The sequence below is a fragment of the Rhodococcus sp. NPDC127593 genome (assembly GCF_042671975.1).
In the GTDB taxonomy this organism is placed as follows: domain Bacteria; phylum Actinomycetota; class Actinomycetes; order Mycobacteriales; family Mycobacteriaceae; genus Rhodococcus_F.
This window is the reverse complement of sequence record NZ_JBHXWI010000071.1, coordinates 1-40,382: the sequence shown is the minus strand read 5'-3', so window position 1 is coordinate 40,382 and position 40,382 is coordinate 1. Positions and strand designations below refer to the sequence as shown.

General features: G+C 65.0%; 46 protein-coding genes and 6 pseudogenes. 19 read left to right on the top strand and 33 right to left on the bottom strand.

Going from position 1 to position 40,382, the window contains the following annotated elements:
* A partial coding sequence (locus ACFVJ3_RS41945; protein WP_378457678.1) for a hypothetical protein occupies positions 1-370 on the top strand: 370 nt, incomplete at its 5' end.
* Positions 371-857: 487 nt separating this feature from the next.
* On the opposite strand, the gene ACFVJ3_RS41940 is transcribed toward ACFVJ3_RS41945, so the two are convergent.
* Entirely contained in the window at positions 858-1,148 is a 291-nt protein-coding gene (locus ACFVJ3_RS41940; RefSeq protein WP_378457677.1) for a MerR family transcriptional regulator, read from the bottom strand.
* Between the two features lie 579 nt (positions 1,149-1,727).
* Between ACFVJ3_RS41940 and ACFVJ3_RS41935 the strand changes: the two genes are divergently transcribed.
* From ACFVJ3_RS41935 to ACFVJ3_RS41920, 4 genes are all read left to right on the top strand, one after another.
* Positions 1,728-3,218 carry a polysaccharide deacetylase family protein gene (locus tag ACFVJ3_RS41935; protein ID WP_378457676.1) on the top strand — a complete coding sequence of 497 codons (1,491 nt, stop codon included), beginning with the start codon at positions 1,728-1,730 and terminating at the stop codon, positions 3,216-3,218.
* A 133-nt stretch (positions 3,219-3,351) separates the two neighbouring features.
* On the top strand, positions 3,352-4,206 hold the full coding sequence (locus ACFVJ3_RS41930) for a fumarylacetoacetate hydrolase family protein (protein ID WP_378457675.1): 855 nt from the start codon (positions 3,352-3,354) through the stop codon (positions 4,204-4,206).
* 48 nt (positions 4,207-4,254) lie between these two features.
* The gene (locus ACFVJ3_RS41925; RefSeq protein ID WP_378457674.1) at positions 4,255-4,572 is read left to right on the top strand and encodes a 2Fe-2S iron-sulfur cluster-binding protein; all 318 of its coding nucleotides are present in this window, start codon (positions 4,255-4,257) and stop codon (positions 4,570-4,572) included.
* 5 nt (positions 4,573-4,577) lie between these two features.
* Complete coding sequence (locus ACFVJ3_RS41920; RefSeq protein ID WP_378457673.1) at positions 4,578-5,810, top strand: NAD(P)/FAD-dependent oxidoreductase; 1,233 nt, start codon at positions 4,578-4,580, stop codon at positions 5,808-5,810.
* 68 nt (positions 5,811-5,878) lie between these two features.
* On the opposite strand, the gene ACFVJ3_RS41915 is transcribed toward ACFVJ3_RS41920, so the two are convergent.
* The 4 genes from ACFVJ3_RS41915 to ACFVJ3_RS41900 form a co-directional block, all read right to left on the bottom strand.
* Entirely contained in the window at positions 5,879-7,054 is a 1,176-nt protein-coding gene (locus ACFVJ3_RS41915) for a PucR family transcriptional regulator (protein WP_378457672.1), read from the bottom strand.
* A 39-nt stretch (positions 7,055-7,093) separates the two neighbouring features.
* Positions 7,094-8,341 carry a cytochrome P450 gene (locus ACFVJ3_RS41910; protein ID WP_378457671.1) on the bottom strand — a complete coding sequence of 416 codons (1,248 nt, stop codon included), beginning with the start codon at positions 8,339-8,341 and terminating at the stop codon, positions 7,094-7,096.
* A 166-nt stretch (positions 8,342-8,507) separates the two neighbouring features.
* Positions 8,508-8,726, bottom strand: coding sequence for a hypothetical protein (locus ACFVJ3_RS41905; protein ID WP_378457670.1), 219 nt, complete (start codon positions 8,724-8,726; stop codon positions 8,508-8,510).
* A 324-nt stretch (positions 8,727-9,050) separates the two neighbouring features.
* Positions 9,051-9,287, bottom strand: coding sequence for a hypothetical protein (locus ACFVJ3_RS41900; RefSeq protein WP_378457682.1), 237 nt, complete (start codon positions 9,285-9,287; stop codon positions 9,051-9,053).
* Between ACFVJ3_RS41900 and ACFVJ3_RS41895 the strand changes: the two genes are divergently transcribed.
* Positions 9,244-9,486, top strand: a complete 243-nt coding sequence (locus ACFVJ3_RS41895; protein ID WP_378457669.1) for a flavin reductase family protein — start codon at positions 9,244-9,246, stop codon at positions 9,484-9,486. The genes ACFVJ3_RS41900 and ACFVJ3_RS41895 overlap by 44 nt on opposite strands.
* Here the strand turns inward: ACFVJ3_RS41895 and ACFVJ3_RS41890 are convergent.
* The 5 genes and pseudogenes from ACFVJ3_RS41890 to ACFVJ3_RS41870 form a co-directional block, all read right to left on the bottom strand.
* Positions 9,413-9,727 (bottom strand): hypothetical protein, encoded by a 315-nt coding sequence (locus ACFVJ3_RS41890; RefSeq protein WP_378457668.1) that lies wholly within the window; start codon positions 9,725-9,727, stop codon positions 9,413-9,415. The two genes, ACFVJ3_RS41895 and ACFVJ3_RS41890, sit on opposite strands and share 74 nt — an antisense overlap.
* A 16-nt stretch (positions 9,728-9,743) precedes the next feature.
* On the bottom strand, positions 9,744-10,091 hold the full coding sequence (locus ACFVJ3_RS41885) for an Lsr2 family protein (protein ID WP_378457681.1): 348 nt from the start codon (positions 10,089-10,091) through the stop codon (positions 9,744-9,746).
* A 142-nt stretch (positions 10,092-10,233) separates the two neighbouring features.
* Positions 10,234-10,575 (bottom strand): hypothetical protein, encoded by a 342-nt coding sequence (locus ACFVJ3_RS41880; RefSeq protein ID WP_378457667.1) that lies wholly within the window; start codon positions 10,573-10,575, stop codon positions 10,234-10,236.
* 46 nt (positions 10,576-10,621) lie between these two features.
* Positions 10,622-11,923, bottom strand: a complete 1,302-nt coding sequence (locus ACFVJ3_RS41875) for a ribbon-helix-helix protein, CopG family (protein ID WP_378457666.1) — start codon at positions 11,921-11,923, stop codon at positions 10,622-10,624.
* A 446-nt stretch (positions 11,924-12,369) separates the two neighbouring features.
* A pseudogene (locus tag ACFVJ3_RS41870) lies at positions 12,370-13,038 on the bottom strand (hypothetical protein); the annotation flags it as partial.
* A gap of 1 nt (position 13,039) precedes the next feature.
* Between ACFVJ3_RS41870 and ACFVJ3_RS41865 the strand changes: the two are divergent.
* Positions 13,040-13,258, top strand: coding sequence for a hypothetical protein (locus ACFVJ3_RS41865; RefSeq protein WP_378457665.1), 219 nt, complete (start codon positions 13,040-13,042; stop codon positions 13,256-13,258).
* 74 nt (positions 13,259-13,332) lie between these two features.
* On the opposite strand, the pseudogene ACFVJ3_RS41860 reads toward ACFVJ3_RS41865, so the two are convergent.
* Positions 13,333-13,407 (bottom strand): annotated as a pseudogene (locus tag ACFVJ3_RS41860) (hypothetical protein); the annotation flags it as partial.
* A 1-nt stretch (position 13,408) separates the two neighbouring features.
* Here ACFVJ3_RS41860 and ACFVJ3_RS41855 point away from each other — a divergent pair.
* Positions 13,409-13,552 carry a hypothetical protein gene (locus ACFVJ3_RS41855; protein ID WP_378457664.1) on the top strand — a complete coding sequence of 48 codons (144 nt, stop codon included), beginning with the start codon at positions 13,409-13,411 and terminating at the stop codon, positions 13,550-13,552.
* 105 nt (positions 13,553-13,657) lie between these two features.
* The gene (locus ACFVJ3_RS41850) at positions 13,658-13,861 is read left to right on the top strand and encodes a hypothetical protein (protein ID WP_378457663.1); all 204 of its coding nucleotides are present in this window, start codon (positions 13,658-13,660) and stop codon (positions 13,859-13,861) included.
* 68 nt (positions 13,862-13,929) lie between these two features.
* Here the strand turns inward: ACFVJ3_RS41850 and ACFVJ3_RS41845 are convergent.
* Positions 13,930-14,016: pseudogene (locus tag ACFVJ3_RS41845) on the bottom strand (hypothetical protein); the annotation flags it as partial.
* Between the two features lie 1,055 nt (positions 14,017-15,071).
* Positions 15,072-15,200, bottom strand: coding sequence for a hypothetical protein (locus ACFVJ3_RS41840; RefSeq protein WP_378457662.1), 129 nt, complete (start codon positions 15,198-15,200; stop codon positions 15,072-15,074).
* A 198-nt stretch (positions 15,201-15,398) separates the two neighbouring features.
* Here ACFVJ3_RS41840 and ACFVJ3_RS41835 point away from each other — a divergent pair, with 198 nt between their 5' ends.
* From ACFVJ3_RS41835 to ACFVJ3_RS41820, 4 genes are all read left to right on the top strand, one after another.
* Complete coding sequence (locus tag ACFVJ3_RS41835; RefSeq protein WP_378457661.1) at positions 15,399-15,950, top strand: TIGR03086 family metal-binding protein; 552 nt, start codon at positions 15,399-15,401, stop codon at positions 15,948-15,950.
* Between the two features lie 13 nt (positions 15,951-15,963).
* The gene (locus tag ACFVJ3_RS41830) at positions 15,964-16,272 is read left to right on the top strand and encodes a hypothetical protein (RefSeq protein WP_378457660.1); all 309 of its coding nucleotides are present in this window, start codon (positions 15,964-15,966) and stop codon (positions 16,270-16,272) included.
* 406 nt (positions 16,273-16,678) lie between these two features.
* Positions 16,679-17,350 carry a hypothetical protein gene (locus ACFVJ3_RS41825; RefSeq protein WP_378457659.1) on the top strand — a complete coding sequence of 224 codons (672 nt, stop codon included), beginning with the start codon at positions 16,679-16,681 and terminating at the stop codon, positions 17,348-17,350.
* A gap of 75 nt (positions 17,351-17,425) precedes the next feature.
* Positions 17,426-17,680 carry a hypothetical protein gene (locus tag ACFVJ3_RS41820; RefSeq protein WP_378457658.1) on the top strand — a complete coding sequence of 85 codons (255 nt, stop codon included), beginning with the start codon at positions 17,426-17,428 and terminating at the stop codon, positions 17,678-17,680.
* A gap of 46 nt (positions 17,681-17,726) precedes the next feature.
* Here ACFVJ3_RS41820 and ACFVJ3_RS41815 read toward each other — a convergent pair whose 3' ends face one another.
* Both ACFVJ3_RS41815 and ACFVJ3_RS41810 read right to left on the bottom strand, forming a co-directional pair.
* Positions 17,727-18,386 (bottom strand): RES family NAD+ phosphorylase, encoded by a 660-nt coding sequence (locus ACFVJ3_RS41815; RefSeq protein ID WP_378457657.1) that lies wholly within the window; start codon positions 18,384-18,386, stop codon positions 17,727-17,729.
* A gap of 12 nt (positions 18,387-18,398) precedes the next feature.
* The gene (locus ACFVJ3_RS41810; protein WP_378457656.1) at positions 18,399-19,166 is read right to left on the bottom strand and encodes a hypothetical protein; all 768 of its coding nucleotides are present in this window, start codon (positions 19,164-19,166) and stop codon (positions 18,399-18,401) included.
* Positions 19,167-19,430: 264 nt separating this feature from the next.
* Here ACFVJ3_RS41810 and ACFVJ3_RS41805 point away from each other — a divergent pair, with 264 nt between their 5' ends.
* Positions 19,431-23,108 (top strand): hypothetical protein, encoded by a 3,678-nt coding sequence (locus ACFVJ3_RS41805; RefSeq protein WP_378457655.1) that lies wholly within the window; start codon positions 19,431-19,433, stop codon positions 23,106-23,108.
* 460 nt (positions 23,109-23,568) lie between these two features.
* On the opposite strand, the gene ACFVJ3_RS41800 is transcribed toward ACFVJ3_RS41805, so the two are convergent.
* Both ACFVJ3_RS41800 and ACFVJ3_RS41795 read right to left on the bottom strand, forming a co-directional pair.
* Positions 23,569-23,841, bottom strand: coding sequence for a hypothetical protein (locus tag ACFVJ3_RS41800; RefSeq protein ID WP_378457654.1), 273 nt, complete (start codon positions 23,839-23,841; stop codon positions 23,569-23,571).
* Positions 23,842-24,119: 278 nt separating this feature from the next.
* Positions 24,120-24,557, bottom strand: a complete 438-nt coding sequence (locus ACFVJ3_RS41795; protein ID WP_378457653.1) for a helix-turn-helix domain-containing protein — start codon at positions 24,555-24,557, stop codon at positions 24,120-24,122.
* Between the two features lie 135 nt (positions 24,558-24,692).
* Between ACFVJ3_RS41795 and ACFVJ3_RS41790 the strand changes: the two genes are divergently transcribed.
* Entirely contained in the window at positions 24,693-25,142 is a 450-nt protein-coding gene (locus ACFVJ3_RS41790; protein WP_378457652.1) for an excalibur calcium-binding domain-containing protein, read from the top strand.
* 45 nt (positions 25,143-25,187) lie between these two features.
* Here ACFVJ3_RS41790 and ACFVJ3_RS41785 read toward each other — a convergent pair whose 3' ends face one another.
* From ACFVJ3_RS41785 to ACFVJ3_RS41720, 14 genes and pseudogenes are all read right to left on the bottom strand, one after another.
* Positions 25,188-25,628: a hypothetical protein gene (locus ACFVJ3_RS41785; RefSeq protein WP_378457651.1), complete on the bottom strand. Its 441-nt coding sequence runs from the start codon at positions 25,626-25,628 to the stop codon at positions 25,188-25,190.
* Between the two features lie 202 nt (positions 25,629-25,830).
* Positions 25,831-26,015 (bottom strand): annotated as a pseudogene (locus tag ACFVJ3_RS41780) (hypothetical protein).
* A 246-nt stretch (positions 26,016-26,261) separates the two neighbouring features.
* The gene (locus ACFVJ3_RS41775) at positions 26,262-26,576 is read right to left on the bottom strand and encodes a rhodanese-like domain-containing protein (RefSeq protein ID WP_378457650.1); all 315 of its coding nucleotides are present in this window, start codon (positions 26,574-26,576) and stop codon (positions 26,262-26,264) included.
* On the bottom strand, positions 26,573-26,755 hold the full coding sequence (locus ACFVJ3_RS41770; RefSeq protein WP_378457649.1) for a hypothetical protein: 183 nt from the start codon (positions 26,753-26,755) through the stop codon (positions 26,573-26,575). Before ACFVJ3_RS41770 ends, ACFVJ3_RS41775 begins: the two co-directional genes overlap by 4 nt.
* Before the next feature lie 79 nt (positions 26,756-26,834).
* The gene (locus tag ACFVJ3_RS41765) at positions 26,835-27,290 is read right to left on the bottom strand and encodes a hypothetical protein (protein WP_378457648.1); all 456 of its coding nucleotides are present in this window, start codon (positions 27,288-27,290) and stop codon (positions 26,835-26,837) included.
* Positions 27,291-27,326: 36 nt separating this feature from the next.
* Positions 27,327-27,746 (bottom strand): MarR family winged helix-turn-helix transcriptional regulator, encoded by a 420-nt coding sequence (locus ACFVJ3_RS41760; protein WP_378457647.1) that lies wholly within the window; start codon positions 27,744-27,746, stop codon positions 27,327-27,329.
* A 594-nt stretch (positions 27,747-28,340) separates the two neighbouring features.
* Positions 28,341-28,796, bottom strand: coding sequence for a MaoC family dehydratase (locus ACFVJ3_RS41755; RefSeq protein WP_378457646.1), 456 nt, complete (start codon positions 28,794-28,796; stop codon positions 28,341-28,343).
* Entirely contained in the window at positions 28,793-29,551 is a 759-nt protein-coding gene (gene fabG / locus ACFVJ3_RS41750) for a 3-oxoacyl-ACP reductase FabG (RefSeq protein WP_378457645.1), read from the bottom strand. The genes ACFVJ3_RS41755 and fabG overlap by 4 nt, the downstream gene beginning before the upstream one ends.
* 43 nt (positions 29,552-29,594) lie before the next feature.
* Positions 29,595-29,767 (bottom strand): annotated as a pseudogene (locus ACFVJ3_RS41745) (acetyl-CoA C-acyltransferase); the annotation flags it as partial.
* Between the two features lie 6 nt (positions 29,768-29,773).
* Positions 29,774-29,950, bottom strand: a pseudogene (locus ACFVJ3_RS41740) (acetyl-CoA C-acyltransferase); the annotation flags it as partial.
* A 59-nt stretch (positions 29,951-30,009) separates the two neighbouring features.
* Positions 30,010-30,846, bottom strand: coding sequence for an SDR family oxidoreductase (locus ACFVJ3_RS41735; RefSeq protein WP_378457644.1), 837 nt, complete (start codon positions 30,844-30,846; stop codon positions 30,010-30,012).
* 130 nt (positions 30,847-30,976) lie between these two features.
* Positions 30,977-31,933 (bottom strand): AraC family transcriptional regulator, encoded by a 957-nt coding sequence (locus ACFVJ3_RS41730; RefSeq protein WP_378457643.1) that lies wholly within the window; start codon positions 31,931-31,933, stop codon positions 30,977-30,979.
* Positions 31,934-32,016: 83 nt separating this feature from the next.
* Positions 32,017-33,537 carry a long-chain fatty acid--CoA ligase gene (locus tag ACFVJ3_RS41725; RefSeq protein ID WP_378457642.1) on the bottom strand — a complete coding sequence of 507 codons (1,521 nt, stop codon included), beginning with the start codon at positions 33,535-33,537 and terminating at the stop codon, positions 32,017-32,019.
* Positions 33,538-33,581: 44 nt separating this feature from the next.
* Entirely contained in the window at positions 33,582-34,550 is a 969-nt protein-coding gene (locus tag ACFVJ3_RS41720) for a polysaccharide deacetylase family protein (RefSeq protein WP_378457641.1), read from the bottom strand.
* Positions 34,551-34,785: 235 nt separating this feature from the next.
* Here ACFVJ3_RS41720 and ACFVJ3_RS41715 point away from each other — a divergent pair, with 235 nt between their 5' ends.
* Together ACFVJ3_RS41715 and ACFVJ3_RS41710 are read left to right on the top strand one after the other, a co-directional pair.
* Positions 34,786-35,796, top strand: coding sequence for an NADP-dependent oxidoreductase (locus ACFVJ3_RS41715; protein ID WP_378457640.1), 1,011 nt, complete (start codon positions 34,786-34,788; stop codon positions 35,794-35,796).
* Positions 35,797-35,814: 18 nt separating this feature from the next.
* Positions 35,815-36,162 carry an ester cyclase gene (locus ACFVJ3_RS41710; protein ID WP_378457680.1) on the top strand — a complete coding sequence of 116 codons (348 nt, stop codon included), beginning with the start codon at positions 35,815-35,817 and terminating at the stop codon, positions 36,160-36,162.
* A 117-nt stretch (positions 36,163-36,279) separates the two neighbouring features.
* Here the strand turns inward: ACFVJ3_RS41710 and ACFVJ3_RS41705 are convergent, their stop codons facing one another.
* Entirely contained in the window at positions 36,280-37,605 is a 1,326-nt protein-coding gene (locus tag ACFVJ3_RS41705) for a cytochrome P450 (RefSeq protein WP_378457679.1), read from the bottom strand.
* Between the two features lie 673 nt (positions 37,606-38,278).
* On the opposite strand from ACFVJ3_RS41705, the gene ACFVJ3_RS41700 reads away from it, so the two are divergent.
* On the top strand, positions 38,279-38,869 hold the full coding sequence (locus ACFVJ3_RS41700; RefSeq protein ID WP_378457639.1) for a UPF0158 family protein: 591 nt from the start codon (positions 38,279-38,281) through the stop codon (positions 38,867-38,869).
* 119 nt (positions 38,870-38,988) lie between these two features.
* Here the strand turns inward: ACFVJ3_RS41700 and ACFVJ3_RS41695 are convergent, their stop codons facing one another.
* Complete coding sequence (locus ACFVJ3_RS41695; protein ID WP_378457638.1) at positions 38,989-39,285, bottom strand: hypothetical protein; 297 nt, start codon at positions 39,283-39,285, stop codon at positions 38,989-38,991.
* Between the two features lie 606 nt (positions 39,286-39,891).
* Here ACFVJ3_RS41695 and ACFVJ3_RS41690 point away from each other — a divergent pair.
* On the top strand, positions 39,892-40,382 hold a 491-nt coding region (locus ACFVJ3_RS41690), incomplete at its 3' end, for a hypothetical protein (RefSeq protein WP_378457637.1).

Genomic DNA, 40,382 nt, shown 5'->3' with positions numbered 1-40,382 from the left:
TCCGGAACAGCGCATAATCCCGGGCCGCTGGCGCGTACTTGCGAGCCGAGCCGACCCGTTCCTTGAGGAAGTCGAAGAAGACGGCCACCCGACTCGCCTCAACCGTGGCGATGTCCTCATCTTCGTCACCGACGACAACGAATGGATCTACCCGCCGGCGGTCGTGGACTCCGACGCTATCGCGATCCCGCACACCCACAGAGCGTTCGGCCATCTCCTGCGCATCCGAGCGGACCTGCAGCCACTGTCAGTTGCGGACGCCGGGCAGCAGCTCGCCGACCTCGGGCACCCCAATCCCCGGCTGGTCACCGATCACCGGGTCATCTCCGCCGGCCTGCGTGCCGCGCTGCTCCGACTCTGGAACCTGTGACCCGGCCGGCACTGCGGGAAGAAGTCACCACCCAGCGTTTGCCTGCTGGCTCGGTGGTGCCGCGTTTGTTGACGGCCTCGGTCGACCACCTTGCAGTGACCGGGTATCACGAATTCCCGTGTGGTGGTGATGTTCCCGAAAGAGACGAGAGACGACTCGCACTCACCTTGGATGTGTCTCGTGCTCGGATACGCCTACTTGGAGGACAGCCGCAGCCGGAATGCTTCGGCCGTCGCTGCCTGCAACGTCGTTCCGCGGGTGGCTACTTCGATTTTCACCTGCCGCAGCAGTTCGGGGTCCACCCGCGCGGAGAACTGCGGGAGCTTCGCAGCGCCCGCGGCCGGCGTAGCGGACTCGGCCGGAGTCTGCGGTACGAGCGAATCTGAAGCACCATCGGGGACCGCATGCGACAGCCGTGTTGTCGAACGTTCCCGCGGGTTGGTCCTTGGACATCTTCATCTCCCGTTCGGCAACAGGCGGCGGTGTTTCAGCCGGATGCGGGGCCGGGCCCGTCCGATGTGGGGCGGTGAGGGTGCAGGAGTTCGGTGTTGATGCGTCGGGCCTCGGCGAGTTGGTCTTCGAGGATGATGATGCGGCACGCGGAATCGAGTGCGGTGCCCTGGTCGATCAGTTCGCGGGCTCGGGCGGCCAGACGCAGCTGGTATCGGGAGTAGCGGCGGTGGCCACCCTCGGAGCGTCCGGGGGTGAGCAGCTTCGCGGCGTCGAGGCTGCGCAGGAATGCTTGTGTCACGCCGAGGATCTCGGCGGCGTGACCCATGCTGTAGGCCGGATAGTCCTCGTCGTCGAACTTCCCGGCCGGGTTGTGATCGGGCGAATCTTCCGGAATGGGGTGACACCTTTCAACGGACAGGGCCCCCGGCGCCGTGAGGCACCGGGGGCCGGAGCGGGTTTCACTTCCTTATTCACTGCACTTTTACCGACTGCCAGGCTCTTCTTGCTGCCCGGCCGCCGCCGGACGTGCCGGGGCCTTACACACTCACATCAACCCTTGCCCGGCACATCCGTCTTGCGGTACTTCTCTGCGGGCAGTTCATCCTCTCCCGCACCTCGTGAACTCTTTCCTTGCGACGAGAGAAACTCTACAACAACGACACTCCAATGTCTACACTCACCACTATAGAAATTCTAGAGGCAGTTGACCAGGGATTTTATCCGCGCCAGGGGCGTTTCCGTCGATGTCGCCGGGCGGTCCCTCGACGAATCAGCTCTCGTTGATCGATGACTGGCGGCAAATCGGCCGGTAGACTCCCCGCCGGATACCCCGCTCGCGTCCTGTTTTCCGTGGGTGCAGCGTTCGCTCATTCGTCGCTGAAGAGTGACTGGTGGATCTCTGCGGATGTCGGCGCGGGTGAATCACCGGAACGTGACACCTCGGCGACCGGCGGTGGCGTCCGGCCCTCTTCCTCGATTGCTCCACCATCGACATAACCCCCGCCCGGCGGACCATCGAGCAGCCCCAGCATCAGCTCCCGGGCCGCAGGAGAAGCACCATCGAGCATCCCGTCACGATGCCGAGCCCTCACACCTCGACGCATACCCCCTCCGCAACAATCCGAAAAATGCTGCACAACACGCAGATTGCGTCCGTAAACCGACTCAGAGAAGCACCCCGAAATCAAGCCCGCTACTGCATCCAGGTGAGGACAGTCAGGACGATCGCGTGCATCTCGACACCGGTCAGGAACACGAGGAACCCGATCCGAGTGCGAATTCCGCTACCTCCGATTCGAGCAACAAACACGGCCCTCCCAGAGTCGATCAGTCCGGCGCGCCGTGCGATACCTACCTTTTGCCGATTCGCACACAGACGGCGCCGAGATTCTGTGGTTGTCACGAAGACTTCATTGGTGTGCCGCCCTACGGTAAATGCAATCAATTGGTTGGTCTCACGCCTGCTCGGACACACCGAACCGACGAAAGACACAGTGTCTGGTCCACTCGGCCGAGCAGTCCCGGACCGCACCCGGAGGAGAGAACAGTGAGTGGTAGTTGTGGGCTGTGGGGACCAGACCAGCGGCAAGCCGCGGTATGCGTGACATTCGACCATTTGGGCGAGGCCGCCGAGCTTCAGGCAGGACTTTTACCCCTCGATGAACCCCGTGGGAAACACCCGAGTGTCTCCCGGGACCTACCCCGCGTGCTCGCGTTGCTGCAGGACCGCGACATCACAACAACCTTCTACGTCGAGGCCCTGAACTGCGAATTATACCCAGACGCCCTACGTTCCATCGTTTCCGCCGGACACACACTCGGCTGGCACGGATGGTGGAACGAACCGATGTACACGGTTTCGACGAAGGACGCCGAAGCCACGATGAAACGGACGTTAGCCGCATTCGATGCGCTCGGTCTGCGCGTATCCGGCGCCCGACCACCCGGCGGCCTCCTCGGCGGGCACCCGCTCGGCTTGTACCGAGATGCCGGCTTCGAGCACCTATCCTTCGCGGGCAGCCGCTACGGGCTCGTCGACGGGGTGGCAATGCTGCCGTTCGCCTGGCCGAACGTCGACGGGTGCTACTACTTCGAACAGTTCGCACCGCTCCGGGTTCCTCCCGGACGTGATCCGGTGGGCCCCCGTGGGCTTCTCGAAGCTCATCTCGCGCATGTCGACCAGACGGTCGCTAGGGGTGCGTGCACGTCCTTTGTCTTCCATGTCCCGTGGACCGATCGGCCCGAGCGCGTCGCGGTCATCGGCGAGCTGATCGACAACCTCGCCCGCGATCGGCAGGTATGGCTCGCATCCCCGGACGAGGTAGCCGGTTGGATGTCTGGCCATCCCGACGACTTTCCCGCCATCACCCATCAGGACGAGCCGCCCGCATGGTGACCATGCACGCCGACACCGCGTCAGCATGGCGCTTGTCCGTGGCCCGTGCGCAGTGCCCGGATTCGGCTCTTCGACAAGGAATAACCGCATGCGACTTGTGAATTTCGGTCCCGCAGGGTCCGAGCAACCTGGTGTGCTGGTCGATGACAGCACCATCGTTCCGTTGGGGCCGATTCTCGCCCGTACAGGCCTGCGCTCGCAGGACATGAGAGACGTGATCGCCCTGTGGGACACCGTCCGACCTGTTATCGAGTCGCAGATCGCGTGCGCACCGACTTCGTTCGCGGCGTCCGAGGTGCGGATCGGCGCACCTATCGCGCGGCCCGGCAAGGTCATCGCCATTGGGTTCAACTATCCCCAGCACACCCATGAACTGCTCGGATCGGCGGCCACCGCGGCCGAGCCGGTCGTCTTCATCAAGCCGTCGGACAGCGTGTCCGGACCCAACGACCCGGTTATCAAGCCGCCCGAGACGTCCATGCTGGACTATGAGGTCGAGCTCGCCGTCGTGATCGGTCGTGCCGGCCGCCGTATCTCGCCGCTCAAGGCAATGGATCATGTGATGGGCTATGTCGTCGCCAACGACATCACAGCCCGCGATGTTGCATTAGGCGCTGGGCTCGACAATCCGCTGCAGCTTCAAATCGCACGTGGCAAAGGATTTCCCACCTTCTGCCCGACCGGCCCGTGGCTCGTCACCTCCGATGAGGTGCCCACACCGGACGAGTTGCGACTGCAGCTTCGCGTCAACGGCACCGTGCGGCAGGACGACACAGCGGGCCGGATGCTGGTGTCGATCGCCGACCTGATCGCCTCGGTCAGTGCCAGTATGGCGCTCGAACCCGGCGACCTGATCCTGACGGGCACTCCCGCCGGGTGCGGCTTCCAACTCGAGCCGCCGAGCTATCTGTGCAGTGGCGACGAGGTGCTGGCCTCGATCTCCGGGCTCGGGGAGATGTCCTTCGTGATCCAAGACGAGCAGATCTGACGTCCGCGCGGTGAAGCACCCGTTCGACCAACAGCAGAGGAGCCACTCATGGTGCACATAACCTACGTCGCCGCCGACGATGCGCAGAGCGACGTCGACGGCCGACCGGGGCAGACGGTCATGCAGGTCGCGATCGAGGCGGACATCGACGGGATCGTCGGCGAATGCGGGGGGAACGCGATGTGCGCGACGTGTCACGTCTACGTAGAGCAGGGCGCCGCGGAACTGCCGGCGATGGAACCCGACGAGGACGAGATGCTGCAATGCACCGCCTCGCCCCGTCAGATCAACAGTCGACTCGGTTGTCAGATCGTTCTCGACGACGCGGTGACCGGGCTGGTCGTCCGGCTTCCCAAGGAGCAATAGCGAAGATGACCCCACAACCGACAGTGCTCATCCTCGGATCCGGACAGGCCGGTTTCCAGGCCGCGGTCTCCCTGCGCGACTTGAATTTCGGCGGCCGGATCATTCTTCTCGGTGACGAGCCCTGCCTGCCGTACTACCGGCCGCCACTGTCGAAGGCGTTTCTGTTCTCCGGCGGGGGTGCCAGCGAGATCGCTCTTCGCCCAAGCACGTTCTATGAGAAGCGCAATATCGAGTTGAGGCACGGCACGGCCGTGCATATCGACCGCGGTCGACGGGTTGTGACGCTAGGGACCGGTGACCAGCTCGCCTACGACCACCTCGTCTTGGCTTTGGGGGCCCGCAATCGTGTGCTGCGACTGCCCGGTGCCGACCTGCCCGGTGTACACCAATTGCGCACTCAGGCAGATGCGGAACGGCTTCGCTCAGCCCTCGACTCCGCATCGAGCGTCGCCTCTGTGGGAGCTGGCTTCATCGGTATGGAAATCCTCTCGGCTGCAGCGAAATTAGGAAAACAAACCGCGGTGATCGACCCACGGGATCGGCCACTTGCCCGCGCTTTGTCCGTCCACAGCTCACAACACTTCGCACGTCTGCATAACGACCACGGGACCCGGATGTACCTACGCCAGCAGTGCGTGGCCTTCCACGGGGACACCTCCGTCGATTACATCGAGCTGAGAGACGGGACAACAGTGGAGGCCGACTTGGTGGTGATCGGCGTTGGAGTCGAACCGAACAGTGAGCTCGCGGAGCGAGCGGGACTTGCGGTCGCCGACGGCATTCTCGTGGATCAATTCCTCCAGACCAGCGACCCGGCGGTCTTCGCCATCGGCGACTGCGCACGCTTTCCTGCCGGGGCACTGGGCCGGATGATGGTGCGCCTCGAATCCGTTCAAAATGCCGTTGACCAGGCACGAAGCGTCGCCGAACGCATCATGGGGTCGACGGACCCGTTCGGGGCGGTTCCGTGGTTCTGGAGTGAGCAGTTCGGCACCAAGCTGCAGATCGCTGGACTATCGACCGGCTACGACGTTGCCGTCCCGCTGGGTGACCCCGAATCGTCGACCTTCTCGATACTTCTCTTCCGGAACGGCCGCCTGATCTGTGTCGAGTCGATCAATCGACCCGTGGACCACATGAGTGCACGGCGGCTACTGGCCGGCCATGCCTGCCTCAGTCCCGAGGCCGCTCAACAGGGCGGATTCGACCTCAAGACCTTCGTGCAGGCGGCGGCGTAGTCGCAGATCCGTGTGACACCCGGGGAGGTGTCCGGGCGCCACCGGGTGGTCACTCGGTGTGTTAATCGCTACCGGGGCGGGTGGTCGTTCAGGTCCGGTGCACCGTCACCCTGCGCATACGCGATAGCCACCAGGGACAGCACGAGGTCAGAGAAGCGGCGCGGGTCGAGCCCGGTGAGCTCCTGCCAACGATTCAACCGGTACGCGACGGAGTTGGGATGCAGGTGCAGGCCTTTGGCCGCGCCGGAGAGGGAGAAGCCCGAGTTCGCAAAGGTATACACCGCCGCGGCGAGATCAGGTGATTGTTCGGCGCATGTCATCGGCCGCTGCAGCATCGGTGCGATCATCTTTCTCGAGGCCCACAGCGCGCATTCGAGCCAGTGGTCCGCGAATGCCGCGGAGGGCAGTTGCTGCAGTAGGGCGAATCTGTGAGCGGCTTCGGCCTCCGCCAGGCTCGCGATGACACCGTCGGCGCCCACGCGGGCCAGCCCAATGCCGACTGCGCCGTTAGTGCCGATCACCTCGAGCACACGGGTCGTCAGCTCGTCCAGGTCGACATCTTGAACGACGAGAACTGTCTGATCACCGACGATCCCGACGTGGCACACCCCCGACCACCGTCGGCCGGACCGCTGCAGAAGTTCCATGTCTTCGAGGGACCACGGCTCCCGGCGCCAGCACAGCACCGTGAAGGGGAAACGCAAGTCGAAGGCGAGCTGGCTGAGAACGTCTTCGAGGGCATGCCGGGATTCGGAGCCCGCCAAGATCGCAAAGAGCCGGTCGCGGAGTTCGCGTTCCCGGTCGATCCGACTCCCGCTCTCGTTCACATACGCGTCCACCACGGCCTGGCTCATCGCCTGGTTCCATTCCCCGAGCAGACTGACCAGCCCGACGAGCAACGACTCGTTAGCAGTGTGCTTCTGGCGCAAAGCGTCCCACAGCCCTGCGCTGACGACGCCGAAGGCGCCGAGGACGTCGTAGACCGGCATCCCGTAGTGCGCTCGCCTTCGGGCGGCGGCGCTGGTCAGCCGCAGCACTCTCGGCGGCGGTGACTCCCCGGAGGCCACATTGCGAAGCTGCAAACTCAGGTGCTCGTGCACGGTCCGCTCGTGCTCGTCGTACGGCAGGCTGCTGTAGGAGGGGATCGCTGCCCGGATCCGCGCGGTCAGATCGGCCGCAAGCTGCTCGACCTCGTCGTCGTCGAGCAGCACCGGCACCTCCGAAGGTCGAATTTCACTGCTCATCGCACGATTATCGCAGCGGCGGACGGAACGGTCACTGACTCAACGCCCGTGCGGCGAGACCCTCAACTGGGTGACCGCGGGGAAGGTCAGATCCGGTATGCGAGGCGGGTTCTTCTCGCGCAGTTCAATATTCGGGAGCTTCTCTGGAAGTAGACGCAGGAGGATTTCCCCTTCGATCCGAGATAGCGGGGCTCCAAGGCAGAAGTGGCCCCCCGCGGTGAAGGCCAGGTGACGGATCCGGGCACGGGTCAAATCGAACGAGTCCGGGTTGTCGAACTTCTCGGGATCGCGGTTCGCGGCCGCCAGGCCGAGCAGCAGGTGGGACCCCGCGTCGATCTGCTTGCCGGCGATCTCGAGTCCGGGCGGCGCATAACGCCAGATGAAGTGCACGGGCGCGTCGTAGCGCAGCGATTCCTCCCAGGCGTTGCCCGCCAACGAGGGGTCCTTCTGCAAGGCAACGTACTGGTCACGGTTCGCGAGGAGTGCGGCGACCGTGTTGGTCATCGCCACCATCGTCGTGTGGTAGCTGGCGACGAAGAACCCCACCAAGGTAACGACCAACTCCTCACGGGAAAGCTTGTCCCCCGCTTCCTCGGCGGCCAGCAACGCGCCGACCGGGTCGTCCGCGCTGAGTCGACCACGATTTCCGTCGACGATGCCGCCGATGTAGTCGAAATAGAACTGCGCAACCTCGTCAGCCTCGGCGAGTTGCTGCGAGGTGATTTCGCTCTGGCTGAGGACCGCATTGAGCGCCGGCATTCTTTGCAGCACCGTGGCCGCGTCCTCCGCGGGAGCGTGCAGCAACCGGCACGCGATCTGCGCCGGGACCCGTGTCGCGAACTCGCTGACGAAGTCGACTTCCGAATCGAATTCGGCGAGTCGGTCGATCCCGGCCGAGATGATCTCCTCGACCCATCCCCGCATGGACGCGATCGCGCGGGGCGCAAAGGCCGGACCTGCCAACCTGCGAAGCCGGGTGTGCTGCGGGGGATCCATATTCGGCAATGACAGCCGGTAGAACTGCGCTGCCGGACCGTCACCGACATGTGCAGGAATCTGTCCCGGAACCGGTTCGACGACGCACATCGGATCCTTGAGAATGCGCTCCACATCCCGGTAGCGGGTGAGAAGCCACGAGGACTGATCGTTGACGAGAGTCCGAGCAACCGGATTGGACGCTTGGATCTCTCGGTACGTCCTGAATCGATCCGCCAGGAAAATGGGGTCAGAGATATCGAGAGTCACGATCGGCTCCTCGGCGGCGTTCGTCACGGTAATTCCCTTCACTGCGAAACTGTCGAAAAGATGGTCGAAATGGGATTGCCGTCACACGCTACCTGCGCAAACACCCAATTTCTTTGACGAAATGGAGGAATTGCGGCCTCCGAAGTTGCGGTTTCCACAGCTGTCAGTGTGCGCCGGCACGATCGCCGCCCAAGCCTCCGCCAGAGGGTCACCGTCCCCTCCCGGCCGACGCCCATCCCCTCCACTCATCGGATGCGCGCAGGCTGCCCTCCCACCAGGGGTCCGCACGGCGCCACGGAGTCAGTCGGATCCAGTCGTCGAAAACCCGTGACCACTCGTCGGCGGGCAGACGGCGCAGCACCGCGTAGGGCGCGGCGTCGTCACCGAACATAATCTCGGTGAACCCGCGGCCGCGGAGCCGGCGCACGGCGCATCACCCCGAGGCGGGCGGCGTCTTGGTCCTGCGGGGTCAGGTCGGTAAAGTTGACCGTCATCTTGCCCCACGATGCGTCGGGGAGCAGGTTCTTGCGGCCAGGCCGCAGCGGGACGATCAATGCGGTGTCCGCTCCGACCGAAGTCGAGAGCACCGCTGTAGGTGTGCCGAATTCACCGCCCGTACGGTTACCGGCTCCCCGGTGATGACGTGCGCGTCAGTGCGAAACCGCCGGTGCCGGTACACCCAGACGCACACCGCGCACAGTTGCCGGACCGGCCAGCTTCGTCCAACGCGCACCTTTCAGGCGCGCCCAGGTCATACGACGTCTCCACGACGGCGTACCGACATCGCTGCGCGCCAGACGGGACCGATCAGGCCAACGCCAGGACGCGACTCCATGTACCGGGCGAGCAGGCCGAGGATCTCGGCGTCCGGATGCTGGAGGTCGGGAAGAACGTTCGCGGTCTGCGTCGTTGCCGCCGCCGATCTAGACGGCGATGCGTGCGGAATGACCATCAGCTCGATGGCGTCGATCAGTCTCGACCCCGCCATCCTTCTGGTGTCGCTGACGCACGGGTCTCACACCACCGATGCCGTCGACAACGGTGGGCGATTCGCGGTCTCCATCCTCGGAGCACGTCAGGAAGCGATCGCCCGGAGGTTGCGAGAACGCCTGACTAGAGAGCTTCCCTGTGCCAATAGCCGGGCCCGGACTGCGGTCGGTTTCGTCGGCCGCTCACGCCGCCGCTGAGACCGCGGGAGTAGCGGCAAGAGCGCCGGCGGAGCGTGCGGGCGATACTCGCGGTGTGCGCCGGCCACCGACCACCGGTGGTTTCGACCAAGGCAGCGAGGACGGTAGCCGCCTCGGTGTCGCTGAGTTCCACCGGCTCACCGGTCATGCCACGTAACCCCCGGCTGCCGGTGGTCAGCCAATGCTCGCTCGCCGCTCGACGCACCGAGGCCCGGTACCAGGGATTACGAAGCGATCGCATCAACGCTCCTTCGCGTTCAGTGGGCGTCCTGGAACGCCTGCTCCACCTCGGCGGGAATGCGCCCGCGCGAGGAGATTTCGTAGCCCTGTTCGGCCGCCCAGGCGCGGATCTCCTTGCCGTTCCCGCGCCGCCGCACCGGGGCGTCCGAGACCGCGAAACGATCGGAACGTCGTTTGCGGCCACCGACCCGGGTGGCGTGCTCGATGAAGAATCCGATCTGCTTGTGAAACTTGCTGGCGTGCTTGTCTTTCAAATCAATTTCGTAGTCCCCCCCGTTGACGGAAAAGGTGAAGCTCTCCCCGTCCTCGCCGAAGACGGCTCCGTCGATGTCGTCGACCAGTTCGACAACTACCTTGCGCGCCACAGTTCCCCAATCTCTCACGTCTTCTCGATACAGCAGGCAGAACCCTACTGGCGGCCGCAGCCGATCAGGGGCACCGACCCCGGGGACGTGTCATTTCCGCAGGTCACTTGCCGTTTGTGCGGCGCAGGAGCAGCCGGGGGTCCTATCGGGTGTGCACCCGGGTGTCCCTCAGGGGGCCGAGCGCGAAGTAGATGGGCGGCGGACACAGTGCGATGGAGGGCAAGAAGGTGGGGACCTCCGGCCCCCACACGGTGATGGTGTTGACGGGATAAATAAGATTGGTAAACGGGTAGCACACCAGTTCCAATTGGTGGGTATTCACCGATCCGGGTGCACAGGTCGACATGGCACCGACCGCGAAGAACTGTATGTCGCACCCACTCGGAGCTGGGGTGGCGTGTGCGTGCGCCGCGGTCAGGGACAGGGCGGCGGCCGCGGCGGCCGCGGTGGACGCGACGACGGCGAGGCGCAGAAACCGAGACATGGGTCCCCCGGTGATTCGGGCCCGACCCACCGCCCATTCTCGCAGGTCAGGTGCCGCTGCCGCGGTCCATCCAACGAATCCGCTTACGGCGGGCATGCTTGGCCAGCAGGTGCTTCCGGCTGGTTGGGGCGCGGAACATCTCGTCGAGCATCCGGTTCTCGATGTTGTGATGGAAGCGGAGGATGCGTGTGGCCGCCAGATGCACCACCTCCTGACGGTTCGAGCCGAGCCGTTCGGCGAGGGCGTCGAGGTGCGCGAGGAGTTCGTCGTCGAGCGCGACGTCGACCCGGGCTGTGCGCGGCGGGGCGGCGACGCGGCGTGCCTGCGCCAGGGCCTCATCGGCCGCCGGGTTCTCGATGAGTCTGCGAATCCCAACCCGGAGCAGCGCGGACAGCCGGCGGGGACCGTACTCGTCCGCCAGCTCCTCCAGGCGGCGTTTGGTGTCCTCATCGAACCGGAAGACGTGCCGTTTCCCGAACGGGTTCCCTTGCGGGCTCGGCGCCTTGCGGACCGGGGGCCCGGCGGTGGCCTGGTCAGCGGTCTGCCGGCGGCGGGTGTTCCGGGCGAGGAGCAGGGCCCGGTTCGCGTCCCCGCGGTAGATCTCCTCGGTCACCGCCTGATCGAGGTCGCGCGGGTTCGCCAGGAGCTGGCGGGCGGCCAGACGCATGAGTTCGGCGCGGTCGGAGTCGAGCCGTACGGCGAGGGCGTCGAGCTGGTCGCGCAGGTCGTCGTCGAAGTGCACATTCGTGCGCGGACCGAGGGTCTCCGGGGTCAGGTCACGGACCGCGCCGATCGTGGCTAGGTCGGCGGCGAGGTCTCCCGGGTCGTCGAGGAGTCGGCGGACCGCGACCCGGATCGCTGCGGCGGTAAGGGCGTCGCCATTGCGGGCGATCAGCCGGTCGAGCCGGACCAGCATGGAGCGGTTGAGGTACACGCGGGTGCGGCAGGTCAGATCGGTGCGGGCGTCTTCACGGAGCACCGGGTGCCGAAATCGGCCCGCCGCGGTCAGGAAGCGGTGCAGAGCAACCCGGACGATCGCGCTGCGGTCGGTGTGGAACTCGCGAGCGAGCTGGTTGAGGCGAGCGCTGGCTTCGGGGTCCAGGTCGAGAGGTCGCTCCACCCAGGTGATGCGGCGAGCGTCGGCGGAGGCCCGGCGGGCCTGGTCCAGTGCCTGCGACACCCGGTCGGGGTCGGCGAGAAGTCGTCGTGCGGCCACCCGCACCAGCGCCCCGAATCGGCGCGGGCCGATGCCGGCGGCCAACTCCTCGAGGCGTTGCCTGGTTGTCGGGTCGAACCGCAGCGGGATCGGATCCCCCACCGGGACGCGGCCCATGTTCGTCTCGCTCATCACCGGCCATTGTTCCGGTACGTCCGGGGACCTCGATTCGCACCCCACGGCACCCCACGGCACCCACCGCCACCACAATCGGTCACTGCGCCCCGGCGAGCCGTTTGCTGCGAAAAGCAGTGGCGCCATGTACGGAGACAATACAGCGATACATTGCAATGTTAGAAGCCCTCGGAGGAGGCCGTGCCGGGACCCCCGGCGGCCGGCCACCGCGAGCGGGAGCATTCAGAGGCAGTGCCGGCCCGGAACCTCGGTGCACACCGTCGACCAGCGCTCGTGAACGCAACCTCCCGCACCAGTCGCACCGACCGTACGCCCGCGTTCATGACTGTGACACCGGCGCGCTCATCTTCGGTGAGCCTGGCTTCGAAAAGACAGGCAAGGTCCGTCCACTGAACATCCGTCGGATTGAGAAAACCCGGCAACCCGGAGTCGGTGTGTCACGCTCAAGAGCGGACACCACTCCGTTCGCCCACAGCCGGCAACTTTGCCGCAGCGTCATGGAAGGCACGCACGATTGCGGCCGAAATCCGACCGCGGAAGGACACTTCACGGCCCTCCTTGATCGCCCACTCTCGAATCTCCTTGGCCGTCTTCTTCGCCGGAGCCGTATCCGCCGCCGCTTCCTTCACCGAAGCCTCCTTCTCGACAACCTTCTCCGCGGCCGTTGTCGCCCCGGCCGTCTTCTTCGCTGCCGTGTTCTTCGCCGGAGCCTCCTTCTCGACAACCTTCTCCGCGGCCGTCGTCGCCCCGGCCGTCGTCTCCGCGGCCGTTGTCGCCCCGGCCGTCTTCCCCGCTGCCGTCTTCTTCGCTGCCGTCTTCCCCGCTGCCGCGTTTTTCGCCGGAGCCTCCTTCTCGACAACCTTCTCCACGACCGTCTTCTTCGCCGGAGCCGTGCCCGCCTCCGCTCCCTTCACCGGAGCCTCCTTCTCGACGACCTTCTCCACGACCGTCTTCTTCGCCGGAGCCGTCTTCGCGGCCGCCTTCTTCGCCGGCACCGTTCTTGCCTGAGCCTTCGTTGCCTGAGCGTCATGGAAAGCTTGCTCGATCTCGGCCGAGATCCGGCCGCGGGGAGACACTTCGCGACCCTCTCCGATCGCCCACTCTCGAATATCCTTGGTCGTCGTCTTCGCCGGAGCCTTGCTCACCGCCGGTACCTTCGTGGCGACAATCTTCTCCGCGGCCGTCGACTTCGCCCCTGCCGTCTTCGCCGGCGACTTCCTCGCAGACGCCTTCTTCGCAGCCGGCTTCTTCGGCCCGGTGGTCTTCGCCGGAGCCTTCCCCGCAACTATCTTCTCCGCGGCCGCCTTCTTCGCCGGCACCGTTCTTGCCTGAGCCTTCGTCGCCTGAGCGTCATGGAAAGCCTGCACGATCTCGGCCGAAATCCGACCGCGGGGAGACACTTCGCGACCCTCTCCGATCGCCCACTCGCGAATATCCTTGGTCATCGACTTCGCCGGAGCCTTACTCACCGCCGGTACCCTCGTGGCGACAATCTTCTCCGCAGCCGTCGACTTCGCCCCAGCCGTCTTCGCCGACAACTTCCTCGCAGACGCCTTCCTCGCAGACGCCTTCTTCGCAGCCGTCTTCTTCGCCGGAGACTTCTTCGCCGGTGCCGCTTTTGCCTGAGCCTTCGTCGCCGCAGCGTCATGGAAAGCTTGCACGATCTCGGCCGAAATCCGACCCCGGGGAGACACTTCGCGACCCTCTCCGATCGCCCACTCTCGAATATCCTTGGTCGTCGACTTCGCCGGAGCCTTACTCACCGCCGGTACCCTCGCGGCGACAATCTTCTCCGCGACCGTCGACTTCGCCCCTGCCGTCTTCGCCGGCGACTTCCCCGCAGCCGCCTTCACTCCGGCCGCCTTCTTCGGCCCTGTCGTCTTCGCCGGCGACTTCTTCGCGGCCGCCTTCTTCGCCGGCACCGTTCTTGCCTGAGCCTTCGTCGCCGCAGCGTCATGGAAAGCTTGCACGATCTCGGCCGAAATCCGGCCGCGGGGTGACACTTCGCGGCCCTCTCCGATCGCCCACTCGCGAATATCCTTGGTCGTCGTCTTCGCCGAACCTTCGGAAATCCTCGGTGATACCGCCATCATGCTCTCCTTCTACGTCAGGGCAATCGTCGAACGCACACAGTAACGGCAGGCTCATCCCGGAAATGAGGAAGCTCACCGAACTAACAATTCAACGTCTTCAAGACATTGTCGATGTGGGCAGACCACACACGATCCTCTTCGAGCTCGAAATCACATCGCACCGAGCTTCGTGCAGGACGAGCACGACTCACCCCGACAGGGAATCTTCTCCACCGAAATCACGAAATTGCCTCGGCAGCTGCGGCATTGAAGTGGCCGACAGTGACGAATTCGGTGTTCACGGTGCCGAGCAGGCTGTGCGCCCGACGGCCCACCACCTACTCAGTCGAAGACTGTGCCGCAATTCCGGCGGTGCAGCGCCTCCCGGACTCCGGTCACAGCGGCACCGAACCTTACCTCGCGAAGGCCGCGCGCCGGCCACATCCCCAACAGCCCGGAGAACACCGTCGTGACCGTGCCACCGCATTCGGAGTGTGGTCACCCACCGCCGGCATCATCCTCTTCCGCACCGCACACACACGGTTCACCCGAAACCGACTGCGGCACCATGCACACGAGTGGAGACAACCCGACACACCACCGCGATGATCACCAGGCACCGGGACACCTTGCCCCTCGCGACAACAGTGGGGCGCGCGCCGGCCGAGCAACCGCGGGTGCTCACTCCGATCAGCCGGCGTCAGCCCGCACGTCCCCCGCGTTATCCCAATGTCAGATCGACAATCGTGAAGGAGCGCGGCGAGCACCCTCTCTCGGGCCCATCCGTCGGCATCGAGCGGCGCCGACCGCACCACCGTCAGCGTCGGTGGTTTTTCGTCCGTCGACCAACATCAGCGCGAGTTCATTGCATCCGTGCCGGCACTCGTAATGCAGGTAATGCAGCCCCTGCGCGACGATCGTGTCGGTCACGATGTCGGCCCACGGTTCGGCGGGTCTGCGCGTAGTCCCACCCACGTGCACGCCGTCAGCCAGGCGTCCTGGCCGAGCCTGATGATGTTCCGCCGGCCACCGCAGGACCGCCACCTCGACATCCTCGTCGAGCACCAGCTCCGTCAACGACTTGTCGGCCCACGCCTCGCGTGCGCGATGATCAGGTCCGGTGCGATGTCCTGGCCCCGCAGTATTGCCTCGGCAACCACGGCGACGGACAGACCTATATACACCGCGGTCAGCTCCCCCATCGCACCTGTTTCCCCTCAGCGCCGACAAGGTCTCGGGGCACATCGTCACGGCTCGGCATCCGGCCCCGGGAGCCCCCGTGTCGGGGGCGGCAGATCTCCCGGTTCAGGCTGAGCGGCGGCCGGTGTGGGTCACTGCGTGCGTAAGAATGCCCACTACCAGCACAGATTCAATGAGGGCGGTTGACGTACGGTGTGGGGATGGGATCGCCCATCACCAGTCTGTACGCGCGCGTGGCGCAGGACTTCACCGATCGTCTCCTGGGCTGCCCGCAGGACCGCTGGAACTCGGCCTCCCCCTGCCCAGGCTGGACCGCCTGGGACGTCGCCGCCCATGTCGTGGGTAACCACCGACGGGCCCGCGCAGGGCTCAGGGGAAATGACTACCAGGTGCCTACCGCTGGGGAGGACGTGGTGGCCGCATGGCTGGATGCGACGGCCGAGGTACAGGCTGCCCTGGAGTCGGAGGCGACCGCCCAGCAGGTATTGGGTGCCGAGTTCGGCACCCTGCCTTTCGAGCAATTCGTCCGGCGGATGGCGTGCGCCGACACGCTGATTCATACCTGGGATTTCGCGCGCGCCACCGGGCAGGACGAACACCTCGATCCCGAGGCAGTCGAGCTGGCTCGAACCTTTCTGGTCGCAGAAGACGACCGGATCCGGCTCCCCCACGCCTTCGGGGCCAAGGTGGCGCCCACAGACAACGCCGACGCCCAGACCCAGCTGTTGAACTTCTTGGGCCGCACCACCTAACAGAATCAACTGCGTGGCGCACAGAGTCCGCCGCACGGCTCTATTGCCGGTGACCAGAATCCGGCAGCCGTCGCACCTTCATCTTCGCGCGGCGAGATCGGCTGTGCTGAGGGAGAACACCGAACCCTCAATCCACGACGAGGAACCGGCGGGTGAGGGGATCGGATGCCGATCACTGCCGCTGCGGGCGATCACCGTCCTCACCGCCCACGTCGGCAACCTCCTCGAATACACCGAAACCCCGGAAGCCGCCCGATACTTCCAAAGCAGAAACAACTGGTCGGTAGGCGCGGCAACCGCGCCGGCAATCGCGCCGATGTGACAGTGCGCCTGCGACTCGTACCGTGTTCCCAACCCGGCCGTTTCCCGGACCCGGCCGCCAACGACCCGTTCGCGCAGCCGCCGCCCGACCAGGGCGGGCACCGGGACCTTGGCGCACGTTCGGCCGGATACGGCGGACACCCCGAGTTATGACGTGATCACGGGAATGGCTTCGCTGTCCCGGCCGCCGCGATCTGGCATTCCTCAGACGCAGGGCACACCAAAATCCTTTTTCCGACTGTGTCATTCACGTAAATGAACCTCATGTACCCGCGGCCTGCGCACACCGCAGGCCGACCTAAGATCGGCGCCGAGGGGTGCAGTCGCCTCCCACATTGCTACCGGAGGTGACCGATGAGCTTTCCCGTCGAGCGTGAGGGTGCCGCTCACACACGGATCGGTGGCCGATGACCGTCGACCTGTCCAAGGCGGCTGCGACACCGTCGCCGAACCTTGCTCCGATCAACCCGTATGCGGTGATCGCTCTCGTCGCCGCACTGCTCGGGTTGTTCCCCGTGGCGATCGTCTTCGGCGTTCTCGCGTTCTGGCGACCGGCCGGGCGGGCCATCGCGGTCGCGGCACTCATCCTGGGGATCCTGGAGGCACTTGCCGCCGGGGTGATTCTGTATTCGGCTGGATCTTCCCTCTCGGACGCGGTCACGGACTCGTCGCCGGGCACCAGTTATTCCCTCCCCTCGGCGCCGGCGCAGGCCCTCACCCCGGCTTCCGCGGTCCCGCCCGCCCTCGTTCCCCCCGCTGCGGCGACCACCAAACCCGAGCCCGAACCCACCACGACCGTCGACGAGCCCGAGCCCACCACATCCCCCACGGTCAACGGGAACTGCGACCCGGACGTCGACAACCACGCCACCTCCGCCGACGGCACCTTCCTCAAATGCACCTACGCCGGATCCACCCGCCCACACTGGGTGAGGTCCGTGCCGATCATCGGCCAAGCCGCCGAAGGCGAGAGCTGCAACCCCGCCGCCACCGGGATCGCGATTTCACCCGAAGGCCAGGATCTGTTCTGCGTCAGCAACGGTCGCACCGGGACCGATACCTGGGCACCCGGCCCCTGACAACACACGGCGCCGGCAGCTGTGCCGAATCACCCCTGGCCGAGCACCAACACCACAACGACAGGAGCCTGCCCGGTGGTCGCAGTCGACGAAACGGATCTCGGCATCGACACGGTCGAACGCACCAACGTGTGCGCGATCGTCGCACTGTTCTGCGCCCTGACGGGCTTGTTCATTCCAGCCTTGGTGTTCGGCGCGATCGGCTACGTCGAGACCGGCGGACGCGAATATGAAACCGGATCCGGTCTCGCCGTTGCCGCTCTGATCCTGGGTGCCATCGAACTCACTGCAGTGGTGCTGACGGGCGTACTGTTCGTTACACTGCGCTGACGGAGCACCAGCCCACTAACTCCGGAAATCTGTATGGCGCCTACGGCTATGGGAGCCGTGCGCCGCCCGCGCCGACGTATTTCAGGTGGTGAACCTCGTCGAGGACCTTGACCACCTCGGCGAAGGTGCCCGGGTCGCTCAGCACATCGTGCGACTCGGCGATGGGAAGTGCGGCCGAGTCGAGGGCTCCGCGGTCCAGCAGCATCAGAGCGAGTTCGGCGAGGTTGTTGCGGCAGCGGTAGATCACCCCGTCCGTGTGCGGGTCGGCGTCGAGGATCTGATGGCAGGTGGTCCGGGACCAGGTGTAGGCGCTGCGGTCACAGCACACCAGGGTCCCCGACAGGTTCAGCGATCGGAGGTCGCCGTCCAGGAGGGAGGCCACGGTGATGTCGCGGCCGAGGACCATCCGGGTGTGTGTCTTGCCCGCGAGCCGCTTCCGGCGCACGATCCCGGACCGAGGAATGGGGATGTCGCGCAGGATGCCTTCCGCGACGGCACCGGCCAGGGACAGTGCCACATACAGGTATCCGCCGTGGGAGTCGTCGATCGGCTCGAACCGCCCCTGCAGCGGGTCGCCGAGCGCACGAATGCCGCTGTTATTGAACGAGTTCGGTGGGTACGGGGACCCGGTACCCGAGATCCGGTGCAATGTGGTGCCCGCCGGGATCCCCCTGGTCTGCGGGGGCCGGCCCGTTGTAGCGTTCACTGCTCACCGGGGTCAGTCCATGCCCATCTGCTCGGCCGCCACCATCAGCTCCACCTCGGGCTCCGTCAACGCGTGCGCGGTCAGGCGGTCCACCGGCCGCTGGTCCCCGATCAGTGGGTTCTCGGTGAACCACCAGTCCAGGGTCCCCCACGGGTCCAGGTCGCATTCCATCAGCCGGTTCGCGTGCTCGGCGACCGGGCGGATCTGTTTGCGCTCGCGGTCGAACTGGAACAGCGGATACCGGTACTGGTTGCCGACCCGCAGCCCGAGGAGTTGATGGGTCTTCCGCTTGGCGTTGGCCAGGGCCCGATTCACATTCCCGGACGGGGAGAGGATCTCCGAGACCTCCGTCGAGGAGATCGTGTCACCCGACAGCGACAGCGGGGACGCGTAGGCGAGGTTGCCGGTCGCGGTCTCCAATTCGACCGTGCCACGCCCATGCGGATCGGTGCCCGCCGTGACGGTCGGGGCCGGATCGGCGACACCCCGTTTGGTGCGCGGTGCCCGATCACCGCCGGCACCCTCGGTCACAGCGCCGCGGGTGGCACGGGGCAGCCGCTGCAACTGGATGGTGACCACGTCGGTGTCGCTGGTGTCGAACAACGCCCGCATCACCACACCACCGGTGTCGGCGAGATCGGCGGCGTCCAACGCGGTGCGGAACGCGTCGGTGAGCCACGACAGCGCCAGCCCCGTCGCACGGAGATCGAACCGAAGCTCGAAGTCCACCTCGATACCGCCGGCCGGCCGCCGCAACACACCCTCGAACGAGGACACCACGCTCGTAATCTCCCGCTGCCACTCCTGCAGACAGCGCCGCACCGACTCCGCGCGACAATTGACGACGCGATGCCCCGCCCCGTACGCGACCACCACACCGACCTGAACTGAGGAGTTCGACTCCGGCTTTCACGTAGGCGCCAGACGGCCACTTATACCGCCATTAGTTTTCACGTGCCGTCGACAGCCCTCACGCTCGACACCGCGTGCCCAGGACCCCACCTTGATCCTTGCCCTGTCGGGGCGATCTGCTGAGATTGCGAGATGACCTCCTTCCCGGACACCGTCAACGACGCACGGAGCGAAACCTCGGTGGCGACCTCGGACCAGGTGGCGCTGAAATCCTTGGCATCGCAATACGACGAAGCCCAGCACAAGACTTACCTGGACCGTCTGGAAAAGGCAGTCGAGGATCCCAAGAACCGCAACATTGCCCTCAGCGGACGGTACGGGACCGGCAAGTCCAGCGTGCTCGACAAGTTCCAGGAGAACCACGAGGACTCGACGCTGCGGCTGGCAGTATCCACCCTCGCGCCCGACACGGTCGGCGTGTCGCTGACCAACCGCATCCAGAAGGAGATACTCAAGCAACTGATCTACAGCGCCCGACCACACACACTCCGCCACTCGCGGTTCAGCCGGAGCGGTCCGCTGCCGATGTGGCGGCCGATCGTTGAGTCCGCCCTCTTCGTCGGCGTGCTCGGGGCGCTGCTGGCGCTGCTCGGGCATCTACCCTCGCAGGTGGCAACCGGACCTGATCACTCCGGTATCGAGCAGGCGGTGGTGTGGGGAGCGCTGGCCGCACTACTCGTCGTCGTGCTTTCGGTTCTGCGGATAGTCACCTACAACCGGTTTACGGTCTCCAACGTGTCCGCGGCGGGCGCGGCCCTGACACTGTCGGCGCCGAACCACACCTACTTCGACGAGCACCTCGATGAGATCGTCTACTTCTTCGACCAGGAATCCACGGACATAGTCCTCTTCGAGGACCTGGACCGCTACAACGACCCCCAGATCTTCGAGGCGCTTCGTGAGCTCAACACCCTCCTCAACAACACCCCGAAACGGCTGAAGAAGATCAAGAAGCATAAGACGCCCCTCCGGTTCATCTACGCAATGCGCGACAGCTTGTTCGAGAAGATCGGCGAGGACACGGCCCTGGAGGGTGATGACGCCGCGCGGGCCGAGACCGTCCGCGCGAACCGGACCAAGTTCTTCGAAATCGTCATCCCAATCGTGCCATTCATCTCACACCGCACTGCCCGCGAGCACCTACATCAGCTCCTGCGGGAGGCGGACGTCACCGGCATCGAGCGTCCGCTGGTCGAAGTCGTCGCCAAACACGCCACCGACAAGCGCCTCCTGCTGAACATGCGCAACGAGTACCTCGTATTTGCCGAACGACTGCTGCAGTCGGACAAGGTCGCGCCCGAGCTGTCTCCCAGTCACCTCTTCGCGCTGGTCGCCTATAAGAACTTCCACCTGGAGGATTTCGAGGACATCTCGCGGCGCTCCAGCGACCTCGACCGCCTGTACGACTATCACCGCGAGCTCGTCGCAACGTCGGTCGCGGACCGCGATCAGACCAAGCGAGACCTGCTGGCAAGGAACGCGCAACCGCCGGCCGTCGACCCGTTCGCAAAGCAGCTGGGCAAACGGCTAATAGGGATCGGGAAGGCCGAACGTGACCGAAACCCGGGGTTGGCGAACTGGGAGCTGAGATTTTCCGTTGGGTCGGACCCATACAACTCTGACCAAGTGACCACACCCGCGTTCTGGGAAGCCGTCGTCACCTCACCCGTAATCACCATCGAAGCGACGCAGAACCCGCAATACAGCAGCCCCAGCCAACTCATCCCGTTGACCCAGAACCATCTTGAGGACCTTTTCCCAGAAGTCCTGCACGGTCGGTGGGAGGCCAGGAATACCGAGGCGTTGCACGAAGAACTTCAGCAGCTCGACCGCGACATCGAAGATCTCCGCGGCGCCGACTTCCGGGACCTGGTCAACGCCGACAAATTCACGATCACCATCCCGGACGAGGACGAGAATCTGACGTTCGGCAAACTCGTGGACAGGATCCTGAAGTCGGACCTGGCACGCGACCTCGTCAAGCGGGGCTTCATCGACAGGAATTTCGCGCTCTATGCCGCGCAATTCTATGGCGACTTCACCGGCATCGACGTGGCAACGTTCATCGTGCAGACCGTCCAGACCAACAGCATGGACATCAACTACCAATTCACCAGCCCCGGCGCCTTCACAAACCTGCTGGCCGAAGCCGACGAGGACTTCACCCGCACCCTCAGCGCCTACAACGTTCAGCTGGTCGACTACCTTCTCGCCGAGGACGTCGCACGTGCGGACCAGGTCGTGAACCACCTGACCTCGCACTTTGGGAGCGAATCGGAACAGTTCCTGGCGGCCTTCTTCACCTCGAACGTACAGCGGCCCCGCCTGGCGGCGCGGCTAAGCCATCAACCGTGGCGGGACGTGTTCACCTACCTTGTCTCCAACGAGGGCGTGCCCACCGATGTACGTACTGCACTCGTCGACGCCGCACTCATAGCCGCCGACCCAAACGGCCCCTACGACCTCAGGTCCGACGTCTGCGACTTCGTGGTCTCGCACTACAAGCAGATGCCCGCCTTTACTGAGCCCCACCCCAGGCACGATCTTGACACGGTCGTGACCGTGCTGCAACGCGCTAAGGTGCTTCTGCCCAGCCTCAACGGTGTCTACGAAGAGCTGCGGACACTCCTCGTGGACAACAACCTGTACGAGCTGACTGCCGATAACCTGCGCACGGCGCTCAACATCGACGGCCAGGTAACGCTGGACAGCATGCGCGGCCACGACACGATCTATCGGTACTGCTTGTCCAACCTCGGTACCTACCTCGACGCCGTCGAAGCCGACGACGACACCGACTACTCGACGCTGACCGCCCCGACACTCGTCGACGCACTTCAGGCCGCGGAATCGGACGGCGAGACCCTCAAGCGCCTCACCGCGACCGCGTCACCCAACAGCTCGCTGTCGCATCTGACCGACGCACCACCCTCGACCTGGCCGGCACTGGCCTCAGCCAAACTGTTCCGTGCGTCTCTGGCCAATCTCGACGCGTACAGGGTCGAGGTCGGAGACATCGACGAGAGCCTTGGTGAGCTCCTGCTCGACGCCGCCGTCATCCACACCGACGATGAGACGAATGAGCCCCACGATGAGGAGGCTGCGGCAAAGGCCGCCGTAGCCGTGCTCAATGCCCGGCGTGGCATACCACGCCCTGAGGACCGGGTCCTGCTTGTACGGAGCCTCGGACTCGACGGGCGACTCCCGGCCACGCAGATCACACCTGAGGAAAGCAACCTATTCGCGCTCCTCCTCAAGGACGAATTGGTTCCCGACGACGCAGCCACCTTCACACACCTCCGCCAGGGCGGGTGGGCTGCCCTCGGACCCGCCATTATCGCCTCGAACGAAGTCGAGAACTTCCTTATCCCCAACCTGGTCGACGGGATGGTCGCCTACCTGTTTGAGGATCCCGAGACGAGCAACAAGGTCGGCCAGCAGATACTCAGGACCCTGGCGGACTTCATTCCGACCGACGACGGCACGGCTCTGGCTGCTGCAGCCAAGTTCGCTGCCCGAAACGACATTGCCCTGCCAGTAAACGAAATCCGCCGGGTCGCCACGACGGGCAAGGACGCGAACCTCACCGTCCGGCTGATCCAAATCGCTGCGCTCGTCGCGACCGACATCGTGACTGTGCTGAACGAGCTGGGCGGCAAGTACAGTTACCTGACCAGCTGGGAGCGCGCCGAGTTCGAGGTCCCGTACGACGACGCCCACAAGGCGGTGTTCAAGATCGCGAAAGACGCGAACCTGTGCAAGACCAGCAAGAAGCCGCGCGAGGACGTGCTCGTGGTCAAACGACCGTAGCTACCGGACTCACCCAAGACGGTGGTCAATAACCCAGTGCGTGCCGAGATGATCGCACAAACTCATAGTGTCAACGCCTATAAAGCGGCTCAAGAACTTCGCGACCGAGATCGGGCGAAGCGAAGACGTGGGAAGCGCTGGCCGGTGCCTGCTCCGTGTATGCACCGTATGACGGCGAGACCGTCAAGATCGACGCGTTGTTCGGTAACGGCAGGGACCGACCGAGTGCTCATCCCCGTTGTCGCTGCGGACTGAACGACAACTACTAGGCCGGGATGTCCTCGTGGACGTACGCAAACCCGGCTGCCGCCCGAATCACCTGCGAGTAGCCGAAGTAGAGGTGAACCAGTCCCAACATGCTCAAGACGAAGTCATGTTCCGCATGCGCGTGCAGGGGCACCCTGAACATCGCGGACAGCTCGAACCGGCGCGCGACGGCCCCCCAGCCCGGCCATTCCGCTCAGCGGCGAAGCGCGGCCGCGGAAATAGGTAGCCCCGCCGCCGCGAGGCGGTCGCACACGTCGGCCGGGGTCCCGGGTGGATTGCGCCAGGCCGCCGCCGTCGCGCTGATCGCTTGATGGACCCGTACCCCGTCGAGGTGGAACAGATCCATCACGAACTCGTCCGGATGCTTGGCCTCGACGCCGAACTGCGCCAGCTCGGAGTCGGGGAAGTCCCGCAGGTTCGCGGTGACGATGACCTGGGCGCCGGCGGATCGCCGCGGCCAGCACATGCCGGTCGTCCTCATCCGGCAGCGTGAGTGCGGGGATGAGTGTCTCGTATCCGGTGACCAGGCAGTCCGGTACCGCCCTGTTCATCAGCTCCCGTAGCTTCGTCAACGTCGCTGTCGGGATGTCCGGGCGATCCTCGGCCAGGTTCTCGAATGTCTCGTCGAGGATGCGATCCGTCCACCGGGCATGCACCAGGCCGGTCTGCGCGAGCCGGATCAGCACATCTCGTAACACATTCGGGTACAGTACATTCGCGTCGTAGAGCACGGTGAAGGTCACGTCAGTACAGCCCGAGGTCTTCCGTCAGGGCCGCCAGCTCGTCCGCGGCGGCGCGCGAGGACCCCAACTGCGTCCGCTGATACGCGAGCAGTGAGGATGCGAGGATGCGGCGATGGCGGCCGACCATTCGGTACTTGATGTGCCCCTCGTCGAGGAGCTTGATTACATGCGGGCGCGAGACGTTGAGCATCTGCGCGGCCTGCTGGGTCGTCAGCTCCGCGTGCGCTGGGACGACGGTGACCCCCTGCCCCGCGGCCATATTGGCCAGGACCTCGCGGATCAGGTCGAGCGCCGCACGAGGAAGATGCACCGACTCCGACGTGCCGGCCACGGTCACATCGAGGGTCTCGCCCGCCGGATCGACGTCACGAAGCAACTGCAGGGCCTGCCGGGCCTGCTCCTGCTCGACAACGGTCGGCTGATCATGTGCTGCGGACACCACGCCACCTCCTAAACGAAATATACGCAACAAACGAAACAACCGCAACGACGGCTCGGCCCGTGCGGCGGCCTTCGCCGTCTGTCGGTCACTCAGCGGATACCAAACGTCCTGTTTGCCTGATTTCATGCCGGAATGAAGAAGACAACCCTGGGGATGGCAGCGCTGGCCATCTCCGCACTCATCAGCGGCTGCGGTGGCGGCACGCAGTCCAGCACCACCTCGACCACCACCACGCCCTCGGTGGCCCGGCTGGTCGACGCATCGAGCGCGCGACCCACGACCACTTCGAGCGCGGCGCCCGCCACGACCACCGCAGCCCTGCCGGTGACCACGACGGCGGCTGTCGCCCCGCCCGTCGCCCCGATCGCGCCCACGACAACCGTCGCCGTTGCTCCCCCGCCAGCCCCCGCCGCGATCCCGGCAAACCCCCCGGCGCCGATCCACACCGCCCCGCAATCATCTGTCAGCTTCGCGTCCTGCGCCGACGCAAAAGCAGCCGGCGCCGCGCCGATCTACCAAGGCGAACCCGGCTACTCGACCAAGCTCGACCGGGACAAGGACGGTATCGCCTGCGACAAGTGATGCGGCGGAACATCGTCGACGCCATGCAGTAGTCGACGGTGCGGGTCACAGGGGGCACAGGGTTTGCCGGGTCCGGTTCCAGAACGCAAACAACTCGGGGCTGCCGGCGTCCGGGTGTTGCCGTTGCGCCTGTTCGACGAATTCGAGGACCGTCTTTCCGGTGGTGTGCGACAGTGCGCAGGCGTCCAGACTCAGCTTCGCCGACGCCACGAACCCGATCCGCTCGGCGTACGGTCCCAGGACCCCGGAATCGACGAACGGGCCGAGACCTGGCCCCCACCGGTTGAAGGCGGACTGCAACCCGAAATCACAGGACTGCCCGAATAATTCACTGCACGTCGTCCGTCCGCCGTGGACCATGACCGCCGTATCGGGCAGCGGGCGCGGCGGCTCGGGCGCATCCGGTCGCGACGCGACCGCCCACACCACCAGCACCGCGGCGCCGACCACCAGGCACACCAGCACCGCCCTCAGGACCTGCTTCATCGCTCACCCACCTCGTCACACATCTTCATTGCACCACTCCCGCCCTCCGGCCCGCTGAAACACGGCTGGACGGCAACGAGAAGGCCAGAACGCGAGCGCCGTCGTGGGTCATCGGTGGGTGGCTCCTCATAGAGGCCGCTACAACCGTGCGCGGCCGGCACCTCAGATGCGAGGCCCCGCCACCGGTCCGCACCGGCGGGAGTCAATTCCGCTTCCGCGGCGACCGATCGAGACTGTGGAGCTCCTCGAGAACGCGTCGACGGCGGTGGTCGGGATCCGGAAGTCTGTGCCCTCCGAGGCCCGGAGTCGATCGCGGACGTAGGCGAGCAGGGCGAGCTCCCGCTCGACGTCGGCTGCGGTTCGATCGCTCGCTCGCGGTCTTAGCATCCCACCCCAGCGGACTGCGGGCAGAAATATGCTTCCCGGGTGGCGCCGAGAGAACGCCGACAACGCAGCATTCGCCGGCCACCACTCCGCCCTTGCGGGACATGGTGTCACTCCAGTCGACACCCATTGCATATCGAGCGAATGACACCAAGTTTCGGGCGGGCGGCGCACCCGGAGACGATCCGCCCGGGCCAGGTGCCGGCTCGACCAGTGTCGCAAGGGGATCGTGGGGAGAGTGCCATCCTCTCACCGGGCGGTCAGTGGCCCGCCCGCGGCGCGCCAGTGGACGAGACCACCGCTCATGTTGACCGCGTCGAAGCCGTTCTCCACCAGTAGGTTCGCAGCACCGGCTGAGCGGATTCCGCCGGTGCAGAAGGTGATGAGCAGGCGGTCGCCAGGGAACGCCAGGCACCGATCGAGCAACACTTCGAGTGGCGAGTGCATGGCGCCGGGGATGTGTACCCGGTTCCACTCGAACTGGCGGCGGACATCGACAACGAGGGCGCCGTCGTCGACGAGGCGGACCGCCAGCGGTCGGCGCAGATAATGCCGAAGATTCATGCGCTGCGCGCCTCCCGTTGGAGGTTGACCATCGTGAGGGGGCCGCTGAGCACGGGCAGGAGCGCACCAATGCGGGTCCGGGTGGTCAGGCCGCGACCGAGCATTGCCGTGACGGCGACAGTCAGGTAGAGCGCACCATGGATCGGGCCGAGGACCCGGGCGAGCGTGCCGTCGTGCACGGTGGCGAGGTTGATCAGCAGCGCCAGACACTGACAGCCTCGAGCGCCGAGAGCACAGCCAGGGTGCGCAGCACCCCGGTCATACGTAGCTCGATCCGGGCCGCACGATCATCAGCACGACGACGACCACCCACAGCAGGTTGAACAGGCCGGTCACCATGCGAAGGCGCCGGAGTTGGGCTCCATCATCGGGTGCGGTGAGCGCCTGTTGTTGGAGCGGGACGATCTGCAGGGCGAGCAGTCCCCCGGCGGTCGCGGTGAGCACCATCGCGACCACGACCCAGACCTCGCTCGTGCGGCCCTGTACGGAAGCGAGGACGAGGCCGACGACCGGGACCGCGATCGCCAGGACGCCGTATATACGGGTGATCCGGTGCAGCACCCGGGCGGTGTCAATGCTCGGCTCGTCCCCACGCGCACCGCCCGCAGTGGCGGTCACCGGTGCGTACCGGGGAAACAGGCTGGTGGCCACCGCGACCGGACCCACGAAGAGGATGCCGGCCACGACATGGAGGGAGAGCAACAACAATTCCATGACCTTCAGCCTAACTGAAGGTTGGCGGGTGAGGTGTCAGTCTGTCGCCGACATCACCCGCAACATGTGCGCCCGCAGCGCCTCGGTCAGCTCGGGATGCTGCGCGGCGAACTCGTCATCGAGACGGGCAACTACCTCGGCCGCGCGAGCCAGCAGTGATTCGCCCGCCGCCGTGATCCGCAGGGTCGAGGCGGCCCCGGCGTGCGCGGTCGAGTCGTCGACCAACCCGGCCTCGACGAACGCCGCGACCGCCGTGTGGGCGCTCTGCACGGTGATGCGGGAACGCCGAGCGAGCTCACTGAACGAGATGCCCGGCGTCCCGCGGATGTGCCCCAACAGCCCGTACTTGCGGGTGGTCAACCCGAGCGGCTTCAAACCGTCGGTGAATGCGGCCTCCCACACCCGGCTCACCGTGAGCAGCGTGACCGTAGGACTGAAAGGCGGAGGCTGCGACATGGGAGCAGGCTACCCACACCGCACCACCACAGCTCGATTGTCGGCGAACCGTCGATTCCCCCCTCAGAGTTCACGCCGAGAGAAGCCGAAGTCCACCCCCGGCCCTGACCAGCCTCGCCGGTGCCGGCGAAGACCCGACGCCGGCACCGCCGACGCGGACAACCGCCACCGCACGGCGCCGAAGATCATGGTCCCGCAGGCTCATAGCCTCCCTGGCAGGATGGCCACGCTTTGGAACAGGGCAATGTTGCGACTCACGCGACCGGCGCCGCTACCTGAGCATCACGGAAGGCTCGCTCGAGGTCGGCCGAAATCCGCCGCGGGACGACACCTCGTGACCCTCGCTGATCGCCCACTCACGAATCTCCTTCGGCGACGTCTTCACCGGAGCCTCACTCCCCACTTCCCTCGTCACCGAGGCCCATATTGATCCAGTTGCGCAGGGTCGGCTCGGAGATCCCGAAGCCGTTCCCCGAAGAGTTTCCGCCACGACGTGGTCGCCGCAAGCGCGAAGCCCCGCTGAACCAGTGCAGCCCCCTTCGATCATTTGTCATCATGCAATCTATCCGGTGGGGATTTCGCAGATTTGCGACGTCAATTCGGAATGTAGATGCTGACAATCTCTGCAATACAAACCGGCTTGTCGGCATTCTCGCGTTCGATCGTGACGGCCGTGACAACCTGGACGCCCGAGGGAACGGTTTCAACGTTTGCTATTTCCACCGCGGCCCGAATCCGTGAGCCGACGGGGGCGGGTGCCGGGAATCGGACCTTGTTCGACCCGTAGTTGATTCCCATTCGGACGCCGTCGACGGCGTAGACCTCCCATACAAGCATCGGGATCATCGAGGTCAGCAGATGTCCGTGGGCGATGGTGGCGCCGAACGGTCCGTCAGCAGCCCGTGAGGGATCGACGTGAATCCACTGGTGGTCACCCGTCGAGTCAGCGAACGTGTCGATTTTCTCCTGGGTGAGGGTGTGCCATGACGAGTAGCCGATCCGGGTGTTCGCCACGGCGTGTAGTTCGTCGATTCCGTTGAGTGTCTTCATACCTTGGGCCCTCCGGCGATGTAGAGAACCTGCCCGGAGATGAATCCGGCTCCCTCACTCGCAAGGAAGGAGATCGCGTGTGCGATGTCGTCGGGGACCCCAACTCGGGCGACGGGGATGTCGGCGGCCGCCCTCTTCTTGAGATCGTCGAATATCATTCCCACGGCTGTCATCTCGGTCTCGATGAAACCGGGAGCAACGGCGTTGGCGGTGACGCCGAATTTGCCGAGTTCGAGGGCGAGAGTTTTGGTGAAACCTTGGAGCCCGGCTTTGGCTGCGGCGTAGTTTGCTTGACCGCGGTTTCCGAGCGCCGACACGCTCGAGAGGTTGATGATTCGTCCGAAACCAGCCTGGGTCATGTGTCCCTGGACCTCTCTCGTCATCAGGAACGAGCCACGCAAGTGGACGTTCATGACGGTATCCCAGTCGGTGGCCGACATTTTGAACAGAAGATTGTCGCGGGTGACGCCGGCGTTGTTGACCAGAACGACCGGTGCTCCGAGCTCCGTTGTGATCTTATCCACTGCTTTCTCGACACCAGTTCCGTTGGAGACGTCTGCGCCGACAGCAAGTGCGGTGCCTCCGGCCTGGGTGATCGTGTCGACCACATTTTGGGCGGCGGCCTCATCGAGGTCGAGGACGGCGACAGCGTGGCCGTCTGCTGCGAGCCGCTGTGCGACGGCGGCGCCGATTCCCCGTGCGGCGCCGGTGACGATTGCGGTACGGCGGTGTTCGGGATGAGGTGATGCGTTCACGAGATGGGGTACCTCTCAAGGATTGGATCGATGTGACGTCGGGTCAGGAAAGGTGTTCGAGGATCAGTGCCATGCCCTGTCCTCCGCCTACGCGCAGGGTTTCGAGGCCGAACTGCTTGTCGTGCGTCTGCAGTGAGTTGATGAGGGTGCTGGTGATCCGCGCACCGGTCATGCCGAACGGGTGGCCGATGGCGATGGCCCACCGCTGACGTTCAGTCACTGTTCGCCGACACCGAGCATGATGTCGGCGATGTCGCTTGGATCGAGTGCGGGTACTTTCGCCAACGCGGCCGTGACCATCTGGACGGTGAGGTCATCGGGCCGGATGTCCTTCAACGAGCTCTTGATCGCTCTACCGATCGGCGAACGTGCGGTGGCGACGATGACGGCTTCAGGCATGGGGTGTTCCTCGAATCGGTGCTTGCTGTGTGGAAGAAGGTGCAGGTGGTGGTTCTCATTCAGCTGGCGCAGCCGGCGATCCCGCCGTCGAGCGGAATGATGGTGCCGGTCAGATAAGAGCCCGCACGGGAGGCCAGGAATCGGACCGTGCCGATCAGGTCGTCGGTTTGTCCGTAGCGGCCCAGCGGAACGCGCTCGAGGAGTTCTGCCTCGACCTCTGGATCCGCCGCGACGTGTCCGAGCATGTCCGTCAGGATCGGGCCGGGGGCGATCGCGTTGACGGTGATGCCGTCGGACGCCAGTTGCTTGGCCAAATGGCGGGTGAGCGTGTGCAGCCCGGCTTTGCTCGCACTGTAGGAGTAGTTCTCCCAGCTCGGTGTAGTCAAGGCATCCACGCTGCCGATGTTGATGACATGAGCGGGCCGGTCGGGACGTGCTGCATTGCGCAGAAGCGGAAGCGTTCCCGTGATGAGGTAGAACGGAGCGACAAGGTTGATGTTGAGCACCTTCGTCCAACCGATGAGGGGAAACTCTTCAAGTGGCGCACCCCAGGTGGCCCCGGCATTGTTCACCAGGATGTCGATGCTTGTCAGGTGCTCGCCGAGCCAGTCGACCAGACCGGTCACCCCGTCGGCCGACGACAGGTCACTGGCGACGGGGGTGCAGCGTCCTGCCGTTCCCGCAGCGTCTGCCTCGGCATTGATGGCTTCGGCCGTCGCGCGGCACTGTTCTTCCTTTCGGCTGGTGATGACGACGTGGGCACCGCCCTGTACCAGGCCGCGGGCAATCATGGCGCCGATCCCTCGTGAGCCACCGGTTACGACGGCGGTCCTCCCGGCGACAGAGAAGAGGCTGTCGGGCGCCGGTCGCCCTTCGGAGGTGGTTGCACTATTCATGCCAACTACGCTAGGACCGCATTGGCGTTATCTCTCGGGGGGCAGCGCACTTCGCTTGTATCGCGCGCAGCAGACATGAGCAGACCCGCGGGCAAGCCCGGTCGTCGAGCGGGCCCGCGGGTCTGCTGATTCAGTCGTTTGCGGATGCCGCAGAACGTGTGTCGGACGGGCGCTCACCGAAGGCCCGCCGGTACGCATTACTGAAGGTGCTGAGGTCGCCGAATCCTGAGGAGTATGCCACCTGAGTCACGCTCTGGTGGCTCCAGCCACGGTCCTGAAGACGCAACCGGGCCAACGCCAGACGCTCCTCTCGGATGAGGTCCGACGGCGTTGTCCCAATCCGCTGCAATTGGGCCTGAACGTGCCGGAGCGACCAGCCGAGGCGCGTCGCGACCACGGCTCCTGTGAGGTTCGGGTCGTGCGCATTCTCTCGAACAAAGCGTCGGATCGCGGTGACCAACCCTTCCTGAACATCGATGGAGGGGGCGGCCGTGTCTGCGTTGTAGGCGAGCGCCACGAGATCGACGATTCGGTCGGCGATCGCGTCGAACTGACTACCGGTGAGCTCGTGCCGCTCCCTGCGCAGACTACTGACCACGTCGACAACGATGCGTCCCAGTCCAGATGTCGCATCGAGGACGGTGCCTACGTGCGGCAATGTCGGTACCCGCGCCTCGATCCGGTCACGTGGAATCACGAATGCAACGGAGGAGAAGCCGTCACCATGGCGCAGAACAGTCGCGGTGTCCAGCGACGTGAGAGCCATGACCGCCGGTGTGATCGTCGCTTCACGACGATCCTGCTCAAGGATCACTTCACCCCGGACCGGTAGGAGCAGTTCGTAGGCGCCATGTGGATGTCGACGGATGTCGGCTGCCGTGCGAGAGAGGACCTCCGCTTCACCCCACCAACGAACTAGCTGGTACGTGTCCGAATATTGATGCTGAAGGGTTCCCTGGTAGCTGTCCGCAAGGGAGAAGGCCATCGGACAGTGGATCGACGAGACCTGATCGCGCCACCAATCACCGCGCTCACGCTGGTCGTGCTCGTCGCTGCGCAACGTATCGACGGAATACAAGGCCACCACACCTTCTCACACCGCTATGCCGAAACTGCGACTCGTGCCACAGTCGACGCTAGCGCGCGCCGGCGCCCACGCCAACGGCGTGATCATCGCAGAGCCCGCTTGAGGAGCTTTCCTGTCGCGTTCATCGGCAAGGTATCCCTGAACTCCACCAGGCGCGGGTACTTGTAAGCGGCGAACCGTTCCCGTGACCAGCCGATCAGGTCTTCCTCCTTCAACTCCGATCCAGGCTCGCGGATGACGAAGGCTTTCACTTCCTCACCGATTCGCTCATCGGGGATTCCGACGACGGCCACGAGGCTGACCTCTGGATGGCCGATGATCACCTCCTCGAGCTCGCGCGGATAGACGTTGAAGCCTCCCCGCACGATCAAGTCTTTGGCGCGATCGACGATGAAGTAGTAGCCGTCCTCGTCTCGCGTTGCGATATCGCCCGTGCGGAACCAGCCGTCGCGGATCACTTCCTTTGTCGCCTCGGGCCGCCCCAGGTATCCCTTCATCACGTTGTATCCACGTACGGCGAGTTCTCCTGGCTCCCCGGCGGGGACCTCGTTCCAGTGCTCGTCGATCAGCTTCACCTCTACCCCCCAGATCGGTTTGCCGATCGATCCCGACCGGTTCGGTTGGTCGAGCGGGTTGAACGTGACGGTCGGGCTGGTTTCGGAGAGTCCGTAGCCTTCCCGGATCCCGACACCGAAGACATCCCTGAACCGCTCCAGCACATCGACGGGCATGGCAGCTGCGCCGGAAAGCGCGATTCGCAGGAGACCGGCGAGGTCAACGTCTATTCCGTCAGCGGCCTTGTTGAGCAGAGCCCAGTACATCGTCGGGACACCGGCGAAGACCGTCACCCGGTGCTGCGTGATCAACGCCAGGGCCTCAGCTGCGTCGAATCGTGGCAGCAGGACCAGGGTGGCGCCCATGGCGAAACCGGCGTTCAGCTGTACGGTCTGTGCGAACGAGTGGAAGAGCGGAAGAGTGACCAGGTGTACGTCGTCGGCTCGGGCGTCGAGCAGTTGGTTATGCCCGATGGCGTTGAGGACCATGTTGGCGTGGGTGAGCTCCGCCCCTTTCGGCTTGCCGGTCGTCCCGCTCGTGTACAGGACCACCGCTGTGTCCGTTGCCTCGGTCACCTGCAGGACCTCTTCCACTGGGTGTTCGGCCAATGCGTCGGCCAAGGTTGTTCCCACGCCTGGCTCATCGAGCAAAGCGGGGCCAAGGGGGACCAGATGCTCGCAGGATTCGACGTCCTGGAATCCGCGCCACGCCTCGTCGTCGAGCCCCGGCACGGTACAGAAGTATGCCGTCGCGCCCGAGTCACGGAGGTGGTAGGCAACCTCCTCCCGCTTGAGCATCGTGTTGAGCGGCACGACGGCTCCACCGGCCTTGAGGATGCCGAAGTAGACGATCGGAAACTCGACAACATTCGCGATCGTCAGGGCAACGCGGTCGCCTGGACGCAACCCCAGTGAGAGAAGAAAATGGGCAACACTGTTGGCAGCCGCATCGATCTCACCGAAGGTGAGGGTTCGGTCACCTTCGATGACAGCGGTTCTGCCGGGAGTGCGTCGAGCAGTGTCGGCAAGCATGGTGGCCAGGTTGAGCATGATCCTGCTTTCAGATGATGACGGTGTGAATGTGGATTGCCGACTCAGGACCAATCCCAGTCGTATTCAGCTCCCACCCGCTTCGCCAACGGCTTGAACATGCGCTCTTCGTACGTCGCCATCGTGTCGAGGCCGGGAATGGGCGCGAGGTTCAGGATCTCCGCAAGCCGCTCGACGTCGAGTTCAGGTTTCGGCAAGCCCGCAGCAATCGCGAACCTCTGTAGCTGGTTGGTGAAGCTCTCACTACACGGCGGCTTCCCGAAGTTCACCGGATGCTTCATCGCCTCGTCGAGGGTGACAAACTCCACGCCACGCTCGAGGAATGCCTCGAGGATCGGAGCGAGGGTGTCACGAGAGATCGTGGTGCCGTGTACGAGCCAGATCAGGGGCGCGTCGGCACCGAACAGGGTGTGCGCGGTGTCCGCGTGCTTGTAGAGCATGTCAACCGCGGTCGACACGTGCAGGTCGCGTACCTGCTTCTGCACGTCCTTGTCGCCTAGGGTCATCGCGCGGAAGTACGGCATGATGAACGCGAAATCACTGAACCAACTGGTGATCGGGGCAGTGCGGTAGCCGAGATCTGCGATGTAATTCTCGACTTCCCCTCGACGTCGTTCGGATCCTGATGACATGTCCATGGGGTACCGGAAGTACTTCGACGGTGCGGCGTCGATCAGATGACCGATGTACTTCTCGGCCGTCTCAAAATCGCATCGGAATGCCGCGTCGGGCATCCAGCGCAGTGGAGCGTGCTGGTGCGTGTGGTTGCCCAGGTGATGGCCCGCTTCGGCCCACGCCTCGAAGGCCTCGATTTGCTCTGGCTCGTTCTCGAGCCGGTATGTGTGAGAGAAGCCGTAGGTCCCCTTGAGTCCGTAGTCGTTCAGCGTTTTCGCCACAGACCGCGTGATGTCAGTGGGAGTCGTGTCGTCCGGCATGGGAACGCCGTCCCACAGGACGAAGTCATCGATCGTGACCGCAATCTCGAGAGGTCGGTCGGCGCGTGTGTCATTCATTGCGTTGACTCCGGATCTTCCAGGAGGGCTCCTCGGCACGAAGCCCATTTCCCACCGACCCTATGAAGTGATGGACATCACGTCTTGGCTGTTTGCGCGCACCGGCTTTTATCAGGCGCACCGTATTCGGCATTGAGATGCGCGCTGTGCGTGCTCTTCGAATCCCGTGCGCATAGGGCCAAGTTTCGCCTCGTCATGACTTCTACCGTCGTTGGTGACGAAGGAGTAGCACACCGTGAATTCATCACAACAGATCGTCCTGGCGCAGCGCCCCCACGGGCACGTGAGCGTGGAGGACTTCCGCGTGGAGGACGTCGCCCTGCCCGAACTCGAGGCTGGCGACGTCGCACTCGAGACGCTCTTCATCTCGATCGATCCGGCCATCAGGGGCTGGCTCGACGACCGACCGAGTTATCTTCCGCCAGTCGCACTCGGAGAGCCGGTTCGCGCTTTCGGTCTGGCACGCGTGACGGCCTCACGCAACAGCAACTTCACCGTGGGCGACATCGTTCGTGGCTTCGTCGGCTGGCAACGGCGCCAGATCGTCAGCTCGCCCGGTACCGACTGGGATCGCATCGCACCACGCGAGGACGTTCCCTTGGAGCATTACCTTGGCGTCCTCGGGATGACGGGCCTGACCGCGTGGGCCGGAGTGTGCGACATCCTGCGGCCGGAGCCAGGGCACACCGTCTTGATCTCCGGTGCCTCTGGCGCAGTCGGAAGCGTGGCTGTCCAGCTCGCGAAGCAGGTGGGCGCACAGGTTGTCGGCGTCGCAGGAGGCGCCGAGAAGTGCTCGATGGTGGCCCGACTGGGCGCCGACGCCGTCGTCGACCGCAAGGCCCCCGATTGGAAGGACCAGCTCGAGGCGGCCACACCGGACGGCATCGACCGCCTCTTCGAAAACTCGGGGGGCCCGATGTTCGAGGCGTCGATCGCCCGGCTGAACAACCACGCACACATCGCGTTGTGCGGCCTGATCGATGGCTACAACTTGACCGAACGCCCCTCCGGCCCAAACAATTTCGGACAGCTCCTCACCAAGCGTATCCTCACACAAGGATTCGTCGTGCTCGACTACATGGACCGCGCAGCAGAGGTTGAAGCCACGCTCGGCGAGCTCATCAGTTCCGGACAGTTGGAGGCCGTGCAATCGGTATTGCCCGGATTCGAGCAGCTGCCGGCCGCCTTCGTGGACTCGTTCTCCCACGGCCAACCAGGCAAGCTCATCATCGATCTGACTGCGTAGCCCGTCGATTGCGCCGAGATCGCCGCCTACTTCGACCAGGTCTTCGCCGCGGTTACCGACTTCGCCTTCGAGATGGTCTCGATCGCCGAGTCCGGCCACGACGTCTTGGCCCACTGGCACCTGACCGGACGGCACGTCGGCACCTTCGTCGGCATCGCCGCCACCGGGCGGCGAATCGAGTTCGAGGGATTCGACCACTTCGTCATCGAGGACGGGAAGGTCGTCACCAACACGGTGCGCTACGACCAAATGGAGTTCGCCCGCCAGATCAAGCTGCTACCGCCCGACGGATCGATTGCGGATCGCAAGTTAAAGGCCGCCTTCAACGCCACAACGCGTGTAATGGGCATCGTTCGCCGTCGCTAGCTCGCGATCACAGGTGATTACCGGCGCAAGTTCTCGACGTACGGCAGATCATCGTTCGCGGACCCTGCAACGCGCGTCGAGAATCAAAGTCGGAAAACCCTAGGCCACTACTCACAGCTAGATCGGTGGAGCGGGTGTCCTCGCTCGGATACGGGCGGGCACGGGGCCGCCGGCAACCATGGTGAACGGCGTAATGAGAGGGAAGTCGGCACTGAGGGACTCGGTCTGGACTGTTCGGAGGATGCTGGCCAAGGCCAATGTCGCTTCGAGCATGGCGAAATGATCCCCGATACAGGTGCGCGGACCGGCTCCGAACGGCAGGTACTGCCACCTGGTGCGCCCCGCCGATCGGTCCGGACTGAATCGCCCCGGGTCGAACCGACCAGGGGCGCCCCACAGTGTCGGGTCGTGATGGAGCGCATAGATCCCGACGATCACGTTCGTGCCGGCAGGAATTCGGTAGCCGTCGACGGCGACATCGCGCATGGCCCTGCGACCGACCGCGGCCGCGGGTGGACAGGCCCGCAGTGCTTCATGGACCACTTGGACTGTGTAGCGGAGGTGGGCCACGTCGTCCACGTGCAGTGGGTGATCGCCGAGTGCGGCGGCCTCCGCCGCCACGCGGTCTTGGATCGCGTGATCGCGTCCGAGGGCCCAGAGGCTGTATGCCAATGTGGTCGCAGTGGTGTCGTGTCCGGCAAAGAGGAACGCCCACAGCTCCTGGCGGATCGCCCGGTCGGTGAATGGCTTCCCGGTCTGGGGGTCGGTCGTATCGAAGAAGAGTCTGATCAGCTCGGCACCCCGCCCGGGTTCGTCGTGGGCGGCCGTGATCGCTTCATCGATCACCGTGTCGACGACGTTCTTCGCGGTACGAAACCGGTGTCGTGCGGGTGTCGGCAGCCAGGCCGGTGCGCGGACAGGCTGCAGCGCGCGATGCGACACGAACCGGGCGGCACGATTGAGCGGTGGTCCGAGTACCTCGGCCTGCGCGCCGAGGTCGAGCCCGAACAGTGACTGCCCGAGCACCCGCAAGGTCAGTCGCCGGGTTTCCCTGTCGAGGTCGACCTGGCCCGAGCTGACCCACGTCGCCGCCAGAGTCTGCGCGACACCCGCCATGCAGCCGGCATAGATCGCCACGTGTTTCTTGGTGAACAGCGGCTGTAAGGTTCGGCGTCGGCTCAGCCACGGCCCGTGCGTGATGTTGAAGAGGTTGTCGCCGGACCACTTCCGTGATTCGGCATGGACGGTCAATTCCTTGTCGAATGCGCCGTCGGAGCCGCCAAGGACGTCGTGAGCACCTTGCGGCGAGGTGACGATCGCGAATGGTGGCACCAGTCGCTTCGGTCCGAGCGCGACGATCGTGACCGGTCCGCCCGCGTCCCGGATGTCCTCGAGACCGGTGTGAAACTTGTTCAGGGCCTTGACCCGCGCGGTCAGCGGCATCGGCACGTCGGGTGCTACCGGGTACTCTTGCGCCTCTTCGCTGGTCCTGGCCACGACTTCAAGTCTGACACTCGGCCTGGCGCGAACGCTAGACCAGCGAGGGGACGCCCGTGTTGGAGGATTCGGACACCCCGCCGACCGTGTTCGTCCCAGAGTCGACATGCGAGAGCTCGGCAGGAAACGACCCCGTATGCCGAGCGCTGATGACCGGGCGTTCCGAAACGGCCCCGTGACCGGAAGCCCGTGAACTGCGCGTTGCCGTTTCCCCGTCCGAAACGACCGACTCGCGGAACTGCGCGGGAGTCCTCCGCGCCGCAGTCATTTGAATCGGATATGGGTGTTCCCCACTTCAACAGAGAGCGAGTGACGATGTCCCATCAATCGTTACCGGCCCTCGCCGGAGTTGAGCACCGGTTCGTCGACGTGGGTGGCAGTGTCACGATTCATGACACGACTTCTCTCGTTACTGTGGGATTCCTGTACGCGTCCGATCAGCTGCTCCATTTGCGGCCACCGAACCGCAGATCGGCTGCGATCATTTCTGCTGGGGCTCGCCTGGGGGCACAGATCTGGCCGGTCGTCCTGCCGGGACGATAGCGGCAACCTCTGACGGGATCGGTGCTCGCTGAAAATTTCCCGGGCGGGGCGCTTTTGGGATTATCGTCGATACCCGATGGGGACCATACTGCAGACGGTCGGCGACGCCCTCCTCACCGCGATCGGTGAACACCGGGACGGGGCGCGAGAGGCGGCTGCCGAGTGCGCGGCGGCGCTGCGCGTGCGGGACTGGGAAGGTGACGACGTGCTCGCCGACCAACTCGAGGCCGCGCTGGGAACGTCCCCGACCCCGTTGCTCCGACCGCTCGCGGTCGACCTCGACGAACTCTCCTCGCTGCTCGAAGGCGACCCCGTCTACGGTGGCGGCCGCATCGACCTGCGGACCGGCGACACCTGGCCGGCGATGATCGCGGACGACCTCTTCGCCAACGACGATCCCGACCACTGGTTGTCCGTGTACTGCGAAGGATCGCGAGCGGGCTACCGCGACATGGAATCGTTCATCGACTCGGTCACCGACCCCGACCTCGCCGACCGGCTGACCATCGCGATCACCGGGCGCGGCGCGTTCCGCCGGTTCAAGGACGTGCTCGCCCCGACCCCCGACGAGTTTCACCGATATCGGTTGTTCTCGGAGGAGCGCAGTCGTGGACGTGCACGCCAATGGCTGGCGGATCAGGGCTACCGGCCAAGCCCCCGTCCGTAACAAGTCTTGGGCTGGTGGCACGGACAGTGCGCCCACCGGCGCCTACCGACTGGGCGTCGACCGCGCGTCCGCAACTCGTCTGCCCTACTCGGGGGATCCTCGGCCAGCCCTGTGCTGGTCTAGGCGACCTGGAAGACGCCGAACCCGGAGCTGACGGGGACATGATCACCCGAACGCTGGGTGGATGCCACGACGTCGGCGGTCGCGGTGACGATGCCGCCGCCGGTGGACACCGTCGCAGGGATATACCGGCACCCCTCGTCCGGTGCCTGGGCCCGGCTGTAATCGGGCGGCACGCTTCGGATCTCGGTCGTGCCGATCTCGCCGGTGGTCTGGTTTCTCCAGTTCACCGTCACGTCGATGCAGTCGATTCGCGTGATGAAGATGGTCGACGGCGGCCCCGTCGTGAACGCCACCACCCCGGGCGCACCCGCCGTTGCCGACCGAGATGACCGCCACCGTCGGCACGTAACACCGGAATCCCACGCCGCACCCCGAACGGAACGTCACCGGGACCGCAAACGCCGTGGTCGATGCTATAGGGACCGGCGGTGGAAGCGGGATCGCTGCCACGGACGAACCGAACAGAAGACTTGAGATGGCCACGGACGCCACGGCCCCCACGGCGAAGGAACGGCGAACCGCTAGAGCGCGCAACGGCGACCTTCCAGCTCGGGGCCCGGATACCACCTATTTTCAGTCCACCACACCCGCCTGTCCGCTTGCCTGAATCCGCATCTGTCCGACGAACCCTGGTGGCGCGGACCGCACACCTGCGACGTCCCCGGTCATGGTCAACCGCCCACCGCATCTGGCGAGAATAAGACTCGGGTACCCCGATTCGCCCGGGGCCAGCGAGACCGAGGTCGAGTGCCTGCCCCGGGAGGAGTTGGCGTCGAAGGCCCTCCGCCGCAACCGGTAAGCGTCGAGGTCGACGAGTCCGCCGAACGCACGACCCGGACGAGCCGTGATCGATGATCCTTGTGGAGAAAATGTGCTGATAGTCGAGTACCTTCTGCAACGTGCTCGTCACCGATCTGCGTCATTTTCTCGATCTGCCCGACGAGGTCCCCGGCCCTGCCCGCCGTCTCGCCGAGCAGCTGTATGACCTGGTTCGCGCCGCCACCGCCGGTGACATCGGTGTCGCCTGGGTGAGCGCGTTGCCGTGTCGGCGACGTCCCGGTAACCGCCGCTGCGCCGGCCGGATGCTCATTCTGCGCGCCGAGACCGAAGGTCCCATCGCCTGGGAATGCAGCAGCTGCGGCGAAGAAGGACTAATCAGCGACTGGGAGGACTCACCGTTCGACCTCCGCCGCCGCCGACCCACGGAAACCGCCCCTGTGCACCACCTCCGCCTCCCGGATGAGGTGGCGGCGACACTGCGCAGCATCATGGTGCTCGACACCGACTGCGAACGGGTCGTCTTCGCCGCGTATGCCGACGGCGACGACATCATCCTGCCGATCCGCGACGACGACCTCGACGAGCTGATCGGGTACGTGGCATCCGAGAG

Coding starts and splice junctions, on each gene's coding strand:
- ACFVJ3_RS41940 (WP_378457677.1), bottom strand. CDS start 1,148: ATGGGTCACGCCGCCGAGATCCTCGGCGTGACACAAGCATTCCTGCGC.
- ACFVJ3_RS41935 (WP_378457676.1), top strand. CDS start 1,728: ATGTCGGCGCGGGTGAATCACCGGAACGTGACACCTCGGCGACCGGCG.
- ACFVJ3_RS41925 (WP_378457674.1), top strand. CDS start 4,255: ATGGTGCACATAACCTACGTCGCCGCCGACGATGCGCAGAGCGACGTC.
- ACFVJ3_RS41920 (WP_378457673.1), top strand. CDS start 4,578: ATGACCCCACAACCGACAGTGCTCATCCTCGGATCCGGACAGGCCGGT.
- ACFVJ3_RS41915 (WP_378457672.1), bottom strand. CDS start 7,054: ATGAGCAGTGAAATTCGACCTTCGGAGGTGCCGGTGCTGCTCGACGAC.
- ACFVJ3_RS41895 (WP_378457669.1), top strand. CDS start 9,244: ATGACCATCAGCTCGATGGCGTCGATCAGTCTCGACCCCGCCATCCTT.
- ACFVJ3_RS41900 (WP_378457682.1), bottom strand. CDS start 9,287: ATGGCGGGGTCGAGACTGATCGACGCCATCGAGCTGATGGTCATTCCG.
- ACFVJ3_RS41890 (WP_378457668.1), bottom strand. CDS start 9,727: ATGCGATCGCTTCGTAATCCCTGGTACCGGGCCTCGGTGCGTCGAGCG.
- ACFVJ3_RS41880 (WP_378457667.1), bottom strand. CDS start 10,575: ATGTCTCGGTTTCTGCGCCTCGCCGTCGTCGCGTCCACCGCGGCCGCC.
- ACFVJ3_RS41875 (WP_378457666.1), bottom strand. CDS start 11,923: ATGAGCGAGACGAACATGGGCCGCGTCCCGGTGGGGGATCCGATCCCG.
- ACFVJ3_RS41840 (WP_378457662.1), bottom strand. CDS start 15,200: ATGGGGGAGCTGACCGCGGTGTATATAGGTCTGTCCGTCGCCGTGGTT.
- ACFVJ3_RS41835 (WP_378457661.1), top strand. CDS start 15,399: ATGGGATCGCCCATCACCAGTCTGTACGCGCGCGTGGCGCAGGACTTC.
- ACFVJ3_RS41825 (WP_378457659.1), top strand. CDS start 16,679: ATGACCGTCGACCTGTCCAAGGCGGCTGCGACACCGTCGCCGAACCTT.
- ACFVJ3_RS41805 (WP_378457655.1), top strand. CDS start 19,431: ATGACCTCCTTCCCGGACACCGTCAACGACGCACGGAGCGAAACCTCG.
- ACFVJ3_RS41800 (WP_378457654.1), bottom strand. CDS start 23,841: ATGTGCTGGCCGCGGCGATCCGCCGGCGCCCAGGTCATCGTCACCGCG.
- ACFVJ3_RS41790 (WP_378457652.1), top strand. CDS start 24,693: ATGAAGAAGACAACCCTGGGGATGGCAGCGCTGGCCATCTCCGCACTC.
- ACFVJ3_RS41785 (WP_378457651.1), bottom strand. CDS start 25,628: ATGAAGCAGGTCCTGAGGGCGGTGCTGGTGTGCCTGGTGGTCGGCGCC.
- ACFVJ3_RS41775 (WP_378457650.1), bottom strand. CDS start 26,576: ATGAATCTTCGGCATTATCTGCGCCGACCGCTGGCGGTCCGCCTCGTC.
- ACFVJ3_RS41765 (WP_378457648.1), bottom strand. CDS start 27,290: ATGGAATTGTTGTTGCTCTCCCTCCATGTCGTGGCCGGCATCCTCTTC.
- ACFVJ3_RS41760 (WP_378457647.1), bottom strand. CDS start 27,746: ATGTCGCAGCCTCCGCCTTTCAGTCCTACGGTCACGCTGCTCACGGTG.
- ACFVJ3_RS41755 (WP_378457646.1), bottom strand. CDS start 28,796: ATGAAGACACTCAACGGAATCGACGAACTACACGCCGTGGCGAACACC.
- ACFVJ3_RS41735 (WP_378457644.1), bottom strand. CDS start 30,846: ATGAATAGTGCAACCACCTCCGAAGGGCGACCGGCGCCCGACAGCCTC.
- ACFVJ3_RS41725 (WP_378457642.1), bottom strand. CDS start 33,537: ATGCTCAACCTGGCCACCATGCTTGCCGACACTGCTCGACGCACTCCC.
- ACFVJ3_RS41720 (WP_378457641.1), bottom strand. CDS start 34,550: ATGAATGACACACGCGCCGACCGACCTCTCGAGATTGCGGTCACGATC.
- ACFVJ3_RS41705 (WP_378457679.1), bottom strand. CDS start 37,605: ATGCCGCTGACCGCGCGGGTCAAGGCCCTGAACAAGTTTCACACCGGT.
- ACFVJ3_RS41700 (WP_378457639.1), top strand. CDS start 38,279: ATGGGGACCATACTGCAGACGGTCGGCGACGCCCTCCTCACCGCGATC.